The following is a 57,671-nucleotide window of genomic DNA, read 5'->3' as shown; positions in this document are numbered from 1 at the left end:
GTAAAAACTGAACAGCCAGCTAAAATACCCGATATGTCCAAACCTCAAATCGAAGAAAAACCGCAAGTAGAACCGAAAGTCGAACCTGAACCAGAGCCTGAACCTCTACCAGAGCCCGAACCTTTGCCTGAGCCTGTGGTTGAAGTTGAAAAACCGAAAAAACCTGAGCTGCCACCATTGCAAGACAGTGATCCTGTGGTTAAAGCTGATTTAAGCCAAGCGTATCAGCAGGAATCAATTAGCAAAATCAATTTTGTTAACAAAGATTTATTAAGAAATTTTGTGGTATTTATTGATAACGCAGCGCGAGGCGACTTATTGCAGTCGAGAAGTCCAGTGACGCCTCCTAAAGAAAAGTTTAAAGTTCAGCCAACAGACGATGGCGACTATTTATTAGATCCAGCTTCGTACCAAAGATATACCCCTTATGTAAATTTATTCACGCAGCTCGATAGCGCCACCATGTTAGACTATTTAAATAAATATCAACCACTGATTAACGAAGTTTATGAAGAAATTGGTTACCCTAATTCTAGCTTTAAACAGACTTTAATTAGGGCAATAGACGACGCGTTAGCAGCGCCTGTTATTGAAGGGGACATCAAATTAGTCGCCCCTTCAGCAATGTATAAGTTTGCCGACCCTGAATTAGAGTCACTATCTGATTTGCAAAAAATGATGATTCGCATGGGGCCAGATAACCAGCTTAAAATTCAAGCTGCGCTTAAGCGATTAAAAGATCAACTTAACCAAGAATAAAATCACCAACTAGATAATGCCGGCAGCGAAAAACTTTTGTTTTGATAACTCAACTCAACATGCTGCCGGTCAATTTTTTCTAATTTAAGGCCGGGCGCAATTATTTGGCCTTCTCTAACGATCTTGTTATTTACTTTTACCCAACGCTGTTTAGCTTCACTAGAATAAATATGCATCTGAAAATCCAGATTAGGAATTAAACGACCAAAACTATCTGGCAGACTGGTTAAGGCGGGTACTTTATTGACGCCGCCCAGAGATTTTGAAATTTGTTCATCAGACAATGACATCGTTTGATCAACGGCTTGTTGAAACCTTTTTAAAAGTTCGCTATCGATCCCGCTGTTTTCGCTAGCGCTCTGTGTGTTAGACAAAGGCTCTGCTTCTGTTTTCTGATTGTTTGATGGTTTATTTACTACCGCATCGTTCTGTGTGGTGGACGATGGTTGTTTTGTTGGCTGACTGGATGTTTGTTCTACCTGTTTGGCTTTTTGATTTGCAGGATCACTATCTTGCTGATTTGCTATCTCAGTCTGCGACTGAGCAAAGTTTGTTTGTTCTGCCACCGCAGAGCCAATTTGAATATCAGCCAGAGTGCTGGTATCTGTCGACTTAACAACGAACGCTTGATCTGATTTGCCGACAACTTGCTGTTGCAATTCACCGGTTGCTAACCTTTGTGAATTGTTTTCTTCACTGTGCTCGGTTACACCTGCCTCAGGTTGTATTTTACTTAGAACAGTACTAGGCACAGTGGGTTGATTTTGCCGTTCTGGCTTGTGAGAAGCAAAATAATAACCGCAGATAAACGCCGTTATACCGATTAGCAGCAAGCTCACTATCGTTTTTGCACGGCCTGACTTATGCTCATGCTCACTGCTATCGGCATAGATAGCTTGGGGCACACCTGACTCAACTGAGTCAGATTGGCTTTTTTTATTTAATGCATCAAGAAGAAAAGACATATTATTCCTGCAAAAGTTTAGGCGTATGCTGCAATGACAATTGTTGTATGCTGATTAAAGTGTCGATGTCGGCAAAAGGGGTCAAACTTAGGCCGTGTTGGCGCTGAAAACGATTAAGCTTTTGGCTTAGCTGACTATCAAATGTGGTCACTTTGCGCCGTGTCTGCTGCAATAAAACGGACAGTTGATTTTCTAACCACTGAATTTGAGTAACAGAACTATTTGCATTAATTTGTTGGCCGCTCAATACCCTGGGCGGTTGCCAAAATAAAATTGCTTGGCCACGCCAATTTGACGCTAACCAGTTAGTCTCGACAGTGACAGATTTTTGCTGTGCCGAAAGTTGATAACGAATGTTTGAGCCTGGTGCTGATTTTGGAGCAATTATTTGCTCTAATAACGCATACTGAATTTGGTTTTTATCGTTATTTAATTCTAAAACCATAGGGATATTTAAATGAGCCAATTGGCTAACACTGCCACGCCATTTCGCACAGCTTAGTTCAAACGATTGAATCTGCTCGCAAATATCACCTGAATCTGGTTCAATCGAAACTTGCCATACGGATGCTAAGTTTTTCATTGCCGTATTTACACCAGCACTCGGCAGCGGATATTGCGCTTGCTCACTCATCCGTGTTTGCTGATCTGTTTTATCCACACTTTGAGGCGGGCTATCATAATTAAGTGTTGAGTGTTTTGCTTGCTCAGTCTGTTCGCTTTTTTCACCAACAGGTTGCATCAACCAAAGCTGATAACTGGTATACAGCGCCAAAGCACTGAGTGCACAGACAGATAGAATAGCGCCAACTTTTAGCCAAGTTTTTCCGGCGTTTGATGGGCTCTCGTAATCAAGGGCTTCTTTGGCGGCCTGCTCTACGATTTGACGATCAACTTTGTCTTGTTGTTTAACATAAGCCCCCATCAGCGCCCGATCACATAACAAATTTATAATTCTAGGAATGCCTTGGCTTATTTGATAAATGCGTTTAATCGAACTTCGGGTAAATACCGCACGCGGGCAACCGGCAACTTGCATTCTGTGGTTGATATAAAAAGCGACTTGGTTTTCATCAAGTGGCAATAAATGATATCTAGCCGTGATCCGTTGCGCTAACTGCCTGAGCTCTTGGCGTTTTAATAAAGCCTGTAATTCGGGTTGGCCAATTAATATTACCTGCAATAATTTACGAGTATTCGTTTCTAAGTTGGTCAATAATCTTAATTGCTCTAGAACTTCAGCTCTTAAATGCTGAGCTTCATCAATAATTAACAGGCAGCGCTGATCATTTTTTTGCGCAGTTAACAAATAGGCTTTTATCGCATCTGTTAGCACCTTAACTGACGTATTAGTTGCATCATATTTGATATTAAATTCATCGCATATACTGGCTAACAGTTCCCATTGCGAAAGCCCTGGGTTCAGCACAAAAGCAACTTGGGTGTTTTCGGGAATTTGGGCCAGCAGCGCCCGTGAGACAGTCGTTTTACCTGTCCCAACTTCCCCAGTTAAAAGCACAAAACCGCCCGTTTCGTTTAAACCAAACATTAAGTGAGCGAGCGCTTCTTTATGACGCTCACTCATATATAAATATTCTGGGTTGGGGGCTATTGAAAATGGAATTTCATTTAAGCCAAAAAATCCTTGGTACATAAGTATTATTTTATCTGCCGGTATGTTTGGCGTTATAGTAGGCTGGTTCGTGGCAAATTTAAAGGGTTGATGCATGCAGAAATATTTAGTTGGCGGCGCCGTTCGTGATCGGCTATTAAATATTGAGGTTAAAGATAGAGATTGGGTTGTTGTTGGCGTAACGCCTAAACAGATGTTAGACGCTGGATATCAACAAGTTGGCGCTGACTTTCCGGTTTTTTTACATCCAGAGAATGGTGAAGAATATGCACTGGCGCGAACCGAACGTAAAAGTGGTCGTGGTTATAATGGCTTTATTTGTGACGCTTCGCCTGATATCAGTATAGAAGATGACCTTGCACGACGAGATTTAACTATTAATGCCATTGCTGAAGATGAAAATGGCGATCTGATCGATCCTTGGGGCGGCCTAAATGATTTAAACAATAAAGTTTTACGCCATGTTAGTCCGGCGTTTTCAGAAGATCCGCTGAGAGTCTTAAGAGCCGCTCGATTTGCTGCTCGGTTTGCTCATTTAGGGTTTAAAATTGCTCCAGAAACAAGTGAACTTATGCAACAGATGAGCCTGTCAGGCGAGCTGATCGAGCTCACCCCAGAGCGAGTATTCGGCGAACTTGAAAAAGCATTGTGTAGTCAGACGCCGCGTGCCTTTTTTGAAGTGTTGCGAAAAACAAAAGCGCTCGCTGAAATACTTCCGGAGTTAGATCGCTTATGGGGCATTCCGAATCCTGTTAAATGGCACCCCGAAATTGATACTGGCCTGCACACTATGTTGGTTCTAGAGCAAATTTGTCTGCTCAACGATAAACCGGAAGTTCGCTTTGCGGCTTTATGCCACGATTTTGGTAAAGCCAAAACAGATCCAAAATACTGGCCTTCTCACCCTGGCCATGAAAAAGCCGGTGTTGCTGTTATTGAAGCCTTGGCGGAGCGAATCCCCTTGCCAAATCGCTATTTAAGCCTGGCTAAACTCGCTAGTGAGTACCATTGCCATTTGCACAAGGTCACTGAGCTACGCCCGAGTACCCTGCTAAAACTCTTTAACCGTTTTGATGTCTGGCGTAAAGCAGAACGTTTTGAACACTTTTTAGATGTCTGCGAAGCCGATGCCCGTGGCCGCACAGGATTGGAAGATAGACCCTATCCACAAAAAGACTATATGAAAAAAGCGCTCAGTGAGGTGCAATCAGTTTCCGCTCGCAGCTTTGTTGAAGCCGGTTATCAGGGTGCCCAAATTAAACAACAAATGGAGCAAGCTAGACTAGAAAAGTTAAAACAACTAAAAGTCAGCTGGCAAAGCCAATAAAGCAGCCTTTAAGCTTGCTTTTAGCAGCCCGATAAGATATTTTAAGGTTGTTGATTTTTATAGGAAAAGACTATGACACTTTTATGCAAGGCGGGTTTACATCATTCTCATTATTATTTCTGAGCCTTCAGTGTCATCGGAAGGCTAGAGAGTGGCCTTGCGGAAATCAAAAAAGATTATTGAGCCCCCGGAAGGTAACGTCCGGGGGCTTTTTTTTGTGCCAAAGACGACAAGCACGAGACAATCACGTATAATTGCGAGCTTTTACTTTAACTCGTACTATCGGTTTAACATACAACAAGAAAGGTAACGACAGATGTCAATTTACGACGCTGTTATGGCAGTACCCAGAAGCGGTCGAACATTTGAAAATTTTATCCAAAAATTCAGTCGTCAAGCGACAGGATTAACGCACTCTGATGAATTGATTAAAGCCGTTAAAGCCGGTAAAAAGCACAAACATCAGGATTATCAGATCGCACGACAATATTTAGACTCAATTCAGGACTCGCCAGTCGCCAGTCATTTGGGTATGTTTATTGACAGAAAACGCGAAGAACGTCCTTATCGGGTCGGTTTTTTAGGTGCAGATGTCAAATTAGACGATATTCGGATCCGTCTTGAAGGTGATGAGCCCCACAATTGTTCGTCACTGGTTGGTTTAGGTGAAGCCGATATTGCCGTGGCGGGCCTAGATGAATTATTGGCTGTGACGCATAACTCACTGAATTCATCCGCGACCAAATGGGGCATGTATAACTATAATTTAAAAAAAGAACATAAAGTTCGCATAGCCGGGTCGGCCATGTTAACCCGTTATAATGATGTGGTGCAGCGTGATGTACAGGATATGGTGGGGTTCTTTTTAATTGCAAAACAAAAACCTAAAGATGACAGCAGCGGATACCCAAAAGATTATCTGGCACATCTTGAACACCATAAAAACAAGGTGTTTGTAAAAGGTCGCTATGCTGAAAAAGTACACAAAAGCTATCCAAAACTAAATATCGAACCCGTACACGATGTTGAAGATGCAGTGAATGACAGCGAAACGGGCGACGTCGGTTTAGAAATCGTGCAAACCGGTTCAACGTTACGGCGCAAAAATTTGGTTTTGTTAGGTGCACCGTTATTTTTATCTGAAAGTTTATACGTTGTCGATTATTACAAATACAACAAAAAACATGATGAAGGCCTAATTCAACTATTAGATAAACTCGAACCTGTCGGTTATTTTGAAGAGCAGCGACTGTTTCAATTTGCCTGTTGGTATCATGCTTTGCAAGAAAACTTAGGCGACAATTGGATCAACAAACCGAATATTGTTGATATCTTTTGTAGCCAACAAGACGCAGTACGAGGGTTGCGCCCGTACAGCTTAAAAACCCGCTATTGGACCCCATCTGACAGTTATAAAAGGGACGATGCGTTTCGTTTTGTCGATGAATCTTTGGCTCAACTGGATGAGATTTATCAGCAGGTCATAAATGGCCGTTTGTAAGTGGAGATTATGATGCAAACCTTGATTTGGAATCAGTTAAGCCAATCTGAGCAGCAAGCGGTGCTAGCACGCCCTGCCCTTGGCGATAGCCAACAATTAAAAAATACAGTCAGCGGCATTATCCAACAAGTAAAAGAACAAGGCGACGCCGCTTTGTTCGAACTTGCGCAAAAATTTGATGGCCTTGACTTAACTAGCTTAAAAGTTGAACAAGCGGCGATTGATAATGCAGCCGATGAATTATCGGCCGAAGTAAAATCGGCTATTGACCTAGCCCACGGCCAAATCAAACGATTTCACGACGCACAAAAAACCCAAACGTTAACAGTTGAAACCAGCCCAGGTGTGGTTTGCGAATTACATACCCAGCCGATTGAAGCGGTTGGTTTGTATATTCCAGGCGGTACAGCCCCTTTGCCATCTACCGTATTAATGTTAGCGACACCAGCACGTATCGCTGGCTGCAAACGATTAGTGTTAATGACACCGCCAGGCAAAGAAGGCCAGATCAAAGCTGAAATACGCTATGCTGCTAAGGTGTGTGGTGTTGATGAAATTTATTTGTCGGGCGGTGCTCAAGCAATTGCTGCGCTCGCTTATGGCACCGAAAGCATTAAAAAAGTGAACAAAATATTTGGTCCCGGCAATAGCTTTGTGACCGAAGCAAAACAGCAAGTGAGCCAAGACCACGCAGGCGCGGCGATTGATATGCCAGCAGGCCCGTCAGAAGTATTAGTGATTGCTGATGATAAAGCCGATCCAGATTTTGTCGCTGCCGATTTACTGTCGCAAGCAGAGCACGGAAAAGATTCTCAGGTGATTTTAGTTACCGACAGCCAAGCGCAAGCAAACGCTTGCCAGCAAGCCGTTGAAAAACAATTAGCGCAATTACCGCGCAAAGACATTGCCAGCGGCGCTTTATCTCATAGCCGAGTTATTATTACAGAGTCGCTAGAAGAGTCGGTAACTGTTAGCAATTTATATGCACCTGAACATTTAATTGTGCAAACTGAAAACGCACGTGCCCTGTTACCAAAACTGGAAAATGCCGGCTCTATCTTTTTAGGTGCTTGGTCACCCGAATCTGCAGGTGATTATGCCAGTGGCACTAACCACGTGCTACCCACGTATGGGTACACTAAAACCTATAGCAGTTTAAGCCTCGCTGATTTTAGCAAACGCTACACAGTTCAAGAGTTAACTGAAGAAGGTTTAAATTCAATTGGCCCTGCCATTATGGCGTTAGCCGAAGCCGAAAGCTTGCAAGCGCATAGTAATGCGGTCGGTGTTCGTTTGCAAAAAAGTAAACAAGGAAATGAATGATGACGACTTTGGCTAAATCCTTAACCAAAAATAATATCCGTGACCTAGTGCCTTACGCATCGGCTAGACGCAGCATGTCGGGTGGCAATATCTGGTTAAATGCCAACGAATCTCCGTTTGCAAACGAATACCATTTGGACAGTTCGGTATTAAATCGATACCCAGATTTCCAACCACCTGAGTTAATTAAAGCTTACGCTAACTATGCTGGTGTACAAACTGATCAAGTATTAGCTAGCCGCGGCGCTGATGAAGCCATTGAACTGCTAATCAGAACATTTTGCGAATACGATGAGCAAGTTTTAATCTGCCCGCCAACTTATGGTATGTATGCGATTAGTGCTCAAACCTGTGGTATTGAGGTTAAAAAAGTTCCGCTAAAAACAGACTTTAGCCTCGATATAGAAAATATAAAAGCCGCTAAAAATAAGGTTAAAGTCGTTTTTATATGTGCGCCAAATAATCCAACCGGTACCTTAGTTAACCACGAGCAAATTAAACAAGTTTTAGAGATTTTTAAAAACACTGCGATAGTGGCTGTGGATGAAGCCTATATTGAATATGCGAGTGAGCAAACAGTGGCTAGCTGGATAGCAAAATACGATAACTTAGCCGTCATGCGCACCCTGTCAAAAGCTTTTGGTTTAGCGGGTATCCGCTGTGGTTTTACATTAGCCAATCGCGATATTATCGAAGCCATGAGTAAAGTGATCCCACCTTACCCAATTAGCTGGCCAGTTGCACAAATCGCTTGCCAGGCATTAACCGAAAGTGGTTTAGCCAAAATGGCCGAGCAAAAAGCCATAGTGCTGGCGCAAAAAGAGCGCATTCAGACTGCATTAGATAAAGCTGACTATGTTTATGAACAGATTGACAGTGCATCAAACTTTATTATGTTTCGTAGTCAAGCTAAAAAAGCATTGTTTGCAGCCTTTTTAGACGCCGGCATTTTAATCCGCGATTATTCTGGCCAAATTATGTTAGACAATAGTTTACGAATTTCAATCGGTTCACAAGCTGACACCGATGCAGTGATTGCCGTATTAGAGGCATTTAAAGGTTAACCAAAAATGAGCAGACAAAAAATATTATTTATTGACCGAGACGGGACTTTAGTAGAAGAGCCGCCGGTTGACTATCAACTTGACTCGTTAGAAAAATTAGTTTTTGAACAAAACGTAGTCCCTGCCTTGCTGACTTTACAGCAGCACGGTTATAAACTTGTAATGGTCACTAACCAGGACGGCTTAGGTACAGACAGCTTTCCACAAGCGGATTTTGAATTAGCACACAATAAAATGATGCAAGTATTTAACTCGCAAGGCGTTATTTTTGACGATGTATTAATTTGCCCGCATTTTCCAGCTGATGACTGCAGTTGCCGCAAACCTAAATTAGGTTTGGTGAGTGAATACCTGCAGCAAGGTAAAGTCGACTTTGCCCATTCTTATGTCATTGGTGACCGCGAAACCGATATGCAGCTTGCCGCCAATATGGGTATTAGAGGTTTCCGTTACGGTCAACCCGGTATCGATTGGGCACATATTGTTGAAGCATTGACAGTGCAGGCTCGCTCAGCGAACATTCAGCGCGATACCAGCGAAACTCAAATTTCTGTGGAAGTTAATTTAGACAAAAAGCAAAAAGCCGACATCAGTACTGGCATCGGCTTTTTTGACCATATGTTAGATCAAATCTCAACACATGGTGGCTTTTATATGAACATTAAAGTTAATGGTGATTTACATATAGATGATCATCACAGCGTTGAGGATACCGCATTAGCACTAGGTATGGCTTTAAAAGAGGCACTTGGCAACAAACGCGGAATTGGACGCTTTGGCTTTAGTCTGCCGATGGATGAATGCCTTGCCCAATGTGTGATGGATATTTCAGGCCGACCTTATTGCAAAATAAAAGCCGATTTTAATACAGAAAAAGTGGGTGAAATGGCCACCGAAATGGTACCTCATTTTTTCCGTTCATTAACAGATGCTATGGGTATCACACTGCACCTCTCAACAGATGGGGATAACGATCATCACAAAGTTGAGAGTTTATTTAAAGTCTTTGGCCGCGCGCTGCGCCAGGCGATTAAAGTTGAAGGCTCAGAATTACCAAGCAGTAAAGGGGTTTTATAATGAAGATTGTCATTATAAACACTGAATGTGCCAATATGGCTTCGCTTAAATTTGGTATTGAACGATTAGGCTACCAAGTGACAGTCACTGACGACCCTACGGTTATCAAAGCCGCGGATAAAGTCTTTTTACCGGGTGTTGGCGCCGCTGGTGCAGCCATGCAAATTATTCGAAAAAAAGGCATCCCAGAGTTAGTTGAAACACTCACTCAGCCAGTACTTGGCATTTGTTTAGGCATGCAACTAATGACTAGCCATTCGCAAGAAGGTGATGTTGAATGTTTAAATTTAATCCCTGGCAAAGTTGAGCCTCTGTTAGCGGAAGGTCTTCGTGTACCTCATATGGGTTGGAATACCCTAAGCAAAATTTCAGATAGCCCGCTTTTTGCCGGCATTACTGAAAAAGATTATTTTTATTTTGTACATAGCTATTGTGTTGCCCCTTCAGCTCATACTCTAGCCGGTTGTGAATACGGTCAGTTATTTTCGGCAAGCATTCAGCACAAAAACTTCTTTGGGGTACAATTTCACCCCGAGCGCTCTGGTGTATCCGGAGCCAAAATAATTAAAAATTTCTTGGAGATGCCGACATGATCATTCCAGCTATTGATTTAATTGATGGTAAAGTTGTTCGTTTATATCAGGGCGACTATGCCCAAAAAACAGAATACACCTACGACCCGATCGACGTAGTGAAAAAATACGCTAACGGTGGAGCTAAATGGCTGCACATTGTTGATTTAACAGGTGCAAAAGATGTAGAAAAACGCCAGTTAGAATTAATAAAAAGCATGGTAGATACCGGCTTAATGCGCTTTCAAGCAGGCGGTGGTATACGCCGTAAAAAAGACGTTGAACAGTTATTAGAAGCCGGTGTCGAACGGGTTGTGATTGGCTCGTTGGCGGTTAAACAACCAGAATTAGTTAAAAACTGGATTGATACCTATGGTCCAAACGCCATTGTATTAGCACTCGACATTAATATTAATGCGAATGGCGACAAAATGATTGCAACTCACGGCTGGCAAGAAGACTCTGGGGTTAAATTAGAAGACCTATTGGCGGATTTTGCACAAGTGGGTGTACGACATGTATTATGTACAGACATCAGTAAAGACGGTACCTTAAAAGGTTCTAACGTTGAGCTTTACAGCGAGTTAGTTAAAGCCTTTCCTAATATTCATTGGCAAGCTTCAGGTGGCATAGGTCAATTAACTGATATTAGCGATTTAAAACCTGCCAAAGTCAGTGGTGTTATCTTGGGACGCGCATTATTAGAAGGTAAATTCACCATTGAGGAGGCGATTGCATGTTGGCAAGACGCATAATTCCTTGTTTGGATGTTCGTGATGGTAAGGTGGTGAAAGGGGTTAAATTCCGTAACCATGAAATTATTGGGGATATAGTTCCACTCGCTGAAAAATACGCCCAAATGGGTGCCGATGAATTGGTATTTTACGATATCACGGCTTCGAGCGATAGCCGAGTGGTTGATAAAGCTTGGGTTAGCCGAATTGCCGAAAAAATCGACATTCCATTTTGTGTTGCAGGCGGTATAAAAACCGTAGAAGATGCACAGAAGATCCTTGAAATGGGTGCCGACAAAATTTCGATCAACTCACCTGCTTTGGCAAATCCAGAGCTAATTAAAGCGCTAAATGTCCGCTTTGGGCAGCAATGTGTCGTGGTTGGCATTGACTCATTTTACAACAAAGACAGCGGACAATACGAAGTTTATCAGTTTACTGGGGATGAAAAACGCACGCAAAAAACGGCATGGACCACGCTTGAATGGGTTAAAAAAGTCCAACAAATGGGCGCTGGCGAAATTGTTTTAAACTGTATGAACCAAGATGGTGTTCGTCAAGGTTATGATCTAGAGCAACTAAAATTAGTCCGCCAAGTTTGTAAAGTACCTCTGATTGCCTCTGGTGGTGCCGGTGAGATTGAACACTTTACCCGTGTGTTTAAAGAAGCCGATGTTGACGGAGCGTTAGCAGCCAGTGTATTTCATAAGTCTGTCATTGCTATGGATGAACTTAAAAATACGCTTATTAACCAAAATGTGGAGATCAGACCTTGTTAGTTACTGAACAAAATTATCAATCACTGGCGTGGGAAAAAGGCGACGGTTTATTACCGCTTATTGTACAAGACTCAATGTCTGGCAAAATTTTAATGCAAGGTTATGCAAACCAAGCCGCATTAGAAAAAACCTTTGCAAGCCAGTTGGTCACTTTTTATAGCCGCAGTAAAGACAGATTGTGGACTAAAGGGGAAGAGTCTGGCAATCATTTACAGCTTGTTGAATTATCGACCGATTGTGATAAAGACAGCTTAATCGCATTAGCGGATCCTAAAGGCCCTACCTGCCATTTAGGCACAGAAACTTGCTGGGATAAAGACGCTCAGCCTGAAATTAGCTTTTTAACTGATCTTGAACGTTTAATTGCCAGCCGCAAAGGTGCAGATGCAGATTCAAGTTACACTGCTCGTTTGTACGCAAAAGGTGTAAAACGCATCTCTCAAAAAGTTGGTGAGGAAGGTGTAGAAGTCGCGCTGGCCGCTACAGCAGGCGATAAAGAAGAATTAGTCAATGAATCGGCCGATCTTTTATATCATTTAACTGTGTTATTACAGTCGATGGATCTAGAATTAAAAGACGTGATCCAGATTTTAAAGCAGCGTCATCAAAAATAAGGTGATGGCCTGCACAGCAACCACATGCATAAAAAAAGCGCACAAATTGTGCGCTTTTTTCTATCAGGCGTTATACCCATTATTTTTCACTAGCAACCAAACGAATACTATCAAAAAACGCCGTACTGCCGGCCGCTGGAGTACCCTGATAGCTCAATGAAAACTCATCAATTCTTATTTCATCCCCAGTTGTGCTCTGATATTCGGCAAAAATAGTCACTTGCTCATGATCGCCCGAGTTAAAACTTAAACTATCTTGACGAAAGCTATCTTCCCCTTCTGGTGCATCTGATAAATTAGCGTACTGAGAGACTTTTTCGGCCAGTACGTTTGCGTCTTTTAATAATACATCCGTATCACTGCCATCGACTGCTTCGCTAAAAATACCAAAACGTACATCAGATCCCGAATGAGAACTTTTTAACAGGTTGTACATAGATAAGGTGTAGTCGGTGTTTTTTTCAACTGTGACGGTTTGTGCTATATAAGGATCATAAGGAACGCCAGTATCAGAATCATTATATTTAAACTTAATTGAACCATCGGTTGAACTCGATGAGTTAGATGAATCCTGGACCTGACCTATCCCTGAGCCTTCAACAACAACCCAATCTAGCTGCGCATCATCAAAGTTAGCATTTTTAATCGATGCCTGATTTAAAACTTGATCGTCTAAACTTAAAATAATGGTTGCGCTTGTCTGTGCTTGCGAGTTAAAAGTGACAGATTCAAAACCATAAGTGGAACGACTGGTATCGGTTGAATAGACTTGTCCCCCAACCTCGACACTAAGCTTGCCATAACCTTTTACAAAAGCCGACAACGTATACTGAGTATTTGTCTCAATATTTACCGTTTGTTTAAGCTGCGCATTTACATTATCAAGCTTTGCACTGATACCCCGTGAAAAAACTTCATTTGGCGCTGTTGTGATTAAAGCTCCGTTATTTTGCCAACCAGTAAAATCGCCACTATCAAAATCATGATTATTGATAGTTACCTTGGAAACAAAAGGTTGCGTATCGGGAGGCGTATAACTTAATGGGCCTACCAAATCAGCCGATAAAATACCTATGTTCACCGTCTCGCTTGCACTTTGATCGGCTCCCGAAATAGGATTGCTCGGATAAGCTTGACCATCCATATCTGTTGATGGCAAAACAAAACCATTGAGATCAAAATTGCTTGCCGCGGTTAAATCAGGTGACGATTGACTCGCACGATAGAGGCCCTGTTGATCCGGTGATAGATTTAAAGGTTGGTAAAAAAAGCCTTCTACACTGGTCACACTGCTATCGTCGGTCAATGCCGAACCATATACATAATTACCTGCAAATAGGCTATTGGTTGGCTTTTTGTCAATATTTTGTATCACTGGACCAATTGCATTCGCCACTAGGTTATTCACCATATAGACGCTGTCAGCGATCTTGCTCTCGCGACCGCCAAAAAAATTAATGCTATTCACACTGTCTACAATGGTATTGTGCGCGATTAAAATATTTTCAACATCTTGATACCCATTGCTGGTTGAGCCATTTGACGACGTAATTACAATACCGCCATTCCAGTTTGAATTGGCATAGCGAGCACCGGCAACATAGTTGTTTGTAATAGTATGATTTGCGTCGACCACACGAATACCACCAGAAAACGGGTAATCATCAGACAGAATAAAATTATTATGAATAGTTGCGAACTCCCCATGGCGTGTCACGATCGAACCCGCACTATCACGAATGGTATTATAAGCAATGGTATTGTGGCCAGATTTGTTTGAGATAACCTCGGCTTCACCTTGTATCCGAGTAAAATAGTTATATTCTACTCGAGTATAAGAATCACCGGTGTGCGAATCACTGGTGCCTATGCGGATTGCTTCGTATTCGTTGTCACTGCTATCAGGATACGCTTTTCCATCTGCCGGTGGCCGATCACCAAAATAGTTATGATCAATGACTGCCCTATCCACTTCAAAGGTATCATCCACGGTCACGCCGTCGGCGACATAACGATCTATCGCTAATAATGCACCTTTTGTTGTTTTACCAGAAAACCAATTGTGGTCAATCCGATTGTTAGCACCATAGATATATATCCACTTAGTTGAATCATCAATACCTTGATCCATATTGATCACTGAGTTTTCGGTAATACGGCAGTAATTACAAGGTACTGAGCTATTTCCACGCGTTTGAATAATGGTATTATCCATAGTGCCATCTTTAAAAATGAAGCCTTGTAAAACAACATATTCGCCACTCATATTAATACTGACTTCGCCAGAAACTACGACGTCTCCCGGTGATTCAGCCGCTACCGTAATGGGTTTATCTGACGTACCAGTTCCACCAAACCCGAGCTCTAACCCGCTATAGGTTCCTGCCGCCAAACAAAATGTAGCGCCTGGTGTCATTTGGTAATTAACCGCCTCTTCTAGCGCGCTGGCCGAGTCAAAAGTTTGAGTACAATTTATCTCGGGCACCGAATCATTTGGCCCAATTTGACCTTTAACCAGCCCAGGTTGCGGCGTTGGCGTTGGTGTTGGCGTTGGTGTCGGCGTTGGTGTTGGTGTCGGCGTTGGTGTTGGTGTCGGCGTTGGAGTTGGTGTTGGTGTTGGCGTTGGCGTTGGTGTTGGCGTTGGTGTCGGCGTTGGTGTTGGCGTTGGCGTTGGCGTTGGTGTTGGCGTTGGTGTTGGCGTTGGTGTTGGCGTTGGGTCTAAATCAATTTCGGCTGAACAACTGATAGTGCCAGTTAATAATATCAAAGCCACAGTGGATTTCATTTTCATAAACAAAACTTCCCTCTTGTTAATTTAAGTGCTCGTTTACATAGCTAGGTTGAAAATCCGCTTAATTGTTACACCAAAACAACAATTGATCAAACAAATAACAAAACAAAATAACATTTATTTACTTACCAAAATTACAAAACCAACCTCAATAATTAGTTTAAATAAAAGAAAAATGGTCAGACCAAAATAAAGCTGAGTTCACTGAGATATTTTTGATAAATAAAATTTCGATGCGGTTGATGTTGGTATGGTAAATAGGCACAAGCTAGAAAAAGATAGTTATTACCTAGATACCGAATTATTTAATTTGTTTGCAAACTAAGCAGCAACTCAATTAGCAAGCAAATAACAGGAACAATATGAGTACTCAAGATCTGATCAACAAACTTTGCATCCTATGTATTCATAACGCACATCATATAGAATTAAAGCGAAAATCGAGGAAGGCAATACGCTCTAAAAATTGACCATGGTGACCACTTAGGTTGAAACTGTCTCAGCCCAATGCGTGATATGAAAGTGTTCACGATAAAACCGGTACGAGTGATCACTATTACTGGATAGTCCCCTGTGCAACTTTTAGAATTTAAACTCGGTCTGACTCTTAAAGCGATGCCTTACGATTTAGAAACGGATGAGTGTTTGATCGAACAAGCACTTTGTTTACTTTAAACTAGCCACGCCAAAGGCTTTTTAACCATTTAACACATTCATAATCTAATTGAGCATGAACCAAGAGTATTTCTAAAATGATAAATGCGCACACAATGCTCATGGCTCCAATTAAACTAATGTATCTGAGTTTCTCATTCCCTGTATGAAATGGATCAGGTTTATTATTTTTTATAAATTTTGAGGTTAAACTCCAACCATCCTTTGGAGTTTCTTTTTCATCTGGATAGCTGGTGGGGCCAACTAGCCATTCACCATTTTTTCGCTCTGCAGCTTGAAAAAACCTTTCTATACTTATACGCATAGTTCGCTGCCATATCAGAGACTTTTTTAAATGTTGAAGATTTAACAACCCAATCCAACTAATCCCTAAAACCACTAAGCAGAGAAATATTGCAGCTATCAAGCTAAAGTTAGAGTAAGAAACAGCAACTTGCCTCACGCCTAGCATAGCCGCGACTGCCAGTGTTGGCATTTGCCACATCGTATTATTGATAGCGATACATTGACTTACGGCTGCATTATATAAAGCTAAGTAAGCGTCGTTTTTTTGCGCTTTGATATTTTCTGTGTTTATTTTGCTATCACCCAATACAATCTTTACTTGTTGAAGTGCTTCAACTGCATTTTCTAGGGCCTTAATCCTTTCTTCTGACGTTTTTTCTTCGTCACACATGAGAATATCTCCGTATTTAAATAAGTAAGGTTAGTTTAGCAGTCTATTTTATAAACAGCCCAAAAGTGACTGTTAAATTAAGTACACAAATTTGGCTATTAATTTTCCTCTGGCAAGCTTTCAAATATTTTTCTAGTAGACTCTTTAATTGAAGCGTCGTCAGTGATATCTAATAGGTATCAAACTTAGCTGGGCCAAAACATCCAGAAAGCGATAAAATAAGGCAGGTGATTATGATTTTATTCATGTTAAAGATCCTTCTTTGTATTGACTAGGATATGAAGTTAAGCTCCGCGAAAACAAAACCTAGTCCCTTTTTTGAACTGCGAAAATAGAACACTATTAGAAATAGTACAGCAAAAAAAGCGCGTTGAGAATACTGTAAACAAGACTAAGATTTTGTTAATTAATTTTTCTAGGTTTGCCCAAGCTATCTCTAAATGTATCCTTACGCGCGACGCAAAACATGCATCCAGATTGCTTTTTTGGAGACAATGTCTTCATATCAGGGAGCAACTCCATCCATAACTAATTTCCGGAGATGTAAGAGTTTCTCGTGCGCTTGAGCTTGAGATAACAACAATTTTGGATAACTCGACCTATGGTGTACCGAGCAGGGTTGCCGCTAATCAGATATCTGTATTGAAATGATATCCTTCCTTGCTTTGCGATGCGCACTGGCATACCATCACGATCAGATTTTACTTGGACAGGATCTGACGGTTTATTTACTAAACGTTTTAACTTTAAATCAGTTAAGGCCATTGCACAAAATACACAGAGTTGGGAATCGTTATACACACTATCACACACGAGTTACCCCGCTCCCCAATGAATCAATATAAATAAACGCGAAAGAAAATAAACGAAAACGCACATCTAAACACCTGTTTGGTAGGTGCTTTTTGAATAAAAGCGAATACATATGACCGACAATAAAACACAAACAATTCTCTGGCACGATTATGAAACCTGGGGCGCCGATCCAAGATATGATCGCCCTGCTCAATTTGCTGCTATCCGTACCGACTATGCGTTAAATGAAATCGCAGAGCCAGTAGAAATTTTTTGTCGTTTATCAATGGATTATTTGCCTAACCCCGAAGCTTGTTTAATCACAGGGTTAACACCACAACTAGTCAATAAAAAAGGCAAAAACGAACACGAATTTATGCGTGCCGTGTTAGCCGAAATGTCGCAGCCAGAAACCTGTGTGGCGGGTTATAACTCGATCCGTTTTGATGATGAAGTCACTCGCTACAGCGCATTTAGAAACTTTTTTAACCCGTATGCGCGTGAATGGCAAAACGGCAATTCCCGATGGGACATTATCGATCTGGTCCGTACTTGTTATGCACTTCGCCCCGACGGGATCGTTTGGCCCAAAAAAGACGATGGTAGCCCTAGTTTTAAGCTAGAAGATTTAGCACAAGCGAATGGTTTAACGCACGAAAATGCGCACGATGCCGTGAGTGATGTTCGTGCCACCATTGCGCTTGCGAAACTGATAAAAGAAGCACAGCCAAAACTTTATGATTATGTGTTTCAATTAAAAAATAAACGCAAAGTTGCTCAGCTCATTGATATTAATAATGTAACGCCGTTAGTACATGTCTCTTCAAAATTTAAAGCCAGTCAAGGCTGCTGCAGTTGGGTTGCACCGTTAGCTTGGCATCCTAACAACCATAACGCGTTAATTGCGTTAGATCTGCAACAAGACCCAAGCATATTATTAGAGTTAGATATAGAGACGTTAATACAAAGGTTATTTACCGCAACAAAAGATTTAGCGGACGGAGAAGTCAGGCCGCCGATTAAACTCATTCATATCAATAAATGTCCAGTTTTAGCGTCTGCTAAAACTTTAAACCCAGAAAACGCCGAACGACTTGGCATAAATCGCGAGTTGTGTTTAAAACATCTAAATATTATTAAACAAAATCCAGCGATCCGTGAGCAGGCTGTCGCGATTTACCAGTCTATGTCACTACCTGAACCACTAGATGTAGATGCTAGTTTGTACCAAGGCTTTGCTAGCCCAGCAGACACAGCGTTAATGGATCAATTGCAGCAAATGTCTGCGGCAACCTTAATGGAATATAATCCTCAATTTGACGATGAGCGCTTTAATAAACTTTGGTTTAGATTTAAAGGCCGCAATTACCCTGCTCTTATGTCACCACAGGATCAAGAAACTTGGCGCAACTTTTGTGTGGATAGATTAACAGCCAGCGAGCTCCCCAATATATTAACAATAAAGCAGGTCGTAGAAAAAATTGAGCAATTAGCAAATGAGAACGCAGGGAATGAGAATAAGGTCAAAATTTTAAAAGCTTTATATGCATACACACAGAATTTATAAGGGTATTAGTTAGACAGCGCGGTTTTTGTGGACTAGTATTCAAAGCGTTAATCCGCAGTTCTGATTAGCAGAACACGGTGCTTTCTGTTCGTGCCTCCTGTAAAAACGTCTTAGCTAAAATATCCGATAAACAAAGTGGCAATTCCAGAATATATACCCAAAAAATTAAAGGATCTACTTTTGGTGGATCCGCACGGCATAAGCTTTCCTTGTGATACCGGTTGCCAGATGCGCTTTATTCGCAATAAAGTCGATCTCGGTGGTTTTTATTCATATCGCCAATGGGGTGGCGTCGAAAAAGCGATCAAAGCGGCGATTCATCGAAATGAACAACTCAAAGCGCTCTACCCGACGAGTATGATTAAGCGTGTACATAAACCCAAAGATGATACCAGTTGTGGCTTTAACGGAGTCGGTTTTCGCGAAAAGTTAGATAAAAGGCGTCAAGAAGTCGAACGCTTTTATTGGGTCAGTTACCGTAAAAACGGTAAACCTGCAGTTAAAACATTTTCGCTTGGATATGCCGATTATTCGGCTGAGTTACAATTACACGCTTATTTAACGGCCATACAATTTAGAGCCGAGTGGGATTTGTTCGGAACCGATATGTATGAAGATAAATACAAAGATTGGAAAAAATGCCGTTTATACCGCAATGGCTATCCGAGTGTGTCCTTTAACCGAGCGCGCCGTCGGCGTCGCAAAAAGCTTGATGTAAAACAAAGTGATTCAGCATAAAACTGAGTAAACTCTGTCCACTTAAATTATTTTAAGGGGCAACGAATGAAACAGGTTAATTTGGCTATATTTAGTAACAAGCCATACGACAAATTATATTTTAATCAGGCGTTAAAAAACGGGTCAAACATCTCGATAGATTATTTTTCAGAGCCGTTATCAGTTCGTACCGCGACTATGGCAAAAGGGTTTGATGCCGTATGTATTTTTGTTAATGACAAGGCTGATCACGCCTGCTTAAGTGTACTTAAACAGCTGGGTGTTAATATTGTTTTGCTGCGCTGTGCAGGCTACAACCAAATTGATCTCGCTGCAGCTAAAACGCTTGGTATACAAGTCGCTCGAGTACCTGAATATAGCCCTGAAGCTGTTGCCGAACATTGTTTGGCAATGATCTTATGTCTCAACAGAAAATTACATAAAGCATATAACCGCATTAAAGAAGACAATTTTTCTCTCCAAGGACTATTAGGTTTTAATATTTCAGGTAAAACCATAGGTGTGGTCGGCGGCGGAAAAATAGGTTTAGCTTTTGTTAAATTGCTGACAGGCTTTAACTGTAAAGTTTTGCTGACTGACCCAGAACAAAATCCACAAGCATTGGCGTACGGTGCCAGTTATGTTGATTTTTATACCCTAATCAAACATTCAGATATTATCAGTTTACACTGCCCACTAAATAATCAGACCAAACACATGTTTAATCAAAAAAACATTATGCAGTTAAAAAAAGGCGTCATGTTAGTGAATACCAGTCGTGGTGGATTGATTGAAACACAAGCTATTATCCAAGCATTAAAAAAGGGGCACATAGGATATTTTGCGATGGATGTTTATGAACAAGAATCCGAACTATTTTTTGAAGATAGATCTGAGCAGATTATCCAGGATGATTGTTTTCAGCGGTTATTAACCTTTCCAAATGTGCTTATCACCGGCCATCAGGGATTTTTTACTCACGAAGCGCTGACTCAGATCGCCAAGATCAGCCTTAACAATCTGATTCAACTAAGCCAACAAAAACCTTGTGCTAACCAGCTTTAGATGCTGGCTATTATTTCGTCAAGCGCCTGAGCTGGATTATCAGCGCCAGTAATTGGACGACCAATGACTAAATAGTCAGAGCCCGCTTTTAGCGCAGTGGCTGGTGTCATAATTCTTTTTTGGTCACCGGCATCGCTGCCTGCCGGGCGAATACCTGGGGTCACAAGTTTAAACTCAGTCCCTAATTGCGCTTTAAGGGCTTTGGCTTCTTGCGCTGAGCACACAACACCATCTAAACCCGCTGTTTGAGTTAGTTTGGCTAAATTGACGACCTGTTGCTCAGGACTCGTTTGAATGCCAATGCCCTGTAAGTCACTATGATCCATGCTGGTTAGAACAGTGACAGCAATTAATAATGGCGGGGTTTGACTATGCTCTGCAAGCATTTGTTTGGCGGTTTGCATCATTTTTAAACCACCACTTGCATGCACATTGACCATCCACACACCCAGATCAGCGGCAGCGCGGCACGCTTTTGCAGTAGTCACCGGAATATCGTGAAATTTAAGGTCTAAAAATACGTCAAAACCTTTATTAACTAATGCTTTAACAAACTCGGGCCCCATCAAAGTAAACATTTCTTTGCCTACTTTTAGGCGGCACTTTTGTGGTGATAAACAAGCAACTAAATCCATCGCTTTATTTGCATCATTATAATCAAGCGCAACTATGACTGGTGACTGACTGTTTTCTTTCAACTTTAATCTCCTGTTAACCCCGAAATAGGCTTGATACTGCCCCAATGTTTGCACCTTGGGCATTGCCAAAATAATAAGCTGCCCTGATAACCACATTGATCACATTCGTATTCGGGTAATTGTTTTAATTTTGAGCGCACCATAGCTTCAAGATCAGTCAGCATTTTTTGCCCTTGCAAAGGCGCCACGCTGCTGGCGTTTAAATTCAGCAGAGTGGCAAAACCCGACATAGTGGCGTGGCGGGACAAACACTCGAGCATTTTTTGGCGAGCAATTTCTATATTATTTTTATCTAAATAAATTTTAGCAATGGCTTCACTCAATGCGGTGCTTTGACAATCTTTATGTAGCTGCTCTAAAAAACTCAAGCGCTCATCTTGCGCAGGAAACACCTGCTCGATGCGGGCAATAAGCAGTGGCATATATTCTGGGCACTTTTTAGCGAGCTCTGCACTAAAATATTGTGCTTCTAATTGTTTATTTTTGGATGCGTAGTGGTCGATTAAATCCAAATAAGCGCGGGCACAGGTTGCTTTTATAAACAGGGCCCGCTTAAGCATTTCAACCCTTTGCTCACCTGTATGTGCAGCAGACACTTCGCATAATAAATATGCTTTTTCAGAATCAAAGTTTTCATCACCTTTGGCTTCAACTGGCTCTAACATTTCGTATGCTTGTTGCCAATCTTTAAATATTTGATAGATACGAGAAAGGAGAATACGGGCTTCGCGCTGACAATCTTGGTCTTTTAGTTGAGGTAGTAATAAATTTTCAGCTCTGTCGTACAATGCAGCATCAATATAATCACGTGCTAGTTGCATAATTGACGTGCGTCTTTGTTCTGGTGTTAGCACATCTTGTTTAGCTAAAAACTGGTGAATTTTTATTGCCCTGTCATTTTCGCCTTTTGCTCGAAACAGTTTGCCCAGCGCAATATGCGTGGTGAAGGTTTCGTTATTGACTTCGAGGTTTTCAATCAGCACATTTATCGCTTTATCTCGCTGATTGTTTAAAAATAAATTTAAACCAGATAAAAAATCCTGGTTAATTTTTTCATGCTGTTTAAGCTGGGATTGACGAAAACTGTTGCGTCCCATCACATAGCCATAATAGACAGCAACGGGCAGCAGTAGAAATAATAATTCAGGCATTTATTGGTCTTTTAACTGCAATCGAAGAAGTTCGATTTCTCGGTTTAATTTATTGATTTTTCGGTTTTTTGTTTGCAACTGAATTTTTACTTTTAGTAGATAGAACAGCCAAATAAAACTCGCCAACAAAAGCCCTGCTAATAAATAAATTGATAGTGCGACTGCCAACGGCATGCTTTGCACGGCCAGCAAATAATTTAATTCCACTTCAGTGGTATTATAAGCCGACATTAACAATAAAAATACCGAAAACAGAAATATAATAATGAGGTAAAAAGCGTTTTTCACATTAACCTCACTTGGTTAAGCTGGCGTTAACTCGTTCTCGCATTTCTTTACCGGGTTTAAAATAAGGTACATATTTACCGTCTAAATCAACTTTTTCGCCGGTTTTAGGATTGCGGCCGACACGTGGCCCTCGGTAATGTAATGAAAAACTCCCAAAACCACGAATTTCTATACGATCGCCACTCGAAAGTGAGTCAGACATATATTCAATAATTTCTTTTACACTGGCTTCAACGTCGCGCAGTTGCATTGATGGATATTTTTCAGCGATGATTTCAATTAATTCTGATTTGGTCATTGTAAATACTCCGAAAGATTAACGGGCGTTAATAAAGAGTATAACAAAAGAGAAGCAAAAGAGAGTAGCAGAACTACCCTCTTTTTTAATTAAGCAGTGAAATTATTCACCTTTTTGAGCATTTTTAAATGCTTCAGCCATTGCGTTGCTGAATACAGCTTCTTGCTGTTTGTTTACAGACTCAACCGCAGCTTTTTCTTCCGCTTCGTCTTTAGCTTTAATTGATAAGCTAACAACACGGTTTTTACGGTCAACACCCATAAACTTAGCTTCAACCTTATCGCCTTCGTTCAGCTCAGTTGTTGCATCTTCTACTCGTTCACGAGAAATGTCGCTTACACGTACATAACCTTCAACACTATCGGCTAACTCAATAGTTGCACCTTTAGCATCAACACTGGTTACTGTACCAGTCACTACTGAACCTTTTTTGTTGGTGTTCAGGTAGCTAGTAAACGGATCTTCGTCGATTTGTTTAACACCTAAAGAGATACGCTCTCTTTCTGCATCAACTTGTAATACGACAGCAGTTAACTCTTCGCCTTTTTTGTAGTTGCGAACAGCTTCTTCACCTGGTGTATTCCAAGAAATGTCAGATAAGTGAACCAGACCGTCGATGCCGCCGTCTAAGCCGATAAAGATACCAAAGTCAGTGATTGACTTGATCTTACCGCTAACTTGATCACCTTTGGCGTAGTTTTTAGCAAATTCTTCCCAAGGGTTAGCTTTACATTGCTTAAGACCCAGAGAAATACGACGACGCTCTTCGTCAATTTCAAGCACCATAACTTCAACAGAATCACCCAGGTTAACAACCTTAGAAGGATGAATGTTTTTGTTAGTCCAATCCATTTCAGAAACGTGTACAAGACCTTCAACGCCTTCTTGAATTTCAACGAAACAACCATAATCAGTCAGGTTAGTTACGCGACCTTCAATGCGAGTGCCTTCAGGGAAGCGCTCAGCTAATTCAGTCCAAGGATCGCTGCCTAATTGCTTAAGACCTAAAGAAACACGTGATTTTTCTTTATCGAACTTAAGAACTTTAACATTGATTTCGTCACCAACATTAACAATTTCGCTTGGGTGTTTAACACGCTTCCAAGCCATGTCAGTGATGTGCAGAAGACCGTCAAGACCACCTAAATCTACGAATGCACCGTAGTCAGTTAAGTTCTTAACGATACCTGTAACTTCTTGGCCTTCTTCAAGGTTAGCCAATAATTCGCTACGCTCTGCGCTGGTTTCTTGTTCGATAACTGCACGACGAGAAACAACAACGTTATTGCGTTTTTGGTCTAACTTGATAACTTTAAAGTCAAGTTCAGCGTTTTCCAGGTAAGTCGTATCACGTACTGGACGTACGTCAACTAATGAACCTGGTAAGAAAGCACGGATGCCTTCAACTTCAACAGTGAAACCGCCTTTAACTTTACCGCTGATTAAACCGGTAACCGTTTCATTGTCTTCACAAGCTTTTTCCAAACGGATCCAAGCTTCGTGGCGCTTAGCTTTTTCGCGAGAAAGAATAGTTTCACCAAAACCATCTTCAACTGCATCCAGAGCAACAGGTACAACGTCACCAATCGCTACTTCTAATTCACCTTGTGCGTTTGTGAATTGCTCTGCAGGGATTGCTGATTCAGATTTCAGACCCGCGTCTACCAGAACAACGTCTTTCTGGATATCAACAACAGTACCTTCAACGATGGCACCAGGACGGGTTTCTAATTCATTTAAGCTTTCTTCGAAAAGCTGTGCAAAACTTTCGGTCATATATAAAGTTTTCTTTAAATAATAATCCGGATCACTTCCAGTTAACCCAGGGTTGTTAAAAATAGCGCACCATCCTTAGTTTGCTGGCCAAAACCAACGCCAAAAAGCAGGCTATTTTTCCAGTTTTTCCTGCATAAAGGAAAAAACTCGATCAACTACCTGCTCTATTGTCATTGATGTTGAATCAATCAATAATGCATCTTCAGCCGGCAACAAAGGCGCAACGCTGCGATTTGCATCACGTTCATCACGTGCTTGGATATCGGCTAAAAGGTGCTCAATTTTAACGCTTGGGTCTGTGTCTTTCAACTGTAGATAACGTCTTTTTGCACGTTCTTCGGCCGATGCGGTTAAAAAAACCTTAATTTCAGCACCAGGAAAGACAACAGTGCCCATGTCGCGACCATCCGCCACTAAGCCAGGCGCTTCTCGAAACGCTCGTTGGCGTCGTAAAAGTGCTTCTCGTACCCGAGGTAAAGAGGCAACTTTTGAAGCAACCGCGCCGACTTTTTCGTTGCGTATTGACGAAGATACATCTTCTCCTTCTAAAATAACGCGTGTTTCCCCCGTTTCTCCGGCATCAAAATGCACATCTAAACAGGTTGCTAACGGCGCGACGGATTCTTCGTCTTCTGGGTTAATATCATGATGAACTACGGCTAATGCTAAAACACGATAAATGGCACCACTATCCAAAAAGTGCCAGCCTAGTTTTTCTGCTACCAGTTTACTGATCGTGCCTTTACCCGCTCCGCTTGGTCCATCTATCGTAATGACAGGTGCATTTTCCGACATCCTATACCTCTGTGTTTGGTTTAGTCTTTAACCGTTTTTAACGGCAAAAGTTTGCATAAATTCAATCAGGGCATCAACACCTTCAACTGGCATTGCATTATAAATGCTCGCTCGCATACCACCGACCGAACGGTGCCCCTTTAAAGCCAATAAACCTGCAGCTTCTGATTGCTGTAAAAACAAGCTGTTTAAAGCATCGTCTTTAAGCATAAAAGGCACGTTCATACGTGAGCGATAACGAGTTTCAACCTGATTATGATAAAATTCGCTATTATCTATATAGCTATACAATTTTTCGGCTTTTAACTTGTTTTGGGCTTCCATCGCACTTATGCCACCATTTGTTTTTAACCACTTAAACACTAAACCGGCTAAATACCAGGCATAAGTTGGTGGTGTATTGTACATAGAGTCAGCTTTTGCCTGTATTTGATAATCATAGATAGACGGCGTCGCTTGACGCGCTTTACCCATTAAATCTTTCCGCACAATAGCAATCGCTAAACCAGATGGGCCAATGTTTTTTTGCGCACCAGCATAAATAATACCAAATTTATTCACATCGATTTCACGTGATAAAATACACGATGACATATCCGCGACTAATGGCTTGTCAGTCTGTGGAATATAATCAAACTCTAACCCATCGACGGTTTCATTTGGACAATAATGTACATACGCTGCATCTTTGCTCAATTGCCATTGCTCAAATGGCGTAATTGATCGTTTACCATCTTCGCTATAATAATCAGCGGCTAAATTCGCTTGACCATATTTTTGTGCTTCTGCCAGCGCAGATTTAGACCAGGAACCATTGACGACATAATCAGCTTGCCCGCCTTCTGGTAAAATATTTAAAGGCACAGCCGCAAACTGACCACGACCACCACCGTGCATGAATAACACAGCGTACTCATCAGAAATGTTCATCAAATCACGCAAGGCTTGCTCTGCTTCTTGGGCTACTTGGATATAATCAGCACCACGGTGACTCATTTCCATAATAGAACAGCCTTTACCGTGCCAGTTTACATACTCTTGCTGCGCTTGCTGCATAACATCTGCGGGCAACATGGCTGGGCCCGCACAAAAATTAAATACTTTACTCATCTGTATTCTCTGTATTTTCTGATACTTCTTCTACTGGCAGGTCATCTTCGATTTCTTCGATACGCGCCAAACCGACAACCAGTTCATTTTCACCGGTGCGAATTAAACGAACGCCCTGGGTATTACGGCCAACTGACGACACTTCACTTACACGGGTACGCACTAAGGTACCTTTATTTGAGATCAGCATTATCTGGTCACTATCGTTCACCTGAACGGCACCGACAACAGCCCCATTTCGTTCACTTACTTTTATGGATACCACGCCCATAGTGGCACGGCTTTTTGCTGGATATTCTTCCAGCGGCGTACGTTTACCGTACCCATTTTCTGTCACTGTTAAGATGGCACCTTCGGTTTGTGGCACTATCATAGAAACAATATTTTGCGAATCTTCTAGTTTCATACCCCGTACACCGGTCGCGGTTCGACCCATTGCACGAACTTGTTGCTCGTTAAAACGAACCACTTTTCCAGCATCCGAAAACAACATAATATCACTGCTGCCACAAGTGATATTTACGCCAATGACATGGTCGCCTTCGTTAAGATTAAGCGCAATAATCCCGTTAGCACGAGGACGTGAGTATTCTGTAAGGGCCGTCTTTTTCACTGTACCTTTAGCGGTCGCCATGATGACAAATTTGTCTTCTTCGTATTCACGAACTGGTAAAATCGCGCTGATACGTTCGCCTTCTTCTAATGGCAGCAAGTTAACGATAGGTCGGCCACGGGCAGTTCGGCTGGCTAAAGGCAATTGATAAACCTTCAACCAATATAAACGACCTAAGTCAGAAAAACATAAAATAGTATCATGGGTATTGGCGACTAATAATTTTTCGATAAAATCATCATCTTTCATGCGCGTAGCCGCTTTACCTTTACCACCTCGTCGCTGCGCTTCATACTCGGTTAACGGCTGATACTTAACATAACCTTCGTGCGAAAGGGTGACCACAACATCTTCTTCGGCAATTAAATCTTCCATATTGATGTCGTGTGCAGCCGCTGTAATTTCAGTGCGACGCTCATCACCAAATTCTTCTTTAATCGCCAGCAACTCATCACGGATGACTTCCATTAAACGGACTGCGCTGGATAAAATATGCAATAGCTCTGCAATTTCATCTAACAAGGCTTTGTATTCATCTAGGATTTTTTCATGCTCTAAACCTGTCAGTTTATGCAATCGTAAATCCAAAATAGCTTGCGCCTGTTGTTCGGTCAGATGGTAATGTTCGCCTTTAACACCATAAGCATCCTCAAGCCACTCTGGACGGGCAGCATGAGTGCCGGCACGCTCCAACATCTCGGCAACATCGCCCAATAACCATGGGGTTTCGACCAAGCCTTTTTTAGCATCTGCAGGCGAAGCTGAGCGTTTAATCAGTTCAATGACAGGATCTATATTAGCCAGTGCTATGGCTAAACCTTCTAATACGTGGGCACGCTCACGCGCTTTACGCAATTCAAAAATCGTCCGGCGGGTAACCACTTCTCGGCGGTGGTTTAAAAACGCTTTCAGCATATCGCGCAGATTAAAAAGTTTTGGCTGGTTGTTTTCAAGCGCAACCATATTGATACCAAAAACCACCTGCATTTGAGTTAATGAATACAAGTGATTTAACAATACTTCGCCAGATTCACCTCGTTTTACTTCAATAACAATACGCATGCCTTCTTTATCTGATTCGTCGCGCAGTGCCGAAATAGAATCAATACGCTTTTCTTTGACCAATTCGGCCATCTTTTCAATTAAACGCGCTTTGTTAACCTGATAAGGAATTTCATGAACTATGATGGTCTCGCGGCCATTGTCAGCCACTTCGATTTCGGCACGGGCGCGAATATAAACTTTACCCCGACCCGTACGATAGGCTTGTTCTATTCCCGAACGACCACTGATGATACCGGCAGTCGGAAAGTCTGGCCCTGGGATATATTCAATTAATTCTTCAATGCTGATATCTGGGTTTTCAATCATCGCCAGACAGCCACCGATCACTTCGTTTAAATTGTGTGGTGGAATATTGGTCGCCATACCCACAGCAATACCCGATGAACCATTAACTAATAGGTTCGGCACACGCGTTGGCAAAACTTCCGGAATTTCTTCGGTACCATCGTAATTAGGCACAAAATCGACCGTTTGTTTTTCTAAATCGGCCAGTAAGGAATGGGCAATTTTTGCCATTCTGACTTCTGTATAACGCATGGCCGCTGGTGAATCACCATCCACTGAACCAAAGTTCCCCTGCCCGTCAACTAACATATAACGAAGTGAAAACGGCTGCGCCATACGAACAATGGTGTCGTACACGGCACTGTCACCATGCGGGTGATATTTACCTATCACGTCACCAACAATACGGGCAGATTTTTTATAGGGTTTGTTGAAGTCATTTTTGAGCTCATTCATCGCAAACAGAACACGACGGTGAACTGGCTTTAAGCCATCTCTTACATCTGGCAGCGCGCGGCCAACTATTACGCTCATTGCATAATCCAGATAAGAGTTCTTTAATTCGTCTTCGATATTAACCGGAAGGATTTCTTTCGCCAAATCGTTCATATACAGGATGGTTCCCTAGAATTTAATACTTGTTATTGCTTTCGCGTATGTGCATTTAACATTTTTTGATCCGCTATTCTAACACATTCGTGCCTGCATACCATTGAAAAAATAAGCTTTCCCTTGTTCAGGGGCAAGTAAGCTTTATAATGCAAATCAGTTCAAACAAAAAGTTTATATAGGTAGCTATGCCAGTGCAAAATATGGATCAGCAAGAAATCGAAAAGTTTAACAGCATCGCAGATAAATGGTGGGACATGGACGGCGAATTCGCCCCCCTGCATTTAATGAACCCTTATCGCGTAGACTATATCGAGCAACATTGCGAAGGCCTTTATCATAAAAAAGTATTAGATATTGGCTGTGGTGGAGGCATTTTAAGCGAAGCACTCGCGCGGCGCCAGGCCATGGTTACCGGGATTGATCTCGCACCTGACTCATTGCAAGTTGCCCGCAAGCATAGTGAACAAAATCAGTTATTTATTGATTATCAGAACATTTCTGCAGAAACTTTTGCCGAACAACAAGCGGGTCAATATGATGTTGTTTGCTGTTTAGAAATGTTAGAACATGTACCCGACCCTGCTTCTATTATTCAGGCAGCCTGTCGCTTGCTTAAACCAGGCGGTTTTTTATTTGCATCAACATTAAATCGCACTCACAAAAGTTACGTGCTAGCTATCTTGGCAGCTGAACATTTGTTAAAAATCGTGCCAACTGGCACCCATGATTGGCAAAAATTTATCCGCCCATCAGAATTGGTAAATATGATCGAACAGCAAAATACTCGGGTAAAAAACATCAGGGGTATTCACTACGACCCGTTATTTAAATCCTTTAAATTTAACCAAGACCCAAGCGTTAACTATATTTTATGTGCCCAAAAAAATTAAACCAACCCGCTGCCATTTTATTTGATTTGGACGGTACTTTATTAGATACCGCAAGAGATTTAGGCGAAACATTAAATCGTTTGCTGGCGGCCCGAAATTTGCCTAAAATCAGTTATCAAGCGTACCGCCCGATCGCATCACACGGCGCATTAGGTTTATTAAACCTAGGTTTAAAAGACCACTTTGGCGAAGATCAAATTCATGCACTTAGAAATGAGTTTTTAAAGTCGTACGAAGCCAATATCAGTTTACATACTGATTTTTTTGAGGGTATGAGTGAATGTTTAATGGCGTTAGAAAACAAAAACATTCCTTGGGGTGTAGTCACCAACAAACCGGCGTTTTTAACCGACCAGCTGCTGTTAAACTATCCGGTGTTTAAAAACTGTGCTGTGGTGGTAAGCGGCGATACCTTAACCGAAAAAAAACCTCATCCTGCGCCTTTATATTTCGCCTGTGAGCAGATCTCAGTCACGGCTGAAGATTGTTGGTATATTGGTGATGCAAAACGTGATATCGAGGCAGGAAACCGCGCGAATATGACCACTTTTTTAGCGGCTTGGGGATATACCCAAGATGAACTTCCGATCGAAGCTTGGCAGGCTGATCATATTATTGAAAGTCCGCTTGAATTATTGGCTTTTTTAAACGATTAAAGTTTGCGCTGGTGATTAAATGCACTGGCGATTTTTTTGGCGATCGAACGGCACAAAATTAAATTTTTTTTTATTAAAATCTGCATTGCAAAACCATCAATATCTTACTTCAGAAAGGCTTATAGTTAGTAACTGCTAACTTAGGAAAAAAGCCTACAAAAAGTGGGATTATAAATTCTCTGTCAATACCTTGCTTTCAGATTAAAACCTCATTATCTTGTGCTGATTATTAAATTTGTAACTATATCTTGTGGTCACTTTTAAATTAAATGACGTAAGATATACGCTCTAACCCAATTAACAGGATAATCAACCCGCATGACTGATCAGCTGTTTGTAACTAAGCGAAATGGTTCAAAAGAGGCTCTAAACCTAGACAAACTACATAAGGTAGTCACCTGGGCGGCACAAGGATTGAATAACGTCTCAGTTTCTCAAGTTGAAATGAAATCTCATATTCAATTTTATGATGGTATCAAAACTGAAGATATTCATGAGACTATTATTCGCTCAGCCGCTGATTTAATCTCGGAAGAGACGCCCGATTATCAGTATTTAGCTGCCCGATTGTCTATTTTTCATCTGCGCAAAAAAGCTTACGGTCAGTTTGAACCACCCCATTTATACGAACATGTTGTAAACTTATGCGAAGCAGGCAAATACGATACTCATTTATTAGCTGATTACAGCCGCGAAGAGTTCGCTCAAATGAACGATTTTATTGAGCATGGGCGCGACTTAAACTTTTCATACGCAGCGGTCAAACAACTTGAAGGCAAATACTTGGTGCAAAACCGAGTCACTGGTGATATTTACGAAAGCCCACAATTTTTATATGTTCTTGTTGCAGCGTGTTTATTCGCTAAATATCCTAAAGATCAGCGTATGGATTATGTCCAACGTTTTTATGATGCGGTTTCTAAATTTAAGATCTCATTGCCAACGCCCATTATGTCGGGTGTTAGAACACCCACCCGTCAGTTCAGCTCATGTGTACTAATTGAGTGTGGTGATAGTTTAGATTCGATCAATGCAACTTCAAGCGCCATTGTTAAATATGTTAGCCAACGTGCCGGTATCGGTGTAAACGCGGGTAACATACGAGCGTTAGGCAGCCCTATTAGAGGCGGTGAAGCCTTTCATACTGGCTGCATTCCATTTTACAAACATTTTCAAACTGCCGTTAAGAGCTGCTCACAAGGCGGTGTGCGCGGTGGTGCTGCGACATTATTTTTCCCACTTTGGCACTTGGAAGTTGAGTCTTTAGTCGTACTTAAAAACAACCGTGGGGTAGATGATAACCGAGTTCGTCATTTAGATTATGGGGTTCAATTTAACCGCTTAATGTATCAACGCCTGATTAAAAACCAAAACATCACTTTATTTAGTCCAAGCGATGTGCCTGGTTTATATGATGCGTTTTTTAATGACCAAAGCGAATTTGAAGCTTTATATGTTAAATACGAAGCGGATAGCTCTATTCGTAAAAAATCTATCAAAGCAACTGAACTATTTGGTTTATTTGCCCAAGAGCGCGCCAGTACGGGGCGTATCTATTTGCAAAACGTTGACCACTGCAATACTCATAGTCCATTTGACGCCAAAGTGGCGCCAATTAAACAAAGCAACTTGTGTTTAGAAATTGCCTTACCCACTAAACCATTACTTGACATTAATGACGAAGATGCTGAGATTGCACTCTGTACGCTCTCTGCCTTTAATTTAGGTGCCATTAAAGAACTCAGTGAGCTAGAAGAGTTATCTGAGTTAGCTGTGCGTGCGCTTGATTGTTTGCTTGATTATCAAGACTACCCAGTCCCCGCTGCACGGAACTCTAGTTTGAATCGCCGTACTTTAGGCATAGGTGTAATTAACTTTGCTTATTATTTAGCAAAAAATGGGGTTCGTTATTCAGATGGCAGCGCCAACAGCTTAACGCATAAAACGTTTGAAGCCATTCAATATTATTTATTAAAAGCGTCATGCGAATTGGCACAGGAAAAAGGCCCTTGTCCTAAATTTTCCGAAACCACCTACGCACAGGGTATTTTACCCATCGACACCTATAAAAAAGATGTTGATAAAATTTGTGACCAAGCACTTGAGCTCGATTGGGAAGCGCTACGCGCCTCGATTAAAGCACACGGGTTACGTAACTCCACGTTATCAGCATTAATGCCATCAGAAACTTCGTCACAAATTTCTAATGCAACCAACGGGATCGAACCACCACGTGGTTTTGTCAGCGTAAAAGCCAGTAAAGATGGTATTCTACGTCAGGTTGTGCCTGAATATGAGCGCCTAAAAGATCAATATGAACTGCTTTGGAGCATACCAAATAACCAAGGTTATTTGGAACTAGTCGCGATTATGCAAAAGTTTGTTGACCAAGCTATTTCGGCCAATACCAACTACGACCCAGCAAAATTCCCTAGTGGTAAAGTGCCTATGCAGCAGTTATTAAAAGATCTGCTTTTAGCCTATAAATTGGGTGTTAAAACGCTTTATTATCACAACACCCGAGATGGTGCAGAAGATCCACAAAAAGAGAAAAAACAAGTTATCGCTGAAGAAGATGATTGTGCAGGCGGCGCTTGTAAAATATAGATCATTTTGTGAGTTTTCTGGGTATAATACTAGGCCGTTTAATCAACGGCCTTTTTGTCTTCAACTGGATATCTGTCGAGCCTTATGAGTTACACTACTTTTAATAAAAATAATACTGATTATCTAAGCGAGCCGATGTTTTTTGGCAGCATGGTCAATGTCGCCCGTTACGATAAACAAAAACATCCAATTTTTGAACGTCTGATAGAAAAACAATTAAGCTTTTTTTGGCGACCGGAAGAGGTGGATGTTAGCCGCGATCGCGCAGATTTCCAAAAGCTATCAGAGCATGAAAAACATGTTTTTTTAAGCAACTTAAAATATCAAACACTGTTAGACAGTATTCAAGGCCGCTCGCCAAATGTTGCCCTGTTGCCAATTGTTAGTTTACCTGAGTTAGAAACTTGGATTGAAACCTGGGCCTTTAGTGAGACTATTCATAGTCGTTCGTATACACATATTATCCGAAACATAGTGAACGAGCCAAGCCTAGTGTTTGATGACATAGTCGTGAACGAACATATATTAGAGCGCGCCAAAGATATATCGCATTATTACGATAAACTAATCCATGCATGCCAGTTATATCATACGTCAGGTGAAGGCACGTACGAGCATAATGGCGAGCCGTTAAAAGTTACCTTACGAGAGATGAAAAAGTTAACTTATTTGTGTTTGGCAGCCGTCAATGTTTTAGAAGCGATTCGCTTTTATGTGAGTTTTGCTTGTAGTTTTGCATTTGCAGAACGCGAATTAATGGAAGGCAACGCAAAAATCATCAAATTAATTGCTCGGGATGAAGCCCTCCACCTTACGGGTACTCAGCATATGCTAAATATTATGGCAGATGGTCAAGACGATCCTGAAATGGCTGAGATTGCGATAGAGTGTCGTGAGCAAGTAATAGAAATATTCCGCTCGGCTGCTGAACAAGAAAAAGAATGGGCGCAATATCTATTTAAAGACGGCTCTATGATTGGCTTAAATGTTGATATTTTATGCCAGTATGTGGAATATATTACCAATACTCGAATGGAAGCGATAGGTTTACCAGCCATCTTTAAACAAACACAAAACCCTATCCCTTGGATCAACGCCTGGCTTGTCAGTGACAATGTTCAAGTGGCCCCTCAAGAAGCCGAAATCAGCTCCTATTTGGTGGGTCAAATTGACAGTGAACTGAACACAGATGATTTTGATGATTTTGAGCTATAAGCAGCTCAATGAAAAAAGATGCATTAATCCAATGCCTGATCCAGTACACTGAATATCAGGCATCCGGCTGCAACACCCTACTTGAATATTTAGAAAGCCGTCAGTACCAAGTTCACTACCATTGTCGAGACGGCTATTGCGGTGCGTGCCGCACAGAGCTGATCAGCGGCCAAGTTGAGTATCCAAAAGAACCTTTGGCTTTTGTGCGTCGCGGCGAAATTCTACCTTGCTGCTGTCGCCCGACCGCCGATTTAACCATTAAAGCAGAACCCAAAAAGTAATTTAGGAATTTTTATGTGGTTTAAAAACGCACTCATGTACAGATTTACGCAAACCCCTGAGTTTTCCCCTGAGTCTTTAGAACAACAACTGCAAGAATTTAGTTTTAAACCCTGTGCTAATACCGAAGTACAATCAATCGGTTGGGCACCTGCACTTTCGCCCAAAACTGAAGCGTTAGTTCATGCATCCGGCCAGGCTTATTTAATTAATTTAAAAAAACAGGAAAAAGTTTTACCGGCGGCCGTGGTTAAAGAACTGCTAGACGAAAAAATTGAACTGATTCAAGAGCAAGAAGACCGTAAGGTAAAAGGCAAAGAAAAACAAACGATGAAAGAAGAGCTGATTCATACTTTGTTGCCACAAGCGTTTAGCAAATCGAGCTTTTTACGCGCTCTAATCGTGCCGCAAGCCGGTTGGATTTTTGTAGAGAGCGCCAGCCATAACAAAGCAGAAGAGTTATTAGCCCATTTACGCAAAACACTGAGCAGCTTACCTGTAGTGCCCCCTGAATCTGAAGTCGGCATTCCGGTTATTTTAACTGATTGGATGCGTGGCCAGCACCCGACAGATTTTGTATTAGGGGCAGAAGTTGAGTTAAAAGACTTTGCCGACGACGAGGGCGTTTTGCGTTGCAAAAACCTGGCATTAGATTCAGATGACTTGCAGAACCACCTAGACAATGGAAAAATGGTGACCCGATTAGCCGTTGAATGGAAAGAAACTTTATCTTGTTTAATTGGTGAAGATGCGAGCATTAAACGCATCCAATTTAGTGATGTCATAAAGGAACAAAACGAAGACATAACAGACGAGGATAAATTGGCACGCCTGGATGCAGATTTTACCTTAATGGCTGGGGAATTAACGGCTTTTGCAGAACGCTTAAGCGAAGTTTTACAATTTACAGCGGCAGAAGAATAAACTCTGTTTCTTGGTAATTAAAGTACGACAAAATCACTTGTTGGTAACAGCTATACGCCCATAAGTCTTAACTTTATCTGTCAGATTCGATTAACAAAACTCAATCAAATCTGGCAGCCCGCAACGTGCCAAAATGACACCCACCTTAATTATTGCTCGTAATGTAAAAGTCATGGCAAGCCAACAAGCGAAAGCTTTTTATAAACAATATGGATTTCAGACTTTTCAAGATGCTGAAAATAAAATGTTTATCATCGTTGCCGATGTTCATAGAAGTTTTGGGTAAGCTCCGAAGGTAAAGCGATTGAGCAAAAATTAACGCCCAATTAAAGTGCGAAGCCCCAACACCTAAGCCAGAGGTTCACACCGTAAACACATAACTCACTGAAATCATTGATGCATTGGGGCGAGTCACTTTGAATTGCTTGTTAACCTGCTTCAGCAATTTGCCACTTTTCTTCCTGCTCTTTCAGGTGTAGATCTTTCATTTGGTAATCAATTTCTGCATCGGATAGGATGTTTAACATGAGTCCAATTTGGCTATCGCTACCATTTGACTCTGCATATAATGCACGCAATGTAACATCTGCCGTTCTTGGAATTGCTGTTTGACCTTTTTCCCAACGAGCTACTGTTTGTGTATCGACGCCAAGTAAATGACCCAATGATTTTTGAGACATATTTAACTCTATTCTCAAAAACTTAAATTCTTCACTTGTGATCGCTCGAACTTGCGAAATGATATTTTGACCAATTAACGTATGTAAATCGTACAAGTTGTCGATACTTACATATTCTTCGCCGTCGATTTCCTCAACATTAAATCCATTCGTTAAGTAAATATACGACAAACCGCAATCTTTATAATGATACATATTTACCGCCTTACTTTAGAATGACTGTCACAATAAAAGCTGATGGATCAAAGTCATGCCTTTTTAAGGAAACTACAGCTTCTATCACTTCACCTGCTGCAATACCTTGAAGATTACATTTCCAATCACCATTTGGAGTTTGATGTGGTAATTCTGTCATACGGCTATGTTTGTTTTGAAGAACCTGAAATAGCTGCATCCTTGCAATTCCTCGCTCTAACTGTAGTGGTCAAGTTAAATTGGCCACAGTTTTATAGTTTATCGCTAAGTCATTGATGAGCTTTTTGCCTGACAAAGCTGTTAGTGGAAACTCATGGATGGGTTCTGGTCTTTTATCTGACATAAATCACCTATCAATTTGATAGCTTCATTATAGTGAGGAGTGGCGAAAGGATCAACGCCTGAATAAGAGGCGTATTAAGCTTGGCTATAATTGCGAAGAATGAGCGCCTGCCAAGCATTAATACGTCCAATTCTTTATTCTCTTGTTATACGTCGACTACGCTAATTGTAAGTTATATGGAGATACATGTAAGGTGCTTTGGGCTTGCCTCATTTGCCAAAGATCAAATGCATTCTGAAGCCTTAACCAATGATCGGCAGAGGGCTTTCCAAAAACAAGCTCCAATCTAACCGCCATCTCTGGAGTAATTGAGCCTTTTGCATTTAAAACTTTTGAAAGCGTTTTACGACTTACGTCTAAATGTTTCGCTACATCAGTTATCGTGACTCCCATAGGTTCAATTACTAACTCTTTAAGAATCTCGCCAGGGTGTGCTGGATTATGCATAGACATTAGTGATAATCCTCATAATTTACTATTTCAACATCCCGTCCGGTAAAGCGATAGGTGATTCGCCAATTACCACTTACTCGAACAGACCATATATCTTTTCTATCGCCTTTAAGTTTATGCATAAATAAGCCCGGTAAGTCCATATCGTCAGGAACTTCAGCTTGATCCAAATTAGTCAAAATCAAACGAGTTTTCTTTTCATGCTTTTTCTGTATTCCGGCAGTATTACCGGTTGCATAAAACTTTTCTAGGCCTTTATGAATGAAACTTTTGATCATACAAAGAGTGTAACCCCAAAGGTGACAAAAAGCTAGTGGATTTTTAAGACCAACGCCGTAATATGGGGCAGCCGAAACAGAGCGAAGCGGCGAGTAGGCTGTCCCAGCCCGCGCTTTTTGCGGGCGACATGATTACTTTGTTAGGCATTTTCATCATAGCGCATACCTGGCATATTTGGTGGACGAGCTTTGAAACCAAGGTGGTTATAAAAAGGCTCTGTACCATTGGCTGCAAATAGATGTACGGAAAAAACACCCACTTCTTTGCACTGCTGTGTAATGTTGGAAACAAGAGTGCTGCCAATTTTCATGTGCCTGAATTCTGGAAGAACCATTACATCATAAATAGCAGCGTACATAACCTTGTCAGATACCGCCCGAGCAAAACCAACGAGCTTTCCATTAGAATATGCTGAAACGGCAAATGTACTATTTGAGATTGCTTTCTCAATAGTCGCTGAATCAGTCTTGTAAGACTCATTCCATCCGGTACTTAGAAATAACGGCCAATAATCATCGATACTTGGAATTTTATTTTTGTACTCGATCATCGTTTTGATGCCTAACGCTTTAGTATTCATGCACACGTAGTTTGTGTGAATGAATCACTTGTTGAACGGGCAAACTCCACTCTTTTTGGTTTAGTTTGATTTATGCTATAGGAATTTGCTTTTTCAAGCAGAGCTGGCATGGCTGGTGATTTCCTTGTTGTTTGCATTTTATCAATCCATTTTTAGCGCGTTTGTTCGCTTAATAAGCGTTAATTTAAGCCAATTTGTCTATCTATTGCAACTTTATTTTTGTTTGCCGCAGCAAGGCTTATCTCGAATCAACGAGCTAATTAAATATAGTAATGTTATTGCCTTAAAAGTTTCAGCCCGTTAATGCTGGCTCTATTAACTTTCGCCTTGGCAATAAAATACTAATCAGTTTAAGTTCGCCTAATTTGCATTCAGTGCATAACCAACGAGATGCTTTCTCTTCATTGGGCTTTTCTGTACTCGGCTTGTGGCTTTTACACTGCGCTTTTATCCACTTGACTTTGCGCCTGCGACACGCATTGGCTAAAAAACCATAGTGGCGTATTCGCATTAAGCCTTTAGGCAGTATGTGTTGCAAATACCGCCGGATAAACTCGTCTGTTTTAAGTGTCATTACCTTCTGTTGGTGGCTATCTCGGTAATCTTTATATTTAAAGCTGACCGAGCTTTGTGTGTGATTAATTAATCTTGACTCCGATATCACGCCTTTTCGGGTGTACCTCGCCAGATAATTCAATAATTTCTGGCTATGGATTAAGCAAGGTTTGGCGTACACACACCATGTTTTCGGAATACTCAGACCTTCTAAATTCACGGCTTGGGTCTTTAACTCAGCTAACATTTTACCTTTAAAAACAGTAGATAAAGCTTTCACCGGATAAAGGTAGTTTTTGTTGAGCGTTTGCCATTGTTGCTTCGAATTTAAATGACCTGCGGGGATTAAGCAATGCAAATGAATATGCTGGCTTAAGTTTTGTCCCCATGTGTGTAACACACAGGTCATGCCCAATTGACCGTGTTGTCGGTTGTTGGCAAATTTAGTTAAGGTTTGCCACACCGCACAAAAAGAGCACATGCTGTAGCCAGAAAAATTAAAAGTATAGTGACAACCAGCCCTAGGTCTTGTGCCAGCCGAATGCTCACTATGTTAAAGCAACTGATGGCTATGCCAAGTAGACCGAACCAAATATTGGGTATTGAAGTCCATTTATGCCTTTTTGAAAAGAAAGCCAGACAGACCAGTACGCAAACACTTGAAAGAAAAGCAATGGGTAAAATACTGATTTTAAGAATGAGGCCAAGAGTTCCAGCGCAGCCAAACTTTGGATCACAGTTGTCACCGACAAACACATAGATGACAGCGACAAGCATAGCGGGAATTAGTGCGCCACAGAAAAAGAAGGTTGTCTTATTAAAAAGTGATTTCATGTCGATTAAAAACATAACGCCGTGCTCTGGGGTAAATCGGAGCGCAGCGTAGATTTATCCCTAGCAGCACCTTGTTAGGCATTAGTTCAGCCTTTCTCCTGGCAATTCAAAATTATCCTTTTTAAGAAGTTCAGCCTGTGCAATTTTTTGCTCAGACTCTTCTTTGCTGATTATTTCCTGCTCTAAGAGCCATTTAAATTTTCTTATTTCATTCTCAAGGTCGTTTTCTGGGTTTACTTCTCCATACCACTGTAAAAGCTGAGATTTTCTTCTTGTATTAAGTTCATCAATTATCTGATCGTGATTTTTTTCTTGGATTACAAAGATATTCCCCTGCTCAGCACGAAAGACAGTGTACTTAACTTTAGAGAAATAAGCCCAGACAACGCATACCAAACCAACGAGTATCCAGAAACCTTTACCTGATAAGGACGCCTCTGAATAAATTGCATAGCCAAGCTGGAATACTCCCAGTGCTATCCACAGATAGCCTACATTTCTGAGCCAATCATTTTGTTCTATTTGAATAGATGATTTTTGTGGAAAATCCGCGTAGTTAAAGTCTGCATCTCCGGAACCAGACTTATCCTCATAAGCAAAATTAAAGTAATCATCGTGTAACGTGAAAGTATGCTTATTAGCTTTTTTCTTCTGTACGAATTCCATCTTATTTCTCTGTAGATTTGATATTGCTTATTGCCTAACGCCCGCCTAACAGGCGCAAAATGCTTGGCTAAAATTAGGAACGAAGTGACGCAAGCCAAGCTTTTTGCGTCCTTGTTGAGGCGTTTGTTATGTTTCTAATACTCTTCGCCTTCATCGCCAACAACTTTAGCACCAAGTAATTGCGCTAACTGTTTAGCTTTTTTGATTTGAGCTTTACCGCTACCCAAAGTGATGCTGCCATCAGCATAAGTAAAATAATATTTTCTGCGTAAAATTGGACTCGTCCAAATGCAACCATTTGGAGTTTGAATTTTAATGGTTTCACCCGTCTCCGGATTGATTGCTTTAGCAACGTGCTGCACAGTTAATGACGAATCGCTTTCGCATATCGCCAACCATTCACTTACAGAAATTTGGTCATCACGCTCAATGTGCAAACTATAAGAAGCCATAGTATTCCAGCTTATTGATAATAAAATTCCAACTAAATTTTTACGCATGGTTTCCGAGAAACATAACAGCTTAATCATTAGAAGAGCGTATAGAACTTTTTAACATTGAGTCTATAAATGCCATTCCAATAAGCTTTAAATTAATCATTTCATAAACTTAAGCATTAACTCGTCAAAAAGCAATAAGAACTTTCAGGAAAGAAACCGAGCCAACTTGCATAACGAGCCAAATATAGGGTCGTTATGCAAACTCATTGTAATAAAAAAACAAAAAAATCACATTGTTAGAACATTTCATTTGCATGAAACCGATGCTTTGTTAAAAAACAAAGCGAGAACTAATTTGAGTTTTTGGCATACCTCCATTATAACTGTATAAATAAACAGCCATTTTATTTGGAGGATTTATTGGTGGCTAAATCTTAATTTATCGAGCCAATTAGAACTGAACTCAGAACCAAGCATTATAGCTATGCAACCGAAAAATCTTATTTGCATTGGGTTCGTACCTTTATTCGCTTTAACGGTTTTAAACACTCAAGAAGCCATGTTAATTATTTCTAATCTGTCGGGTAAATATCAAATCATAGCGAGTCTATTGTTTGGTGCTGGCTTAAGAATAAATGAGGCACTAAGATTGCGAATTAAAGACATTGATTTTTATAATAAAAGTATTTTTGGCTTTTGTGGTAAAGGCAATAAAGATCGCTATACATTGATTTGTCGCCATCATATTCACGAAACTGCATTTCGAAAGCAACACAGACAAGCAGTTAAAAAATCAGCCATACATAAACGAGTGACGGCTCATACTTTTAGATATACCTTTGCAACTAGCTACTGCGCTCTGGCACTGACATTAGAACGGTTTAAGAACCGCTAGGGCACAATGATGTAAAAACCACTGAGGTTTACACACATGTTATTGGTTTTAAGTGCTCAACTCATTTTGGGGCATAAGCGAGTTATAACTGAATGTCCACTATTGGCACAGAGCACGCATTCGTCATAACTCATTTTTGTCCAAACAGGTGTATGAGCTGGTACACTTTTACGCCAATTAACTTAAAAATACCGACACTGTGTTCGTGTATTCTTCTTTAAACTGGTCAGATTCCATAAAATCAACAGAGGGTAAAACGCCTTTTACTAGATAATCCGCGTAAGCGTCCATTTTATCACCGGGGTAATCTAATAAGTCGTTGTATAAAGCAGCGACTCGAATAAAGTCTATATAACTGATCTCAGCACGATCAAACCTATCATCCGACCATCGCTCTGCAACTTCGGTATATTCGATGCCAAAATCCCATGCACGCATGATAGAACCGCCAACGCGCCCAGATAACATTTTAATGGCATGATCTAAAAACCTATCTTCGGCAAATACTTCTTGATGGTTTTCAGCTTCTTTAATAATCGGCAAAACGCCAATATTATGGATAACACCTGCTAGTGTTAGAACGTCTATGTTTAAATCGGTATTTTTTGTGCGGTTTTGATAATGTTTAAAAACAACCATAGCGGCAGCTGTAACATGTACTGTGTTATTCCAATTACGCTGCATCTTTTTTTGCACAAGTTTGTTTTTAGAAACAAACAACTGTTCCATCACTAAAGAAACAGAAATATTTTTAATTTGCCGTAAACCAATTCGAGTCACCGCTTGATATAAGGTGGTAACTCGAACGGCGCGCCCCATTAACGCGCCATTAGCAATTTTTATCATCCGAGTCGCTAGTGCCGGATCTTGCGAAATGACGTCAGCAAGCTGATGTAAATTAACATCTTCTTGCTCAGCTGTGTTTCTTATCCTAATCGCCAGTTCTGGTAACGTGGGTAATACCAAAGAGTCGTTTTTAATTTTTTCAGCGACTATCGTTAATAATGCATTTTCAGCAGACATCTTGTATCCTTTAACTAGATCGTCAATTTATTTACTACTTTAGCGCGCTTTAAAAATTTAACAAGCTTATAGACGATCTTTTGGATCGCCTATATGAGCTTCACCCCGTTGTTTTGCCAACTGAATTTGGCGCTCACGCTCCTCAAATCGGGCTTTGTCTTCTGCACTTGTTTTATCAAAACAATGGGCACAGCTGACACCTTTTTTATAATGTGGTGATTGTTTTTCTTGCTCAGTAATTGGCATACGGCACGCATAACATTGGTCGTATTGGCCCTGTTGTAAATCGTGATCGACGGTGACCCTTTGATCAAATACAAAACATTCGCCTCTCCACAAACTTTCTTCTTTTGGCACTTCTTCGAGATACTTTAAAATACCACCTTTTAAATGGTAAACCTCTTCAAATCCTTGTTCTTTAAGGTAAGCCGTCGATTTTTCACAGCGGATACCGCCAGTGCAAAACATGGCTACTTTTTTATGTTGGTTTTTATCTAGGTGATTTTCTACGTACTCAGGAAACTCTCTAAATGATTTGGTTTTGGGATCAACTGCGTGCTCAAAGGTACCTATTGCCACCTCATAATCGTTTCGGGTATCCACTAATAAAACATCTGGATCTGAAATTAAATCATTCCAGTCTTTTGGCTCGACATAGGTGCCAACCACTTCGCGCGGATCTATGCCTTCAATCCCCATAGTGACAATTTCTTTTTTTAATTTTACCTTAGTGCGATAAAAAGTCTGCTCATCCGCTTCTGATTCTTTGTGCTCAATATCTGCTAATCTTGGATCTTGTTTTAACCAGTTTAATACCGCATCAATGCCTTCTCTCGGGCCAGATACTGTGCCGTTAATGCCCTCATTAGCAAGCAATAAAGTACCTTTTACTTGGTTATCTAACATACAGTTAAGCAAAGGCTCGCGTAAGTTTTCAAAATCTTCTAACCGAACAAACTTATATAAAGCAGCCACTATGTATTTCATTCTTTCACCTTTTGTTTTTCACTCAATCGTAAGTTGAGCACAATTTTGGGGCGCAAATTATAACACTATTTTTTTGTTTTGCCTTTAAACACCATAATTATCCCTATGATCAAGATCAATAAAGCAAATAAAAACTGACTATCAATAGGCTCACTTAACCATAACCAACCACCGAACGCAGCCAGGGCTGGTACAGATAATTGACTTGAAATTATTTCAGCACCGCCAAGACGGGGTAAAATCAAGTACCAGGCAGCATAAGCCAAAGCAGAAAAAATAGCGCCCGATAGGATGGCGTACAGGCCACCTAATAAAGTTAAAGAATCGCTAAAGAGTATTAGCAGTGGTAAACTTAACAAACCGCAAAGCATAAAGCTTAGCCCGGTTTCGGTCAGTGGGTCCTTGCAGGTACGGCCTAAAAAGGTAAATAATGCCCAAGCTGAACCTGCGGTTGTCATTAAAATAATGCTTTGCCAATCCGCCGCTAGTGATTCATTTTGTTGCGGCCAGCAGAGGATCACCATACTCATGGCTGCTAAAATTAAACCAGTAAACTCTAATTTACCAAACCGCTCTCCGGCCAAATAACTAAAGCTCATCAAGGTGAGTTGCACTGAGCCGAACAATAAAAGCGCGCCCATTCCCGAAGCTAATTGCAGATACGCCAGTGAAAAACAAAGCGCGTAAACAAATAGGGCTGCTGCGCATAACAGCGGTCGGCCGAGAGATTTTTTAATCGATTGGATTAACTGCCGACGAAGCATAAAAATTAACATAAAAGTCATCGCCCCTGCTAACAAGCGGATCAAACTAAATGAGACTGCATCAATCTCTGTGGTTTCTAATGCAAATCGAGTCACAACAGAATTAGCTGCAAAAGCGAATGTTACGAACAATAGGCTTAGATATAACGGCATTCAGTTTCCTTAACGCGGCAGACGAGGTAAAATATCAGACTAACTTTAACAGATATTCAAACTCAGTGCGTTATTCTCAACCAAAACATCAAATAAAAGATATTATAAACATTTTTAACCAGAGCTTTGCCAGCAGTTATAATACGCGCTTAATCTCAGGGGACGACGAGCCTATTTATTTACCTGCCTGCGCTCAAGTGCCCTATCACAGAATCATTTTTGCGCACGGTTATTATGCCAGTGCGTTGCATGAAATTGCCCATTGGTGTGTTGCAGGACCTGAACGACGACTCAAAGAAGATTATGGATACTGGTATGCGGCTGATGGGAGAAATGAATCCCAGCAAGCAAAATTTGAGCAGGTTGAGGTAAAACCGCAAGCGTTAGAGTGGATTTTATCCAGCGCCGCAGATTTTAAATTTAATGTCAGTTGCGATAATTTAAATGGCTGTTTTGAACCGGATCGTCAAGCGTTTAAAAACAAAGTATTGGTTCAGGTAAAACAAACCATCAAAGCGGGTTTATCAAGCAGGATGCAAACATTGGTTAACGAACTCAGTGAGTTTTATCAAGTACCCTCACCTCTATGTTTAACTCGCTTTTACTAATACCAATACAGCAATAAAAAAGGGGCTTAAAGCAGCCCCTTTTGCACAAATGGCGAATATATTATAAAGAGTTTGCCACTTCGCGGTAGGCATCTTGGAAAACCTTAATACCTTCGTTTAAATTGTCATCATCAATCGTTAACGCAACGAATAACTTGTTTACATGACCTTCAGCGCCACAGGTTTCACAAATTAACCCTTTTTCAAACGCAGCTGCAGACACTTTTTCGGCAAATCCATCTACTTTAGTTTCTATGCCTAAAACAAGACCACGGCCACGCACGTCAGTTGGTAAATCTGGAAACTCTTTTTGCAGCTCATATAAAGCATCAAATAAAACCTTTGATTTACGCTCAACTTCTTTTGTTAAGCTGTCATCAGCCCAATACTTGTCGATAAGCTCTTTTGCTGCAACAAATGCCAGTGAGTTACCACGGAATGTCCCCGTATGTTCACCAGGTGACCATGCATCAACTTCTGGGTCTATCAATAAAACGGCCATCGGGTTACCGCCGCCGATAGATTTTGACAAACACACCATATCTGGTTTGATGCCAGCTTCTTCAAAACTGAAAAATTTACCCGTTCGGCCATTACCCACTTGTATATCATCTATAATTAAAAGAATATCGTATTCTTTTAATAACTTAGATAGCTTTTGTAACCACTCTTTAGAGGCAACGTTAATGCCCCCTTCACCCTGCACTGTTTCAATGATCACAGCCGCTGGCAATTCTAAACCCGAGCCTTTGTCTTCTAGATACCGGCGAAAAACTTCAATGGTATCTATATCGCCTAAAAAGCCATCAAACGGCATAAATGAAACAGCACCACGTGCACCATATGATTCATCACGATAAGCTTCGTTACCAGTGGCCGATAAAGCCCCCATAGTGTGACCATGGTATGCATTGGTAAATGCAACTATGTTACCACGCCCTTTAACCTGGCGTGCTAGCTTCATTGCTGCTTCGGTACAGTTTGTTCCCGTTGGGCCGGTAAACTGGAGTTTATAGTCGTACCCACGTGGTTCTAAAATGTTTTTAACAAAAGATTCGATAAAAGCTTGTTTGGCAACGGTTGCTTTATCCAAGCCGTGCGCAATACGTCTATCTTGTAAATATTTAATCTGTGCTTCTACCGCTACGTCCGGGTTGTGGCCATAGTTTAAAGTGCCGGCACCGGCAAAAAAGTCGATATAACGTTTGCCATCTTTATCAAATAATTCTGCACCGACCGCTTTATCAAAAATGGTTGGAAACGAGCGAATGTAACCACGTACTTCTGACTCATGTTTCTCAAAAATTTCCATTGTTTCTCCTGTTTTAGTAAATCTTTACCATCTGCTTATACTTACCATACACGAGTTTGGATCAAATTTTTAGAGCTGTAACTATCAAGTGCTGTTTTAATAGCCATTTATCTGTTTTATAATCGTAAAAATAGTAATAAATGCTGATGATAACTTTGTTATTTATATCATTAACTTAGTTAGCATTATTAAGTGCACTAAAGATTATTAAAAAAAAGACCCTCTAACCGTTCATTATTTAATCAATCCAAGTCGATAGTCACACCATCTAAAGCACCTAAACTACCTTGCTGATTCGATCTCAGTTTTATTTTTAAACGTAAATCGTTTGGTGAGTCTGCATGATGCAATGCATCTGTGAAAGTAATTTGACCTTTTTCGTACAATTTAAATAAAGCGGTGTCAAAAGTTTGCATGCCAAGTTCAGTCGACTTTTCCATCACTTCTTTGATCCCGCCCAATTCGTTGCGAGCTATCAGATCAGATATCAATGGTGAATTTAATAGTATTTCTATGGCCGCCACCCGACCTTTGCCGTCACGGGTGGGTACTAATTGCTGAGCCACAACGGCTTTTAGATTTAACGATAAATCAAATAAAAGTTTGTCTTTTAAACCTTTAGGTGCCAAGTGCAAAATACGATCGATTGCTTGATTAGCATTATTAGCATGCAAAGTTGCAACACATAAATGACCAGTTTCGGCAAACGACAAAGCATACTCCATAATTTCAGCTGAGCGGATCTCACCAACCATGATGACGTCAGGGGCTTGTCGCAACGAGCTTTTTAATGCCGCATCAAATGATTCGGTATCGACCCCAACCTCACGTTGGGTCACAATCGACTTTTGATGCTCATGAACAAATTCAATTGGATCCTCAATTGTTAAAATATGCCCTCGACTATTTCGGTTACGATACCCTAACAGTGCAGCTAATGCCGTTGATTTACCTGTCCCTGTCGCGCCAACATAAAGCACCAAACCGCGCTTAGCCATAATCACTTCTTTTAATACATTTGGCAGACCCAATTTATCTACATCTGGGATCTCAGTATTAATTTTTCGGATCACCATGCCGGCGTGTTCACGTTGCACAAACGCATTACAGCGAAAGCGTCCCACGCCTTCAACAGCCAGCGCATAATTACACTCTTTAGTCGCTAAAAATTCAGATTTTTGCGCCTCTGTCATGCTTTCTAATACGATATCCTGGCAATCTTTCGACGTTAATTCTTCGCCATCTAGCGCCCGTACTTCACCGTTCACTTTAACACAAGGCGGTCGGCCTAACGTTATAAAAAGATCTGACGCACCGACGTCGGCCATTTGCCGCAAAAAGGTTTCAAGTCGCATTGAGTCAGCTCCTTAAAATTGATTTTTATTCGTCGCTTTAGCCGCAGCATCTTGACGGCTAATTAAACCCCGGCTAACCAAATCCAATAAACATTGGTCCATTGTCTGCATACCAAAACCCATACCTGTTTGCATGGCAGAGTACATTTGCGCCACTTTATCTTCCCGGATCAAATTTCGAATCGCTGGTGTACCCACCATAATCTCATGTGCTGCCACTCGACCACCACCCGATTTTTTAAGTAATGTTTGTGAGATGACTGCCTGCAATGATTCCGATAACATAGAGCGAACCATAGGTTTTTCAGCGGCAGGAAAAACGTCAACAATACGGTCAATCGTTTTGGGTGCTGAAGTTGTGTGTAAGGTGCCAAAAACTAAATGACCTGTTTCGGCAGCCGTCATTGCTAATCGAATCGTTTCTAAATCCCTCATTTCACCTACCAAGATAACATCCGGGTCTTCACGCAGTGCCGATCTCAATGCATTATTAAATGATTTAGTATCTCGGTGAACTTCCCGTTGGTTAATCAAACTTTGTTTGTTTTCGTGAACAAATTCAATAGGATCTTCGATGGTTAAAATATGGTGGTGTTTATGCTGATTAATGTAATCCACCATAGCCGCCAAAGTCGTTGATTTACCCGAACCTGTTGGGCCTGTCACCAATACCAGCCCTCTCGGCTTGTCAGCTAAATCTCGGAAGATATCTGGCGCATTGATGTCTTCAAGCGATAACACTGTACTAGGTATAGTACGGAATACGGCAGCAGGACCACGATTTTGCACAAACGCATTGACCCTAAAGCGGGCTAAATTAGGCACTTCAAACGAAAAGTCTGATTCCCAATGTTCTTCATAGTCTTTGCGCTGTCGGTCGTTCATAATATCGTAAATGAGCGCATGGACCTGCTTTTGGTCCAGTGGTGGGATATTCAGCTTGCGTACTTCCCCATCAACACGGATCATAGGGGGGACACCAGCGGACAAATGCAAATCAGATGCTTTATGATCAACACTAAAAGAAAGTAATTCAGTAATATCCATTGTTTTACCTCATTTTTTCCAGTTGGATAATGCTTATACCTTAGCAGAAAGCTGTAAAACCGCTATGGTTTTGTTTATCATAGTGAATTATTCAATTAGCCTCAGTGTGTAAATGACTGCAATAGAACAGAATTTAGCTAAAATTTGTCAGCAAATTGCGCGTTTGAACCAAACAAGCGGACAGCACACCCAGCTGTTAGCGGTGAGCAAGACTAAACCAGTTAAAGCCATTCAAGATGCTTATAACGCAGGGCAGCGTTTATTTGGTGAAAATTATGTACAAGAAGGGATTGATAAAATCAAAACCCTAAGCAATTTAACAGACATCGAATGGCACTTTATTGGGCCTTTGCAATCAAATAAAACGCGTTTAGTTGCTGAGCATTTTGCTTGGGTGCAATCAGTTGACCGCTTTAAAATTGCGAAACGCCTGAGTGAACAAAGACCAAGCCAGCTTGGCCCTTTAAACATATGTTTACAGGTTAATATATCTGGTGAGGAAACTAAATCTGGTATCACTCCGGACCAGGTATTGCCACTTGCAGAGCAGGTCGCTCAACTTGAACATTTGACCTTACGCGGTTTAATGGCCATCCCAATGAAAACTCAAAATGTCGAAACCACGCAGAGGTATTTTGCCCAATTGGCCGAGTTATACCGTATACTAGGGCAAAAATATTCATCCGTTGATACCTTATCTATGGGCATGTCGAACGACATGCAAACTGCAATTGAACAAGGCAGTACTATGGTTAGGGTGGGCACAGCAATTTTTGGCGAACGTATTTAAAAAACGACTTAAGGACGCTTATGCAATTACGTAAAATCGCATTTATCGGCGCGGGTAATATGAGCCGCAGCATTATTTCTGGTTTAGTTCAATCAGGTTACCCAGCAGATCACTTAATTGCCAGTAATCGTAGCAACGACAAACTGACTGCGCTAGAAAATGATTTTAGAATCTCGACCACGCAAAACAATGATAAAGCGATTGCCTGGGCAGATGTTGTTGTACTTGCTGTCAAACCACAAATGATGGCAGAAATGATAGCTTCGCTAACGAGTAATCCTGAAATTTTGCAAAAAAAATTATATATCTCTATTGCAGCTGGTATTCCAATTGAGCGTTTTAATCAAATGTTCGGTTTTACTGTTAACTTGGTCAGAACCATGCCGAATACTCCCTCGTTATTAGGCTTGGGTTTAACCGGATTATATGCACCTGAAAATGTCTCAGCTGATGACAAAAGCTTTGCTAATGATCTGATGAAAGCCGTTGGCAAAACGGTCACGCTTGCTGACGAAGATGGCATTGATGCGATTATTGGCGTTGCCGGTAGTGCACCAGCCTACTTCTTTTTGTTTATGGAATGTTTAGCAGAGCAGGCCGAAAAACAAGGTTTTTCGGCTCAGCAAGCACGAGAAATAGTAGCCCAAGTGGCGCTCGGCGCGGCTACTATGGTCAACAATAGTGATATACCTATCGCCACTTTACGTCAGCAAGTCACTTCTAAAGGCGGTACGACGGCAAAAGCATTAGACTCTTTCAACCAGGACAAGCTCTCCGACGTAACTGAACGGGCGGTTCAAGCGGCCATTAATCGTGCAAAAGAAATGGCAAACTTATTTTAATTTTTAAGGATCTATATGAACTCTATTATCTTTTTGGTCGAAATTTTATTTGGCCTGCTACTTATGGCTGTTGTATTAAGGTTTTGGTTACAGGCCGCACGCGCTGACTTTTATAACCCCATTAGTCAGGTGATAGTTAAAGTGACCAATCCTTTGTTGAAACCGATGCAGAGCATTTTGCCGGCCGGTCAACGCTGGAATATTGCCGCATTAGTACTTGCATTTTTAGTGGCTGCAGCTAAGTTTTTAGTGATGTTTGCCATTGTGGGACAAGCGATAAACCCTGCCGCTATTGCCATTTGGGCAGTCATCTCTGTGGTTAAAGAATTTTTAAACTTGGCATTTTGGATTCTAATTATCCGAGCCATTTTAAGTTGGTTCAGTCAGGGTTATAACCCTTCTGAGCAAATTTTAGCTCAGCTTACCGAGCCTTTTTTAGCGCCGATCCGTCGTTTAATTCCCCCTATGGGCGGCCTCGACTTATCAGTATTGATAGCCATTATCGCTATTCAATTTATAAATATTTTATTAGCCGATATGTTCGGCCCTTTATAAACCGGGAGGCTTTATGCGCCCTATATTTGTTTTATTTTGTTTGACTTGGTTGTGGTCTATACCCAATGTGTATGCATCAGACGATCCCAATATGACAATCATTGGTGATTGGCAGGTCCACCACATCGCATTTCCATCGACTTTTATTCAACCTGAGGTTGCAAAAGCCACTGGTTTTGACAGACGCAATAATTATAATTTAATCAACATTAGTGTCGTGGATAAAACCAGCAAACAACCGCTGGCTTTGAAAGTAACTGGTTACGCGCAAAATCTCATTGGTCATCGAAAAAACCTAACGTTTAAAAAGATTGATGAGGGTGATGCTATTTATTATCTGGCCGAGATCCGCCACGCGAATGAAGAAACTTATCGCTTTTTTATTCAGTTATCAGAGCCAACTTCTGGCCGTTCTGAAACGCTGGAATTTATGCAAAAAATGTGGGTGGACTAAGCGCCCTTTACCCCATCAAAGCGTATAAAACAGCCAGTGACTTTTCTGGCTGTTCAATTTATCATAAAACTTTTGCGCACTTTTATTACTAATCGCAGTTACCCATTGCAAACGTGCCGCGCCTTGATCTTTTGCATAGGCTCGGCAATGAAAAATTAACCGTTTGGCATAACCATTATTGCGATGACTGGGTATAGTGTAAAGGTCATTTAAAATGGCAACTCGACCAGGAATAGTTGATGCAAAACTAAAATATACGGTCGCAAAGGCAACCGGCTTATCCTCCACTAAATACATAAACTGACATCCGGTGGCTTTGTTTTTACCAAACTGAAGAAAAAACTCACGATTTTTCTCTTCAGTCACACCTTTAATGCCATAAAATTTTTGATATTGATGGATAAGGGGCAATAATAAATCAAGATTGTTCTGATCGACCGCTACAACCAAACTAGACTCCTTTCGTATTTACCATGGATTGAGCACATTGAGTAGCTCAATGTTACCCGATCATATAGGTAAATCCAATTGCAAAACAGTCTCTTGATGATCACACAAACCGACTTGTAGTCCCAATAAGCGAACACTACGCCCGGCTGCTCGGTTCAAAGCCTGAGTTAATAAAATAATAAAACGTTCGCTATCTATATGACTCGCACGACAATCTTTAGTGGTTTGTTTAAAATCACTAAATTTAACCTTTACCGTAAGCCTGTTAATGTTCTGCTTTGATGAGTATTTATCACGTTTATGGTGTGCAGATAGGCGATTATTTAGCTCCGGTAGTAACCGGGTTAACAAGATCTGCTTAAGCTGCTCACTCCCCTGTGTGCTGATATTTATATCTTTGCCAAACGTCGTTTCTACACCCACAGATTTACGAATTCGGCTAGGCTCAACTGCTCGATTATCTATTCCTTGGCAGCGCTGCCACAATAGGATTCCAAAACGGCCAAACTTTTCCTGCATCCAATCCGCAGATAAGTTTTGAATATCCCCCCCTAGCTGCAGACCATACGCCGCTAACTTTTCAGCGGTAACTTTCCCCACGCCATGGATTTTTTTAAGGGGTAAATTTTTAATAAATCTAATTGCATCTTTCGGATGCACAGTAAATTGCCCATTTGGTTTATTAATATCTGACGCAATTTTGGCTAAAAATTTATTTTCTGCAATGCCGGCAGAAGCCGTCAAGCCAGTTTGTTGAAAAATTTTTTGGCGGATTTTTTCAGCGGTTAAAGTCGCAGATCCTTGCACCAGCTCACTAGCGGTTACATCCAAATAGGCTTCATCCAACGACAAAGGCTCAACTAAATCAGTGAACTGAAAAAAGATACTTTTAATTTGTCGACTGATATTTTTATATAACGCCATTTGCCCAGGCAATAAAATGAGCTCAGGGCACTTTTTTTTAGCAATTGCAGTCGGCATCGCCGAATGTATGCCGTACTGCCTTGCAACATAGTTGCAAGTAGAGATCACCCCGCGGCGCGAGCTGTCACCACCAACAGCAACCGGAAGATGCTGTAACTCAGGTTTATCCCTTAACTCAACTGAGACAAAAAAGGCATCCATGTCGACATGTATGATTTTTTTCTGCAACAACTAAAAAAGCCCGAAAAACTGTATATAAAAACAGTATATCAGGCTCTTTGTCAACCACCAAGTTGGAAGGTTTAAATGATGCGATTTTCTTGTAACATTTGTTCGCGTTTTATTTTGGCTTTGCGTTTATCGCACGGGTCATCACAATCACACACCTTGTCGATACCCACGCTACCTAGTCCACCACAACTTCCGGAGATACTTTTACGCTGCACTAAATAACCAACTGACATTGCCAGCACTATAACTAAAAACGCGGCAAAAACTAATAAAAATGTGGTCATATCTTCACCTCATATAGGGTTTAAATGAATCTGTGTATTTTACCACAAATCCGTCGTCAGCTTTAATCACTAAATAAACCGGCAATTTATGGGCGTTTGCAAACGCAAACGCAGCCTCAGGCCCCATAACATTCAGTGCAGTTGCTAAGCCATCTGCACGCATGCAAGACGCATCTAACACAGTCACAGAGACCAATGAATGACTAATGGGTTTTGCCGTTTTAGGATCAATTGTATGTGAGTATCTGACTCCATTTTCTTCAAAATAGTTTCGATAATCTCCTGAGGTAGCAATCGCCATATCGCCTAGCTCCAAAACCTGCTGCACAGCATGTTGACCAGAAACAGGCTTTTCAACGGCAATTCGCCATGCTTGTTTATCGGCTTTATGGCCTTTTTGTCGCATTTCGCCGCCAATTTCAACCAAATAGTTAACAATGCCTTTTTGCTCTAACAGTTCGGCCACCTTATCGACCCCAAATCCTTTGGCTATTGCAGAAAGATCAACATATAAGTCAGCGGTCGATTTAATTATTTGTGTACCTTTAACAGACAGTTTGTCTAAACCTGTACGCGAGCGCGTTTGTTCGATTAGGTCATCACTCGGAATGGTATCTGGTTTTTTATCCGGACCAAATCCCCATAAATTGACTAAAGGGCCAACCGTGACGTCTAACGCACCTTTAGTTAAGGTGCCAAGTTTAATGGCACTATCAATCACATAGGCGGTGTCTTTGGAGACTGTAAAAGGTTGTAAACTATCAGATTGATTAAATTGGCTAAGCTCTGATTCAGGTAAATAAGTCGACATCTGCTCATTGACCCGTTGCAAAGCTGCATCAATACTCGCTTTTAACTCGTCTTGCTGGATGACTGTGGGTGCATAAAAATATTTTACCGAATAAGTCGTACCCATGGTTCGGCCATGGATCTCGCCTTGATTGGTCAGTTCACTCTGCTGGCTGCAGGAAACAAAAAAGGCCAGCCCTACCAGGGCTAGCCATAACTTAAATTGTTTTACCATGTCAGCAGAACCGATTAGCCGCCAAAGTCATCAAGCAGGATGTTTTCATCTTCAACACCCAAATCTTTTAACAGGCCAATAACCGCTGCGTTCATAACTGGTGGACCACACATGTAGTATTCACAGTCTTCTGGTGCTTCATGATTTTTTAAGTAGTTTTCATAAAGAACGTTGTGAATAAAACCAGTATCACCTTCCCAGTTATCTTCTGGTTGTGGATCGCTCAATGCAACATGCCATTCAAAGTTCTCATTTTCTTCGGCAAGCATGTCAAAATCTTCAACGTAGAACATTTCACGTTTTGAACGCGCACCGTACCAGAATGATATTTTACGATTAGTTTTAATACGACGTAACTGATCAAAAATATGCGAGCGCATCGGTGCCATACCTGCACCACCACCGATAAAGACCATTTCTGCATCTGTATCTTTTGCAAAAAATTCACCAAATGGACCAGAGATGGTTACTTTATCACCTTCTTTTAGGCTCCAAATGTACGATGACATTTTACCGCAAGGTAAACTAAGGTTATTAGGTGGCGGCGTAGCAATACGCACGTTCAACATAATAATGCCTTTTTCTTCCGGATAGTTCGCCATTGAATAAGCTCGAATTGTTTCTTCGTCAACTTTTGATTCAAGTTTAAAGAAGCCAAAACGTTCCCAGTCTGGACGATACTCTTCTGGAATGTCAAAGTCAGCATACTTAACATGGTGCGCAGGTGCTTCGATCTGAATATAACCACCGGCTCGGAATGGAACATCTTCGCCGTCCGGAATTGCCAGTTTAAGCTCTTTGATAAAAGTGGCTTTGTTGTCGTTAGAAACAACTGTACATTCCCACTTTTTAATACCAAAAATCTCTTCATCCAGCTCGATTTTCATATCGTTTTTAATTGCTACCTGGCAAGATAAACGACAACCTTCACGTGCTTCACCTTTTGTGATGTGATCTTTTTCAGTTGGTAGAATATCACCACCGCCCTCTTTTACGTTCACACGACATTGACCACATGAACCACCACCACCACACGCTGATGATACGAAGATGCCAGCATCTGCTAACGCACCTAATAATTTTGATCCCGGAGTTGCTGTTATGGCTTTGTCCGGATCGTCATTGATCAAAATAGTGACTTCACCACTACTGACCAGTTTAGATTTGGCAAACAAGATCACAGCCACAAGTGCAAGCACTAGGACGGTAAACATGCCAACGCCTAAATAAATATCTTGTAAATCCACGGTTTATTCCTCTATTTTGCTCTGGCTTACAGCGAAACGCCAGAGAATGACATAAAGCCTAAACCAATCAGGCCCACGGTGATAAAGGTAATACCCAAACCTTTTAAGCCATCTGGTATATCTGAGTATTTCATCTTTTCACGAACGGCCGCTAATGCTGTGATGGCTAACGCCCAACCCACACCACTACCTAAACCGAATACAACGCTCTCACTAAAGTTGTAGTTTTTCTCAACCATGAAAGCAACCCCACCAAAAATGGCGCAGTTTACTGTGATCAATGGTAAGAAAATCCCCAAAGCGTTGTATAAAGGTGGGAAATACTTGTCTAACGACATTTCAAGAATTTGTACTAAAGCAGCAATAACACCGATAAAAGTCAAAAACTTAAGGAAGCTTAAGTCAGCATCAGGGAAACCGGCCCAAGCCAATGCACCTGGTGCCAAGAGGTTAGCGTACACAACTTGGTTAACAGGCACCGAAATACCTAATACCACGATTACCGCAACACCTAAACCAAAGGCTGTTGTGACCTTTTTTGATACCGCCAAAAAGGTACACATACCGAGGAAAAATGCGAGCGCTAAGTTTTCAATAAAAACCGCGCGGATAAATAAACTAATATAATGTTCCATTTTACCCTCTTATTTCTCAACCTGTTCTTTACGGAAAGTACGTAAAACCCAGATAAACAAACCAATGATAAAAAATGCACTTGGTGGCATTAATAACAGACCCATTGGCTGGTACCAACCGCCGTTTGCAACTAATGGTAAAATTTCGATGCCAAATAAGCTACCTGAACCAAATAACTCACGGATAACACCCACAGTCAACAGCACAACGCTATAACCTAAACCATTTCCGATGCCGTCTAAAAAGCTCATAAACGGTGGGCTTTTCATAGCATAAGCTTCAGCACGGCCCATAACGATACAGTTGGTAATAATCAAACCAACAAATACCGAAAGCTGTTTAGCGATATCATACGCAAAGGCTTTTAATAACTGGTCAACTAAAATTACCAAAGAGGCAATAATCGTCATTTGCACGATAATACGTACACTAGAAGGTATATGATTTCGAATAATCGAAATAAATAAACTAGAAAAAGCAGTTACAAACGTCAGGGCAATACACATTACCACTGTCGTTTCCATTTTACTGGTAACCGCCAGTGCAGAACAGATACCCAAAATCTGTAATGCAATTGGGTTGTTTGCAAAAATAGGTCCAAATAGAACCTTTTGAGCTTCGCTCTTAGCCATTGATTATGCTCCTTGACGCTGTTTTAACAGGTAAGATTTAAAACCACGCTCACCCATCCAGAAGTCAAACGTATACTGAACACCGTTACTGGTCAGGGTTGCACCCGATAAACCATCGACTTTATGATCTGAATCTTTTGGTGCTTCGCCTTTTACAATCTCAATTTTCATTTCACCTTGGTCGTTGTAAATTTCTTTACCAACCCAAAGTGCTTTCCATTTTGGATTTTCAATTTCAGCACCTAAGCCAGGGGTTTCACCTTGCTCATAGTAGTTCAAATTCATGATGGTGTTTGCATCAGGTTCTAATGCTACAAAAGCATACATAGTTGACCACAAACCATAACCGTGAACCGGTAAAACATAACTTTTAAAGTTACCCTGCTCGTCTTTTGCTAAATAAACCACGGCTTTATTAGCTCGGCGTTTAATGCTGGCAACATCTTCTTTGCCATTTAAATCAATTGACTGCTCTGGGTCTTTAGAGGCGGCTCTTTGATCGTAGCTATTCGCATCAATATCTTCAACATATTCACC

Annotated in this window: 61 protein-coding genes and 1 pseudogene (2 of these 62 cut by a window edge); 27 read left to right on the top strand and 35 right to left on the bottom strand. The window is 41.1% G+C overall.

Annotated elements, in window-relative coordinates; translation table 11 throughout:
- Positions 1 to 759, top strand: partial view of a DUF3014 domain-containing protein gene (locus C727_RS0108815; RefSeq protein ID WP_017445267.1) — the 3' portion only. The gene continues 129 nt to the left of window position 1, outside the view; 759 of the gene's 888 nt are visible here — the last part of the coding sequence; the start codon falls outside the window, past its left edge; the stop codon is at positions 757 to 759.
- A 2-nt stretch (positions 760 to 761) separates the two neighbouring features.
- Here the strand turns inward: C727_RS0108815 and C727_RS0108810 are convergent, their stop codons facing one another.
- Entirely contained in the window at positions 762 to 1,724 is a 963-nt protein-coding gene (locus tag C727_RS0108810) for a general secretion pathway protein GspB (RefSeq protein WP_017445266.1), read from the bottom strand.
- 1 nt (position 1,725) lies between these two features.
- Positions 1,726 to 3,378 (bottom strand): ExeA family protein, encoded by a 1,653-nt coding sequence (locus C727_RS18240; RefSeq protein WP_040459262.1) that lies wholly within the window; start codon positions 3,376 to 3,378, stop codon positions 1,726 to 1,728.
- Positions 3,379 to 3,451: 73 nt separating this feature from the next.
- Between C727_RS18240 and C727_RS0108800 the strand changes: the two genes are divergently transcribed.
- The 9 genes from C727_RS0108800 (at position 3,452) to hisIE (ending at position 12,348) form a co-directional block, all read left to right on the top strand.
- Positions 3,452 to 4,684, top strand: coding sequence for a multifunctional CCA addition/repair protein (locus tag C727_RS0108800; protein WP_017445264.1), 1,233 nt, complete (start codon positions 3,452 to 3,454; stop codon positions 4,682 to 4,684).
- A 316-nt stretch (positions 4,685 to 5,000) separates the two neighbouring features.
- Positions 5,001 to 6,185 (top strand): hypothetical protein, encoded by a 1,185-nt coding sequence (locus tag C727_RS0108795; protein WP_017445263.1) that lies wholly within the window; start codon positions 5,001 to 5,003, stop codon positions 6,183 to 6,185.
- 12 nt (positions 6,186 to 6,197) lie between these two features.
- On the top strand, positions 6,198 to 7,508 hold the full coding sequence (gene hisD / locus C727_RS0108790) for a histidinol dehydrogenase (protein ID WP_017445262.1): 1,311 nt from the start codon (positions 6,198 to 6,200) through the stop codon (positions 7,506 to 7,508).
- A complete protein-coding gene (hisC, locus tag C727_RS0108785; protein ID WP_017445261.1) occupies positions 7,508 to 8,572 on the top strand; it encodes a histidinol-phosphate transaminase in 1,065 nt (354 codons plus the stop codon). Before hisD ends, hisC begins: the two co-directional genes overlap by 1 nt.
- A 6-nt stretch (positions 8,573 to 8,578) precedes the next feature.
- Positions 8,579 to 9,649 carry a bifunctional histidinol-phosphatase/imidazoleglycerol-phosphate dehydratase HisB gene (gene hisB / locus C727_RS0108780; protein ID WP_017445260.1) on the top strand — a complete coding sequence of 357 codons (1,071 nt, stop codon included), beginning with the start codon at positions 8,579 to 8,581 and terminating at the stop codon, positions 9,647 to 9,649.
- Complete coding sequence (hisH, locus tag C727_RS0108775; RefSeq protein WP_017445259.1) at positions 9,649 to 10,242, top strand: imidazole glycerol phosphate synthase subunit HisH; 594 nt, start codon at positions 9,649 to 9,651, stop codon at positions 10,240 to 10,242. The genes hisB and hisH overlap by 1 nt, the downstream gene beginning before the upstream one ends.
- Positions 10,239 to 10,976, top strand: coding sequence for a 1-(5-phosphoribosyl)-5-[(5-phosphoribosylamino)methylideneamino]imidazole-4-carboxamide isomerase (hisA, locus tag C727_RS0108770; protein WP_017445258.1), 738 nt, complete (start codon positions 10,239 to 10,241; stop codon positions 10,974 to 10,976). The genes hisH and hisA overlap by 4 nt, the downstream gene beginning before the upstream one ends.
- On the top strand, positions 10,958 to 11,734 hold the full coding sequence (hisF, locus tag C727_RS0108765; RefSeq protein WP_017445257.1) for an imidazole glycerol phosphate synthase subunit HisF: 777 nt from the start codon (positions 10,958 to 10,960) through the stop codon (positions 11,732 to 11,734). Before hisA ends, hisF begins: the two co-directional genes overlap by 19 nt.
- On the top strand, positions 11,728 to 12,348 hold the full coding sequence (hisIE, locus tag C727_RS0108760; protein ID WP_017445256.1) for a bifunctional phosphoribosyl-AMP cyclohydrolase/phosphoribosyl-ATP diphosphatase HisIE: 621 nt from the start codon (positions 11,728 to 11,730) through the stop codon (positions 12,346 to 12,348). Before hisF ends, hisIE begins: the two co-directional genes overlap by 7 nt.
- A 79-nt stretch (positions 12,349 to 12,427) precedes the next feature.
- Here hisIE and C727_RS0108755 read toward each other — a convergent pair whose 3' ends face one another.
- The 3 genes from C727_RS0108755 to C727_RS19980 all read right to left on the bottom strand — a co-directional run bounded on the left by C727_RS0108755 (position 12,428) and on the right by C727_RS19980 (position 16,737).
- The gene (locus C727_RS0108755; RefSeq protein ID WP_017445255.1) at positions 12,428 to 15,139 is read right to left on the bottom strand and encodes a chondroitinase-B domain-containing protein; all 2,712 of its coding nucleotides are present in this window, start codon (positions 15,137 to 15,139) and stop codon (positions 12,428 to 12,430) included.
- A 676-nt stretch (positions 15,140 to 15,815) separates the two neighbouring features.
- Entirely contained in the window at positions 15,816 to 16,490 is a 675-nt protein-coding gene (locus C727_RS0108750; RefSeq protein ID WP_017445254.1) for a hypothetical protein, read from the bottom strand.
- A gap of 169 nt (positions 16,491 to 16,659) precedes the next feature.
- Positions 16,660 to 16,737, bottom strand: coding sequence for a DUF6694 family lipoprotein (locus C727_RS19980; RefSeq protein WP_420196321.1), 78 nt, complete (start codon positions 16,735 to 16,737; stop codon positions 16,660 to 16,662).
- A gap of 678 nt (positions 16,738 to 17,415) precedes the next feature.
- Here C727_RS19980 and sbcB point away from each other — a divergent pair.
- The 3 genes from sbcB to C727_RS0108735 all read left to right on the top strand — a co-directional run bounded on the left by sbcB (position 17,416) and on the right by C727_RS0108735 (position 20,634).
- Positions 17,416 to 18,852, top strand: a complete 1,437-nt coding sequence (gene sbcB, locus C727_RS0108745; RefSeq protein ID WP_017445253.1) for an exodeoxyribonuclease I — start codon at positions 17,416 to 17,418, stop codon at positions 18,850 to 18,852.
- A gap of 183 nt (positions 18,853 to 19,035) precedes the next feature.
- Positions 19,036 to 19,590, top strand: a complete 555-nt coding sequence (locus tag C727_RS0108740; RefSeq protein ID WP_017445252.1) for a hypothetical protein — start codon at positions 19,036 to 19,038, stop codon at positions 19,588 to 19,590.
- Between the two features lie 45 nt (positions 19,591 to 19,635).
- Positions 19,636 to 20,634 carry a 2-hydroxyacid dehydrogenase gene (locus tag C727_RS0108735; protein WP_017445251.1) on the top strand — a complete coding sequence of 333 codons (999 nt, stop codon included), beginning with the start codon at positions 19,636 to 19,638 and terminating at the stop codon, positions 20,632 to 20,634.
- Here the strand turns inward: C727_RS0108735 and pyrF are convergent.
- The 8 genes from pyrF to gyrA all read right to left on the bottom strand — a co-directional run bounded on the left by pyrF (position 20,631) and on the right by gyrA (position 29,322).
- Positions 20,631 to 21,332 carry an orotidine-5'-phosphate decarboxylase gene (pyrF, locus tag C727_RS0108730; RefSeq protein WP_017445250.1) on the bottom strand — a complete coding sequence of 234 codons (702 nt, stop codon included), beginning with the start codon at positions 21,330 to 21,332 and terminating at the stop codon, positions 20,631 to 20,633. The genes C727_RS0108735 and pyrF overlap by 4 nt on opposite strands.
- 2 nt (positions 21,333 to 21,334) lie before the next feature.
- Positions 21,335 to 22,483, bottom strand: coding sequence for a hypothetical protein (locus C727_RS0108725; protein ID WP_017445249.1), 1,149 nt, complete (start codon positions 22,481 to 22,483; stop codon positions 21,335 to 21,337).
- Positions 22,484 to 22,771: a lipopolysaccharide assembly protein LapA domain-containing protein gene (locus tag C727_RS0108720; protein ID WP_017445248.1), complete on the bottom strand. Its 288-nt coding sequence runs from the start codon at positions 22,769 to 22,771 to the stop codon at positions 22,484 to 22,486.
- 7 nt (positions 22,772 to 22,778) lie between these two features.
- On the bottom strand, positions 22,779 to 23,069 hold the full coding sequence (locus C727_RS0108715; protein WP_017445247.1) for an integration host factor subunit beta: 291 nt from the start codon (positions 23,067 to 23,069) through the stop codon (positions 22,779 to 22,781).
- Positions 23,070 to 23,171: 102 nt separating this feature from the next.
- Entirely contained in the window at positions 23,172 to 24,845 is a 1,674-nt protein-coding gene (gene rpsA, locus C727_RS0108710) for a 30S ribosomal protein S1 (RefSeq protein ID WP_017445246.1), read from the bottom strand.
- 111 nt (positions 24,846 to 24,956) lie between these two features.
- Positions 24,957 to 25,640 (bottom strand): (d)CMP kinase, encoded by a 684-nt coding sequence (gene cmk / locus C727_RS0108705; protein WP_017445245.1) that lies wholly within the window; start codon positions 25,638 to 25,640, stop codon positions 24,957 to 24,959.
- Positions 25,641 to 25,667: 27 nt separating this feature from the next.
- Entirely contained in the window at positions 25,668 to 26,750 is a 1,083-nt protein-coding gene (gene serC, locus C727_RS0108700) for a 3-phosphoserine/phosphohydroxythreonine transaminase (protein WP_017445244.1), read from the bottom strand.
- Positions 26,743 to 29,322: a DNA topoisomerase (ATP-hydrolyzing) subunit A gene (gene gyrA / locus C727_RS0108695; protein WP_017445243.1), complete on the bottom strand. Its 2,580-nt coding sequence runs from the start codon at positions 29,320 to 29,322 to the stop codon at positions 26,743 to 26,745. The genes serC and gyrA overlap by 8 nt, the downstream gene beginning before the upstream one ends.
- A gap of 188 nt (positions 29,323 to 29,510) precedes the next feature.
- Here gyrA and ubiG point away from each other — a divergent pair, with 188 nt between their 5' ends.
- The 7 genes from ubiG (at position 29,511) to C727_RS19975 (ending at position 36,182) form a co-directional block, all read left to right on the top strand.
- Positions 29,511 to 30,215, top strand: a complete 705-nt coding sequence (ubiG, locus tag C727_RS0108690; protein WP_017445242.1) for a bifunctional 2-polyprenyl-6-hydroxyphenol methylase/3-demethylubiquinol 3-O-methyltransferase UbiG — start codon at positions 29,511 to 29,513, stop codon at positions 30,213 to 30,215.
- On the top strand, positions 30,197 to 30,871 hold the full coding sequence (locus C727_RS0108685; protein ID WP_017445241.1) for an HAD family hydrolase: 675 nt from the start codon (positions 30,197 to 30,199) through the stop codon (positions 30,869 to 30,871). Before ubiG ends, C727_RS0108685 begins: the two co-directional genes overlap by 19 nt.
- A gap of 318 nt (positions 30,872 to 31,189) precedes the next feature.
- A complete protein-coding gene (gene nrdA / locus C727_RS0108675) occupies positions 31,190 to 33,478 on the top strand; it encodes a class 1a ribonucleoside-diphosphate reductase subunit alpha (protein ID WP_017445239.1) in 2,289 nt (762 codons plus the stop codon).
- An 84-nt stretch (positions 33,479 to 33,562) separates the two neighbouring features.
- Positions 33,563 to 34,693, top strand: a complete 1,131-nt coding sequence (gene nrdB / locus C727_RS0108670; protein WP_017445238.1) for a class Ia ribonucleoside-diphosphate reductase subunit beta — start codon at positions 33,563 to 33,565, stop codon at positions 34,691 to 34,693.
- 8 nt (positions 34,694 to 34,701) lie between these two features.
- Positions 34,702 to 34,974, top strand: a complete 273-nt coding sequence (gene yfaE / locus C727_RS0108665) for a class I ribonucleotide reductase maintenance protein YfaE (RefSeq protein WP_017445237.1) — start codon at positions 34,702 to 34,704, stop codon at positions 34,972 to 34,974.
- A gap of 13 nt (positions 34,975 to 34,987) precedes the next feature.
- Positions 34,988 to 35,896 carry a recombination-associated protein RdgC gene (gene rdgC, locus C727_RS0108660; protein WP_017445236.1) on the top strand — a complete coding sequence of 303 codons (909 nt, stop codon included), beginning with the start codon at positions 34,988 to 34,990 and terminating at the stop codon, positions 35,894 to 35,896.
- Between the two features lie 133 nt (positions 35,897 to 36,029).
- Positions 36,030 to 36,182: a hypothetical protein gene (locus tag C727_RS19975; protein WP_017445235.1), complete on the top strand. Its 153-nt coding sequence runs from the start codon at positions 36,030 to 36,032 to the stop codon at positions 36,180 to 36,182.
- A 142-nt stretch (positions 36,183 to 36,324) separates the two neighbouring features.
- On the opposite strand, the gene C727_RS0108650 is transcribed toward C727_RS19975, so the two are convergent.
- The 8 genes and pseudogenes from C727_RS0108650 to C727_RS0108605 all read right to left on the bottom strand — a co-directional run bounded on the left by C727_RS0108650 (position 36,325) and on the right by C727_RS0108605 (position 40,981).
- Entirely contained in the window at positions 36,325 to 36,771 is a 447-nt protein-coding gene (locus C727_RS0108650) for a helix-turn-helix domain-containing protein (RefSeq protein ID WP_017445234.1), read from the bottom strand.
- Between the two features lie 10 nt (positions 36,772 to 36,781).
- A complete protein-coding gene (locus tag C727_RS19705) occupies positions 36,782 to 36,970 on the bottom strand; it encodes a hypothetical protein (RefSeq protein ID WP_017445233.1) in 189 nt (62 codons plus the stop codon).
- A 300-nt stretch (positions 36,971 to 37,270) separates the two neighbouring features.
- A complete protein-coding gene (locus tag C727_RS0108640; protein ID WP_017445231.1) occupies positions 37,271 to 37,567 on the bottom strand; it encodes a HigA family addiction module antitoxin in 297 nt (98 codons plus the stop codon).
- On the bottom strand, positions 37,567 to 37,845 hold the full coding sequence (locus tag C727_RS0108635) for a type II toxin-antitoxin system RelE/ParE family toxin (protein ID WP_017445230.1): 279 nt from the start codon (positions 37,843 to 37,845) through the stop codon (positions 37,567 to 37,569). The genes C727_RS0108640 and C727_RS0108635 overlap by 1 nt, the downstream gene beginning before the upstream one ends.
- Before the next feature lie 140 nt (positions 37,846 to 37,985).
- On the bottom strand, positions 37,986 to 38,426 hold the full coding sequence (locus tag C727_RS0108630; protein WP_017445229.1) for a GNAT family N-acetyltransferase: 441 nt from the start codon (positions 38,424 to 38,426) through the stop codon (positions 37,986 to 37,988).
- A 292-nt stretch (positions 38,427 to 38,718) separates the two neighbouring features.
- Positions 38,719 to 39,483: pseudogene (locus C727_RS18230) on the bottom strand (IS91 family transposase); the annotation flags it as partial.
- A 413-nt stretch (positions 39,484 to 39,896) separates the two neighbouring features.
- Positions 39,897 to 40,481 carry a hypothetical protein gene (locus tag C727_RS0108610; protein WP_017445225.1) on the bottom strand — a complete coding sequence of 195 codons (585 nt, stop codon included), beginning with the start codon at positions 40,479 to 40,481 and terminating at the stop codon, positions 39,897 to 39,899.
- A gap of 134 nt (positions 40,482 to 40,615) precedes the next feature.
- A complete protein-coding gene (locus C727_RS0108605; protein WP_017445224.1) occupies positions 40,616 to 40,981 on the bottom strand; it encodes a hypothetical protein in 366 nt (121 codons plus the stop codon).
- Positions 40,982 to 41,362: 381 nt separating this feature from the next.
- On the opposite strand from C727_RS0108605, the gene C727_RS19970 reads away from it, so the two are divergent.
- Positions 41,363 to 41,497, top strand: coding sequence for a phage integrase N-terminal SAM-like domain-containing protein (locus C727_RS19970; protein ID WP_420196320.1), 135 nt, complete (start codon positions 41,363 to 41,365; stop codon positions 41,495 to 41,497).
- Positions 41,481 to 41,816, top strand: coding sequence for a tyrosine-type recombinase/integrase (locus C727_RS0108600; protein WP_420196319.1), 336 nt, complete (start codon positions 41,481 to 41,483; stop codon positions 41,814 to 41,816). The genes C727_RS19970 and C727_RS0108600 overlap by 17 nt, the downstream gene beginning before the upstream one ends.
- Positions 41,817 to 41,993: 177 nt before the next feature.
- Here C727_RS0108600 and C727_RS0108595 read toward each other — a convergent pair whose 3' ends face one another.
- From C727_RS0108595 to C727_RS0108585, 3 genes are all read right to left on the bottom strand, one after another.
- Positions 41,994 to 42,839, bottom strand: coding sequence for an HDOD domain-containing protein (locus C727_RS0108595; RefSeq protein WP_017445223.1), 846 nt, complete (start codon positions 42,837 to 42,839; stop codon positions 41,994 to 41,996).
- A 66-nt stretch (positions 42,840 to 42,905) separates the two neighbouring features.
- Positions 42,906 to 43,826 carry an oxygen-dependent tRNA uridine(34) hydroxylase TrhO gene (gene trhO / locus C727_RS0108590; RefSeq protein WP_017445222.1) on the bottom strand — a complete coding sequence of 307 codons (921 nt, stop codon included), beginning with the start codon at positions 43,824 to 43,826 and terminating at the stop codon, positions 42,906 to 42,908.
- 65 nt (positions 43,827 to 43,891) lie between these two features.
- Positions 43,892 to 44,743 (bottom strand): DMT family transporter, encoded by an 852-nt coding sequence (locus tag C727_RS0108585; RefSeq protein WP_017445221.1) that lies wholly within the window; start codon positions 44,741 to 44,743, stop codon positions 43,892 to 43,894.
- Here C727_RS0108585 and C727_RS0108580 point away from each other — a divergent pair.
- Positions 44,710 to 45,351, top strand: a complete 642-nt coding sequence (locus C727_RS0108580; RefSeq protein ID WP_017445220.1) for an elongation factor P hydroxylase — start codon at positions 44,710 to 44,712, stop codon at positions 45,349 to 45,351. The two genes, C727_RS0108585 and C727_RS0108580, sit on opposite strands and share 34 nt — an antisense overlap.
- A 61-nt stretch (positions 45,352 to 45,412) precedes the next feature.
- On the opposite strand, the gene ectB is transcribed toward C727_RS0108580, so the two are convergent.
- From ectB to C727_RS0108565, 3 genes are all read right to left on the bottom strand, one after another.
- Positions 45,413 to 46,663, bottom strand: a complete 1,251-nt coding sequence (ectB, locus tag C727_RS0108575; RefSeq protein ID WP_017445219.1) for a diaminobutyrate--2-oxoglutarate transaminase — start codon at positions 46,661 to 46,663, stop codon at positions 45,413 to 45,415.
- Between the two features lie 242 nt (positions 46,664 to 46,905).
- Positions 46,906 to 48,018, bottom strand: a complete 1,113-nt coding sequence (locus C727_RS0108570) for a PilT/PilU family type 4a pilus ATPase (RefSeq protein WP_017445218.1) — start codon at positions 48,016 to 48,018, stop codon at positions 46,906 to 46,908.
- 12 nt (positions 48,019 to 48,030) lie between these two features.
- On the bottom strand, positions 48,031 to 49,065 hold the full coding sequence (locus C727_RS0108565; RefSeq protein ID WP_017445217.1) for a type IV pilus twitching motility protein PilT: 1,035 nt from the start codon (positions 49,063 to 49,065) through the stop codon (positions 48,031 to 48,033).
- A gap of 112 nt (positions 49,066 to 49,177) precedes the next feature.
- Between C727_RS0108565 and C727_RS0108560 the strand changes: the two genes are divergently transcribed.
- Genes C727_RS0108560 through C727_RS0108545 form a run of 4 tightly spaced genes read left to right on the top strand, consistent with a single transcriptional unit; the run spans position 49,178 to position 51,706 of the window.
- Positions 49,178 to 49,855: a YggS family pyridoxal phosphate-dependent enzyme gene (locus C727_RS0108560; protein ID WP_017445216.1), complete on the top strand. Its 678-nt coding sequence runs from the start codon at positions 49,178 to 49,180 to the stop codon at positions 49,853 to 49,855.
- A 20-nt stretch (positions 49,856 to 49,875) separates the two neighbouring features.
- Positions 49,876 to 50,697, top strand: a complete 822-nt coding sequence (gene proC, locus C727_RS0108555) for a pyrroline-5-carboxylate reductase (protein WP_017445215.1) — start codon at positions 49,876 to 49,878, stop codon at positions 50,695 to 50,697.
- Between the two features lie 15 nt (positions 50,698 to 50,712).
- Positions 50,713 to 51,252 carry a YggT family protein gene (locus C727_RS0108550; RefSeq protein ID WP_017445214.1) on the top strand — a complete coding sequence of 180 codons (540 nt, stop codon included), beginning with the start codon at positions 50,713 to 50,715 and terminating at the stop codon, positions 51,250 to 51,252.
- 13 nt (positions 51,253 to 51,265) lie between these two features.
- Positions 51,266 to 51,706, top strand: a complete 441-nt coding sequence (locus C727_RS0108545; RefSeq protein WP_017445213.1) for a DUF4426 domain-containing protein — start codon at positions 51,266 to 51,268, stop codon at positions 51,704 to 51,706.
- A gap of 15 nt (positions 51,707 to 51,721) precedes the next feature.
- On the opposite strand, the gene C727_RS0108540 is transcribed toward C727_RS0108545, so the two are convergent.
- From C727_RS0108540 to C727_RS0108505, 8 genes are all read right to left on the bottom strand, one after another.
- Positions 51,722 to 52,156, bottom strand: a complete 435-nt coding sequence (locus tag C727_RS0108540; protein ID WP_017445212.1) for a GNAT family N-acetyltransferase — start codon at positions 52,154 to 52,156, stop codon at positions 51,722 to 51,724.
- 60 nt (positions 52,157 to 52,216) lie between these two features.
- A complete protein-coding gene (dinB, locus tag C727_RS0108535; RefSeq protein WP_337460074.1) occupies positions 52,217 to 53,311 on the bottom strand; it encodes a DNA polymerase IV in 1,095 nt (364 codons plus the stop codon).
- 71 nt (positions 53,312 to 53,382) lie between these two features.
- Positions 53,383 to 53,595, bottom strand: coding sequence for a (Na+)-NQR maturation NqrM (gene nqrM, locus C727_RS0108530; RefSeq protein WP_017445210.1), 213 nt, complete (start codon positions 53,593 to 53,595; stop codon positions 53,383 to 53,385).
- 4 nt (positions 53,596 to 53,599) lie between these two features.
- Positions 53,600 to 54,619, bottom strand: a complete 1,020-nt coding sequence (locus C727_RS0108525) for an FAD:protein FMN transferase (RefSeq protein WP_017445209.1) — start codon at positions 54,617 to 54,619, stop codon at positions 53,600 to 53,602.
- A 14-nt stretch (positions 54,620 to 54,633) separates the two neighbouring features.
- Complete coding sequence (gene nqrF / locus C727_RS0108520; protein ID WP_017445208.1) at positions 54,634 to 55,866, bottom strand: NADH:ubiquinone reductase (Na(+)-transporting) subunit F; 1,233 nt, start codon at positions 55,864 to 55,866, stop codon at positions 54,634 to 54,636.
- A gap of 26 nt (positions 55,867 to 55,892) precedes the next feature.
- Positions 55,893 to 56,501 carry an NADH:ubiquinone reductase (Na(+)-transporting) subunit E gene (nqrE, locus tag C727_RS0108515; RefSeq protein ID WP_017445207.1) on the bottom strand — a complete coding sequence of 203 codons (609 nt, stop codon included), beginning with the start codon at positions 56,499 to 56,501 and terminating at the stop codon, positions 55,893 to 55,895.
- 9 nt (positions 56,502 to 56,510) lie between these two features.
- Complete coding sequence (locus C727_RS0108510; protein ID WP_017445206.1) at positions 56,511 to 57,134, bottom strand: NADH:ubiquinone reductase (Na(+)-transporting) subunit D; 624 nt, start codon at positions 57,132 to 57,134, stop codon at positions 56,511 to 56,513.
- Between the two features lie 3 nt (positions 57,135 to 57,137).
- Positions 57,138 to 57,671 carry the 3' portion of a Na(+)-translocating NADH-quinone reductase subunit C gene (locus C727_RS0108505; RefSeq protein WP_017445205.1) on the bottom strand. The gene runs 246 nt beyond the window's last position, so only the last 534 of its 780 coding nucleotides appear in the window; the start codon falls outside the window, past its right edge; it ends in the stop codon at positions 57,138 to 57,140.

It is taken from the genome of Gayadomonas joobiniege G7 (assembly GCF_000300815.1).
Taxonomy (GTDB): Bacteria; Pseudomonadota; Gammaproteobacteria; order Enterobacterales; family Alteromonadaceae; genus Catenovulum; species Catenovulum joobiniege.
This window is presented reverse-complemented; position numbering and strand designations above follow the sequence as displayed.

Bases quoted from the DNA above. Each gene is read 5' to 3' on its own strand.
- C727_RS0108810 (WP_017445266.1), bottom strand. From the start codon at position 1,724: ATGTCTTTTCTTCTTGATGCATTAAATAAAAAAAGCCAATCTGACTCA.
- C727_RS18240 (WP_040459262.1), bottom strand. From the start codon at position 3,378: ATGTACCAAGGATTTTTTGGCTTAAATGAAATTCCATTTTCAATAGCC.
- C727_RS0108800 (WP_017445264.1), top strand. From the start codon at position 3,452: ATGCAGAAATATTTAGTTGGCGGCGCCGTTCGTGATCGGCTATTAAAT.
- C727_RS0108795 (WP_017445263.1), top strand. From the start codon at position 5,001: ATGTCAATTTACGACGCTGTTATGGCAGTACCCAGAAGCGGTCGAACA.
- hisD (WP_017445262.1), top strand. From the start codon at position 6,198: ATGCAAACCTTGATTTGGAATCAGTTAAGCCAATCTGAGCAGCAAGCG.
- hisC (WP_017445261.1), top strand. From the start codon at position 7,508: ATGACGACTTTGGCTAAATCCTTAACCAAAAATAATATCCGTGACCTA.
- hisB (WP_017445260.1), top strand. From the start codon at position 8,579: ATGAGCAGACAAAAAATATTATTTATTGACCGAGACGGGACTTTAGTA.
- hisH (WP_017445259.1), top strand. From the start codon at position 9,649: ATGAAGATTGTCATTATAAACACTGAATGTGCCAATATGGCTTCGCTT.
- hisA (WP_017445258.1), top strand. From the start codon at position 10,239: ATGATCATTCCAGCTATTGATTTAATTGATGGTAAAGTTGTTCGTTTA.
- hisF (WP_017445257.1), top strand. From the start codon at position 10,958: ATGTTGGCAAGACGCATAATTCCTTGTTTGGATGTTCGTGATGGTAAG.
- C727_RS0108755 (WP_017445255.1), bottom strand. From the start codon at position 15,139: ATGAAAATGAAATCCACTGTGGCTTTGATATTATTAACTGGCACTATC.
- C727_RS0108750 (WP_017445254.1), bottom strand. From the start codon at position 16,490: ATGTGTGACGAAGAAAAAACGTCAGAAGAAAGGATTAAGGCCCTAGAA.
- C727_RS19980 (WP_420196321.1), bottom strand. From the start codon at position 16,737: ATGAATAAAATCATAATCACCTGCCTTATTTTATCGCTTTCTGGATGT.
- sbcB (WP_017445253.1), top strand. From the start codon at position 17,416: ATGACCGACAATAAAACACAAACAATTCTCTGGCACGATTATGAAACC.
- C727_RS0108735 (WP_017445251.1), top strand. From the start codon at position 19,636: ATGAAACAGGTTAATTTGGCTATATTTAGTAACAAGCCATACGACAAA.
- C727_RS0108725 (WP_017445249.1), bottom strand. From the start codon at position 22,483: ATGCCTGAATTATTATTTCTACTGCTGCCCGTTGCTGTCTATTATGGC.
- C727_RS0108715 (WP_017445247.1), bottom strand. From the start codon at position 23,069: ATGACCAAATCAGAATTAATTGAAATCATCGCTGAAAAATATCCATCA.
- rpsA (WP_017445246.1), bottom strand. From the start codon at position 24,845: ATGACCGAAAGTTTTGCACAGCTTTTCGAAGAAAGCTTAAATGAATTA.
- cmk (WP_017445245.1), bottom strand. From the start codon at position 25,640: ATGTCGGAAAATGCACCTGTCATTACGATAGATGGACCAAGCGGAGCG.
- serC (WP_017445244.1), bottom strand. From the start codon at position 26,750: ATGAGTAAAGTATTTAATTTTTGTGCGGGCCCAGCCATGTTGCCCGCA.
- gyrA (WP_017445243.1), bottom strand. From the start codon at position 29,322: ATGAACGATTTGGCGAAAGAAATCCTTCCGGTTAATATCGAAGACGAA.
- ubiG (WP_017445242.1), top strand. From the start codon at position 29,511: ATGCCAGTGCAAAATATGGATCAGCAAGAAATCGAAAAGTTTAACAGC.
- C727_RS0108685 (WP_017445241.1), top strand. From the start codon at position 30,197: ATGTGCCCAAAAAAATTAAACCAACCCGCTGCCATTTTATTTGATTTG.
- nrdA (WP_017445239.1), top strand. From the start codon at position 31,190: ATGACTGATCAGCTGTTTGTAACTAAGCGAAATGGTTCAAAAGAGGCT.
- nrdB (WP_017445238.1), top strand. From the start codon at position 33,563: ATGAGTTACACTACTTTTAATAAAAATAATACTGATTATCTAAGCGAG.
- yfaE (WP_017445237.1), top strand. From the start codon at position 34,702: ATGAAAAAAGATGCATTAATCCAATGCCTGATCCAGTACACTGAATAT.
- rdgC (WP_017445236.1), top strand. From the start codon at position 34,988: ATGTGGTTTAAAAACGCACTCATGTACAGATTTACGCAAACCCCTGAG.
- C727_RS19975 (WP_017445235.1), top strand. From the start codon at position 36,030: ATGACACCCACCTTAATTATTGCTCGTAATGTAAAAGTCATGGCAAGC.
- C727_RS0108650 (WP_017445234.1), bottom strand. From the start codon at position 36,771: ATGTATCATTATAAAGATTGCGGTTTGTCGTATATTTACTTAACGAAT.
- C727_RS19705 (WP_017445233.1), bottom strand. From the start codon at position 36,970: ATGCAGCTATTTCAGGTTCTTCAAAACAAACATAGCCGTATGACAGAA.
- C727_RS0108640 (WP_017445231.1), bottom strand. From the start codon at position 37,567: ATGTCTATGCATAATCCAGCACACCCTGGCGAGATTCTTAAAGAGTTA.
- C727_RS0108635 (WP_017445230.1), bottom strand. From the start codon at position 37,845: ATGATCAAAAGTTTCATTCATAAAGGCCTAGAAAAGTTTTATGCAACC.
- C727_RS0108630 (WP_017445229.1), bottom strand. From the start codon at position 38,426: ATGAATACTAAAGCGTTAGGCATCAAAACGATGATCGAGTACAAAAAT.
- C727_RS0108610 (WP_017445225.1), bottom strand. From the start codon at position 40,481: ATGGAATTCGTACAGAAGAAAAAAGCTAATAAGCATACTTTCACGTTA.
- C727_RS0108605 (WP_017445224.1), bottom strand. From the start codon at position 40,981: ATGCGTAAAAATTTAGTTGGAATTTTATTATCAATAAGCTGGAATACT.
- C727_RS0108600 (WP_420196319.1), top strand. From the start codon at position 41,481: ATGTTAATTATTTCTAATCTGTCGGGTAAATATCAAATCATAGCGAGT.
- C727_RS0108595 (WP_017445223.1), bottom strand. From the start codon at position 42,839: ATGTCTGCTGAAAATGCATTATTAACGATAGTCGCTGAAAAAATTAAA.
- trhO (WP_017445222.1), bottom strand. From the start codon at position 43,826: ATGAAATACATAGTGGCTGCTTTATATAAGTTTGTTCGGTTAGAAGAT.
- C727_RS0108580 (WP_017445220.1), top strand. From the start codon at position 44,710: ATGTTACGAACAATAGGCTTAGATATAACGGCATTCAGTTTCCTTAAC.
- C727_RS0108585 (WP_017445221.1), bottom strand. From the start codon at position 44,743: ATGCCGTTATATCTAAGCCTATTGTTCGTAACATTCGCTTTTGCAGCT.
- ectB (WP_017445219.1), bottom strand. From the start codon at position 46,663: ATGGAAATTTTTGAGAAACATGAGTCAGAAGTACGTGGTTACATTCGC.
- C727_RS0108570 (WP_017445218.1), bottom strand. From the start codon at position 48,018: ATGCGACTTGAAACCTTTTTGCGGCAAATGGCCGACGTCGGTGCGTCA.
- C727_RS0108565 (WP_017445217.1), bottom strand. From the start codon at position 49,065: ATGGATATTACTGAATTACTTTCTTTTAGTGTTGATCATAAAGCATCT.
- C727_RS0108560 (WP_017445216.1), top strand. From the start codon at position 49,178: ATGACTGCAATAGAACAGAATTTAGCTAAAATTTGTCAGCAAATTGCG.
- proC (WP_017445215.1), top strand. From the start codon at position 49,876: ATGCAATTACGTAAAATCGCATTTATCGGCGCGGGTAATATGAGCCGC.
- C727_RS0108550 (WP_017445214.1), top strand. From the start codon at position 50,713: ATGAACTCTATTATCTTTTTGGTCGAAATTTTATTTGGCCTGCTACTT.
- C727_RS0108545 (WP_017445213.1), top strand. From the start codon at position 51,266: ATGCGCCCTATATTTGTTTTATTTTGTTTGACTTGGTTGTGGTCTATA.
- nqrM (WP_017445210.1), bottom strand. From the start codon at position 53,595: ATGACCACATTTTTATTAGTTTTTGCCGCGTTTTTAGTTATAGTGCTG.
- C727_RS0108525 (WP_017445209.1), bottom strand. From the start codon at position 54,619: ATGGTAAAACAATTTAAGTTATGGCTAGCCCTGGTAGGGCTGGCCTTT.
- nqrE (WP_017445207.1), bottom strand. From the start codon at position 56,501: ATGGAACATTATATTAGTTTATTTATCCGCGCGGTTTTTATTGAAAAC.
- C727_RS0108510 (WP_017445206.1), bottom strand. From the start codon at position 57,134: ATGGCTAAGAGCGAAGCTCAAAAGGTTCTATTTGGACCTATTTTTGCA.